53 protein-coding genes and 1 tRNA gene (2 of these 54 only partly in view) are annotated in these 55683 nt (G+C 65.5%); 15 read left to right on the forward strand and 39 right to left on the reverse strand.

The genetic code is table 11. The features are described from left to right. The 3 genes from ASC94_RS28030 to ASC94_RS32145 all read right to left on the reverse strand — a co-directional run. A protein-coding gene (locus tag ASC94_RS28030; protein ID WP_373888141.1) for a DUF484 family protein crosses the window boundary here: on the reverse strand, positions 1-703 show its 5' portion. 440 nt of this gene lie to the left of the window's left edge; 703 of the gene's 1143 nt are visible here — the first part of the coding sequence; it begins with the start codon at positions 701-703; its stop codon lies beyond the left edge, outside the window. 2 nt (positions 704-705) lie between these two features. Beyond that, positions 706-1557: an MOSC domain-containing protein gene (locus tag ASC94_RS28035; RefSeq protein ID WP_056404157.1), complete on the reverse strand. Its 852-nt coding sequence runs from the start codon at positions 1555-1557 to the stop codon at positions 706-708. Between the two features lie 204 nt (positions 1558-1761). Beyond that, positions 1762-3816 (reverse strand): NYN domain-containing protein, encoded by a 2055-nt coding sequence (locus ASC94_RS32145; protein WP_082616898.1) that lies wholly within the window; start codon positions 3814-3816, stop codon positions 1762-1764. Between the two features lie 126 nt (positions 3817-3942). Between ASC94_RS32145 and ASC94_RS28045 the strand changes: the two genes are divergently transcribed. Beyond that, positions 3943-4431 carry a nuclear transport factor 2 family protein gene (locus ASC94_RS28045; RefSeq protein ID WP_056404159.1) on the forward strand — a complete coding sequence of 163 codons (489 nt, stop codon included), beginning with the start codon at positions 3943-3945 and terminating at the stop codon, positions 4429-4431. 181 nt (positions 4432-4612) lie between these two features. Here ASC94_RS28045 and ychF read toward each other — a convergent pair whose 3' ends face one another. Beyond that, positions 4613-5704 carry a redox-regulated ATPase YchF gene (gene ychF, locus ASC94_RS28050; RefSeq protein ID WP_056404160.1) on the reverse strand — a complete coding sequence of 364 codons (1092 nt, stop codon included), beginning with the start codon at positions 5702-5704 and terminating at the stop codon, positions 4613-4615. Positions 5705-5794: 90 nt separating this feature from the next. Between ychF and ASC94_RS28055 the strand changes: the two genes are divergently transcribed. The 3 genes from ASC94_RS28055 (at position 5795) to ASC94_RS28065 (ending at position 7986) form a co-directional block, all read left to right on the forward strand. Next, positions 5795-6229 carry a thioesterase family protein gene (locus ASC94_RS28055; protein WP_229417441.1) on the forward strand — a complete coding sequence of 145 codons (435 nt, stop codon included), beginning with the start codon at positions 5795-5797 and terminating at the stop codon, positions 6227-6229. After that, positions 6226-6894, forward strand: a complete 669-nt coding sequence (locus tag ASC94_RS28060; RefSeq protein WP_056404166.1) for an ion channel — start codon at positions 6226-6228, stop codon at positions 6892-6894. The genes ASC94_RS28055 and ASC94_RS28060 overlap by 4 nt, the downstream gene beginning before the upstream one ends. Before the next feature lie 102 nt (positions 6895-6996). Then, positions 6997-7986 (forward strand): proline dehydrogenase family protein, encoded by a 990-nt coding sequence (locus ASC94_RS28065; RefSeq protein ID WP_056404169.1) that lies wholly within the window; start codon positions 6997-6999, stop codon positions 7984-7986. Here the strand turns inward: ASC94_RS28065 and ASC94_RS28070 are convergent. The 3 genes from ASC94_RS28070 to ASC94_RS28080 all read right to left on the reverse strand — a co-directional run bounded on the left by ASC94_RS28070 (position 7940) and on the right by ASC94_RS28080 (position 11162). Then, positions 7940-8767: a helix-turn-helix domain-containing protein gene (locus ASC94_RS28070; RefSeq protein ID WP_056404171.1), complete on the reverse strand. Its 828-nt coding sequence runs from the start codon at positions 8765-8767 to the stop codon at positions 7940-7942. The two genes, ASC94_RS28065 and ASC94_RS28070, sit on opposite strands and share 47 nt — an antisense overlap. Before the next feature lie 10 nt (positions 8768-8777). After that, a complete protein-coding gene (locus ASC94_RS28075) occupies positions 8778-10097 on the reverse strand; it encodes an amidohydrolase (protein ID WP_056404173.1) in 1320 nt (439 codons plus the stop codon). Between the two features lie 105 nt (positions 10098-10202). After that, entirely contained in the window at positions 10203-11162 is a 960-nt protein-coding gene (locus ASC94_RS28080; protein ID WP_056404175.1) for a PhzF family isomerase, read from the reverse strand. A gap of 74 nt (positions 11163-11236) precedes the next feature. On the opposite strand from ASC94_RS28080, the gene ASC94_RS34090 reads away from it, so the two are divergent. The 3 genes from ASC94_RS34090 to ASC94_RS28090 all read left to right on the forward strand — a co-directional run bounded on the left by ASC94_RS34090 (position 11237) and on the right by ASC94_RS28090 (position 13509). Continuing rightward, a complete protein-coding gene (locus ASC94_RS34090; protein ID WP_200955847.1) occupies positions 11237-11617 on the forward strand; it encodes a LysR family transcriptional regulator in 381 nt (126 codons plus the stop codon). Then, positions 11617-12117, forward strand: coding sequence for a substrate binding domain-containing protein (locus tag ASC94_RS34095; RefSeq protein WP_200955841.1), 501 nt, complete (start codon positions 11617-11619; stop codon positions 12115-12117). The genes ASC94_RS34090 and ASC94_RS34095 overlap by 1 nt, the downstream gene beginning before the upstream one ends. Before the next feature lie 87 nt (positions 12118-12204). Beyond that, complete coding sequence (locus ASC94_RS28090; protein ID WP_229417436.1) at positions 12205-13509, forward strand: HD-GYP domain-containing protein; 1305 nt, start codon at positions 12205-12207, stop codon at positions 13507-13509. A 5-nt stretch (positions 13510-13514) separates the two neighbouring features. On the opposite strand, the gene pth is transcribed toward ASC94_RS28090, so the two are convergent. The 7 genes from pth to ASC94_RS28125 form a co-directional block, all read right to left on the reverse strand. Continuing rightward, entirely contained in the window at positions 13515-14096 is a 582-nt protein-coding gene (gene pth / locus ASC94_RS28095) for an aminoacyl-tRNA hydrolase (RefSeq protein ID WP_056404177.1), read from the reverse strand. Positions 14097-14166: 70 nt separating this feature from the next. Next, on the reverse strand, positions 14167-14796 hold the full coding sequence (locus tag ASC94_RS28100; protein WP_056404182.1) for a 50S ribosomal protein L25/general stress protein Ctc: 630 nt from the start codon (positions 14794-14796) through the stop codon (positions 14167-14169). 135 nt (positions 14797-14931) lie between these two features. Then, the gene (locus ASC94_RS28105) at positions 14932-15882 is read right to left on the reverse strand and encodes a ribose-phosphate pyrophosphokinase (protein WP_056404184.1); all 951 of its coding nucleotides are present in this window, start codon (positions 15880-15882) and stop codon (positions 14932-14934) included. Positions 15883-16025: 143 nt separating this feature from the next. Beyond that, a tRNA-Gln gene (locus ASC94_RS28110) sits at positions 16026-16102 on the reverse strand. A gap of 77 nt (positions 16103-16179) precedes the next feature. Then, a complete protein-coding gene (ispE, locus tag ASC94_RS28115) occupies positions 16180-17055 on the reverse strand; it encodes a 4-(cytidine 5'-diphospho)-2-C-methyl-D-erythritol kinase (RefSeq protein WP_056404187.1) in 876 nt (291 codons plus the stop codon). A 25-nt stretch (positions 17056-17080) separates the two neighbouring features. Continuing rightward, on the reverse strand, positions 17081-17722 hold the full coding sequence (locus tag ASC94_RS28120; protein ID WP_229417437.1) for an outer membrane lipoprotein LolB: 642 nt from the start codon (positions 17720-17722) through the stop codon (positions 17081-17083). Next, positions 17722-19458 carry a tetratricopeptide repeat protein gene (locus ASC94_RS28125; protein ID WP_229417438.1) on the reverse strand — a complete coding sequence of 579 codons (1737 nt, stop codon included), beginning with the start codon at positions 19456-19458 and terminating at the stop codon, positions 17722-17724. Before ASC94_RS28125 ends, ASC94_RS28120 begins: the two co-directional genes overlap by 1 nt. 153 nt (positions 19459-19611) lie before the next feature. On the opposite strand from ASC94_RS28125, the gene mutM reads away from it, so the two are divergent. From mutM to mutY, 3 genes are all read left to right on the forward strand, one after another. Beyond that, positions 19612-20454 carry a bifunctional DNA-formamidopyrimidine glycosylase/DNA-(apurinic or apyrimidinic site) lyase gene (mutM, locus tag ASC94_RS28130; protein WP_056404191.1) on the forward strand — a complete coding sequence of 281 codons (843 nt, stop codon included), beginning with the start codon at positions 19612-19614 and terminating at the stop codon, positions 20452-20454. A 9-nt stretch (positions 20455-20463) separates the two neighbouring features. Beyond that, the gene (locus ASC94_RS28135) at positions 20464-22392 is read left to right on the forward strand and encodes a dynamin family protein (protein WP_056404194.1); all 1929 of its coding nucleotides are present in this window, start codon (positions 20464-20466) and stop codon (positions 22390-22392) included. A 112-nt stretch (positions 22393-22504) separates the two neighbouring features. Further along, positions 22505-23656 (forward strand): A/G-specific adenine glycosylase, encoded by a 1152-nt coding sequence (gene mutY / locus ASC94_RS28140; protein WP_056404196.1) that lies wholly within the window; start codon positions 22505-22507, stop codon positions 23654-23656. On the opposite strand, the gene ASC94_RS28145 is transcribed toward mutY, so the two are convergent. The 9 genes from ASC94_RS28145 to ASC94_RS28185 all read right to left on the reverse strand — a co-directional run bounded on the left by ASC94_RS28145 (position 23653) and on the right by ASC94_RS28185 (position 34311). Beyond that, entirely contained in the window at positions 23653-23904 is a 252-nt protein-coding gene (locus ASC94_RS28145; protein WP_157201620.1) for a hypothetical protein, read from the reverse strand. The two genes, mutY and ASC94_RS28145, sit on opposite strands and share 4 nt — an antisense overlap. An 86-nt stretch (positions 23905-23990) precedes the next feature. Beyond that, on the reverse strand, positions 23991-25127 hold the full coding sequence (locus tag ASC94_RS28150; protein ID WP_056404201.1) for a deoxyguanosinetriphosphate triphosphohydrolase: 1137 nt from the start codon (positions 25125-25127) through the stop codon (positions 23991-23993). Beyond that, positions 25127-26752 (reverse strand): bifunctional shikimate kinase/3-dehydroquinate synthase AroKB, encoded by a 1626-nt coding sequence (gene aroKB, locus ASC94_RS28155; RefSeq protein WP_056404203.1) that lies wholly within the window; start codon positions 26750-26752, stop codon positions 25127-25129. The genes ASC94_RS28150 and aroKB overlap by 1 nt, the downstream gene beginning before the upstream one ends. A gap of 100 nt (positions 26753-26852) precedes the next feature. Further along, complete coding sequence (locus tag ASC94_RS28160) at positions 26853-29111, reverse strand: Ig-like domain-containing protein (protein WP_056404205.1); 2259 nt, start codon at positions 29109-29111, stop codon at positions 26853-26855. A 41-nt stretch (positions 29112-29152) separates the two neighbouring features. Beyond that, positions 29153-31294, reverse strand: a complete 2142-nt coding sequence (pilQ, locus tag ASC94_RS28165; protein ID WP_157201628.1) for a type IV pilus secretin PilQ — start codon at positions 31292-31294, stop codon at positions 29153-29155. 86 nt (positions 31295-31380) lie between these two features. Then, the gene (locus tag ASC94_RS28170) at positions 31381-31923 is read right to left on the reverse strand and encodes a pilus assembly protein PilP (RefSeq protein WP_056404207.1); all 543 of its coding nucleotides are present in this window, start codon (positions 31921-31923) and stop codon (positions 31381-31383) included. Beyond that, entirely contained in the window at positions 31920-32582 is a 663-nt protein-coding gene (locus tag ASC94_RS28175; RefSeq protein WP_056404209.1) for a type 4a pilus biogenesis protein PilO, read from the reverse strand. The genes ASC94_RS28170 and ASC94_RS28175 overlap by 4 nt, the downstream gene beginning before the upstream one ends. A gap of 8 nt (positions 32583-32590) precedes the next feature. Further along, a complete protein-coding gene (locus tag ASC94_RS28180) occupies positions 32591-33232 on the reverse strand; it encodes a PilN domain-containing protein (protein WP_056404211.1) in 642 nt (213 codons plus the stop codon). Next, complete coding sequence (locus ASC94_RS28185; RefSeq protein ID WP_056404213.1) at positions 33232-34311, reverse strand: pilus assembly protein PilM; 1080 nt, start codon at positions 34309-34311, stop codon at positions 33232-33234. The genes ASC94_RS28180 and ASC94_RS28185 overlap by 1 nt, the downstream gene beginning before the upstream one ends. Positions 34312-34643: 332 nt before the next feature. On the opposite strand from ASC94_RS28185, the gene ASC94_RS28190 reads away from it, so the two are divergent. Further along, the gene (locus ASC94_RS28190) at positions 34644-36968 is read left to right on the forward strand and encodes a penicillin-binding protein 1A (protein ID WP_056404215.1); all 2325 of its coding nucleotides are present in this window, start codon (positions 34644-34646) and stop codon (positions 36966-36968) included. 78 nt (positions 36969-37046) lie between these two features. Here ASC94_RS28190 and cyaY read toward each other — a convergent pair whose 3' ends face one another. Beyond that, the gene (gene cyaY, locus ASC94_RS28195; RefSeq protein ID WP_056404217.1) at positions 37047-37382 is read right to left on the reverse strand and encodes an iron donor protein CyaY; all 336 of its coding nucleotides are present in this window, start codon (positions 37380-37382) and stop codon (positions 37047-37049) included. Between cyaY and ASC94_RS33930 the strand changes: the two genes are divergently transcribed. Beyond that, entirely contained in the window at positions 37381-37629 is a 249-nt protein-coding gene (locus tag ASC94_RS33930; RefSeq protein WP_229417439.1) for a lipoprotein, read from the forward strand. The two genes, cyaY and ASC94_RS33930, sit on opposite strands and share 2 nt — an antisense overlap. Before the next feature lie 18 nt (positions 37630-37647). Continuing rightward, positions 37648-38925 (forward strand): diaminopimelate decarboxylase, encoded by a 1278-nt coding sequence (gene lysA, locus ASC94_RS28200; RefSeq protein ID WP_056404219.1) that lies wholly within the window; start codon positions 37648-37650, stop codon positions 38923-38925. A gap of 174 nt (positions 38926-39099) precedes the next feature. On the opposite strand, the gene ASC94_RS28205 is transcribed toward lysA, so the two are convergent. From ASC94_RS28205 to ASC94_RS28260, 12 genes are all read right to left on the reverse strand, one after another. Beyond that, positions 39100-39729 carry a sulfite oxidase heme-binding subunit YedZ gene (locus tag ASC94_RS28205; protein WP_056404222.1) on the reverse strand — a complete coding sequence of 210 codons (630 nt, stop codon included), beginning with the start codon at positions 39727-39729 and terminating at the stop codon, positions 39100-39102. 1 nt (position 39730) lies between these two features. Further along, positions 39731-40708 carry a protein-methionine-sulfoxide reductase catalytic subunit MsrP gene (gene msrP / locus ASC94_RS28210; RefSeq protein ID WP_056404224.1) on the reverse strand — a complete coding sequence of 326 codons (978 nt, stop codon included), beginning with the start codon at positions 40706-40708 and terminating at the stop codon, positions 39731-39733. A gap of 83 nt (positions 40709-40791) precedes the next feature. Then, positions 40792-41238 (reverse strand): DoxX family protein, encoded by a 447-nt coding sequence (locus ASC94_RS28215; protein WP_056404226.1) that lies wholly within the window; start codon positions 41236-41238, stop codon positions 40792-40794. 53 nt (positions 41239-41291) lie between these two features. Beyond that, on the reverse strand, positions 41292-42209 hold the full coding sequence (locus ASC94_RS28220; protein ID WP_056404228.1) for an alpha/beta fold hydrolase: 918 nt from the start codon (positions 42207-42209) through the stop codon (positions 41292-41294). A gap of 10 nt (positions 42210-42219) precedes the next feature. Further along, positions 42220-43008, reverse strand: a complete 789-nt coding sequence (locus ASC94_RS28225) for a DNA-binding domain-containing protein (RefSeq protein ID WP_056404230.1) — start codon at positions 43006-43008, stop codon at positions 42220-42222. Further along, on the reverse strand, positions 43005-43859 hold the full coding sequence (locus ASC94_RS28230) for a DUF692 domain-containing protein (protein ID WP_056404232.1): 855 nt from the start codon (positions 43857-43859) through the stop codon (positions 43005-43007). Before ASC94_RS28230 ends, ASC94_RS28225 begins: the two co-directional genes overlap by 4 nt. A gap of 13 nt (positions 43860-43872) precedes the next feature. Next, positions 43873-44154 carry a hypothetical protein gene (locus ASC94_RS28235; protein WP_056404234.1) on the reverse strand — a complete coding sequence of 94 codons (282 nt, stop codon included), beginning with the start codon at positions 44152-44154 and terminating at the stop codon, positions 43873-43875. A 10-nt stretch (positions 44155-44164) separates the two neighbouring features. Further along, positions 44165-44437 carry a DUF2282 domain-containing protein gene (locus ASC94_RS28240; RefSeq protein WP_056404236.1) on the reverse strand — a complete coding sequence of 91 codons (273 nt, stop codon included), beginning with the start codon at positions 44435-44437 and terminating at the stop codon, positions 44165-44167. 29 nt (positions 44438-44466) lie between these two features. Beyond that, positions 44467-45234, reverse strand: a complete 768-nt coding sequence (locus ASC94_RS28245; RefSeq protein ID WP_056404238.1) for an alpha/beta hydrolase — start codon at positions 45232-45234, stop codon at positions 44467-44469. A gap of 181 nt (positions 45235-45415) precedes the next feature. After that, positions 45416-46744, reverse strand: coding sequence for a c-type cytochrome biogenesis protein CcsB (gene ccsB / locus ASC94_RS28250; RefSeq protein WP_082616900.1), 1329 nt, complete (start codon positions 46742-46744; stop codon positions 45416-45418). Between the two features lie 30 nt (positions 46745-46774). Then, complete coding sequence (locus tag ASC94_RS28255) at positions 46775-48925, reverse strand: cytochrome c biogenesis protein ResB (RefSeq protein WP_056404241.1); 2151 nt, start codon at positions 48923-48925, stop codon at positions 46775-46777. A gap of 126 nt (positions 48926-49051) precedes the next feature. Then, the gene (locus ASC94_RS28260; RefSeq protein ID WP_056404242.1) at positions 49052-49711 is read right to left on the reverse strand and encodes a cytochrome c; all 660 of its coding nucleotides are present in this window, start codon (positions 49709-49711) and stop codon (positions 49052-49054) included. 180 nt (positions 49712-49891) lie between these two features. On the opposite strand from ASC94_RS28260, the gene yihA reads away from it, so the two are divergent. Then, complete coding sequence (gene yihA, locus ASC94_RS28265; RefSeq protein WP_056404245.1) at positions 49892-50614, forward strand: ribosome biogenesis GTP-binding protein YihA/YsxC; 723 nt, start codon at positions 49892-49894, stop codon at positions 50612-50614. A 24-nt stretch (positions 50615-50638) separates the two neighbouring features. Next, positions 50639-51640: a porphobilinogen synthase gene (hemB, locus tag ASC94_RS28270; RefSeq protein ID WP_056404247.1), complete on the forward strand. Its 1002-nt coding sequence runs from the start codon at positions 50639-50641 to the stop codon at positions 51638-51640. 6 nt (positions 51641-51646) lie between these two features. On the opposite strand, the gene ASC94_RS28275 is transcribed toward hemB, so the two are convergent. From ASC94_RS28275 to ASC94_RS28285, 3 genes are all read right to left on the reverse strand, one after another. Then, complete coding sequence (locus ASC94_RS28275; protein WP_157201621.1) at positions 51647-52459, reverse strand: alpha/beta hydrolase; 813 nt, start codon at positions 52457-52459, stop codon at positions 51647-51649. A gap of 23 nt (positions 52460-52482) precedes the next feature. Next, positions 52483-53379 (reverse strand): cell envelope integrity protein TolA, encoded by an 897-nt coding sequence (locus ASC94_RS28280; RefSeq protein WP_056404256.1) that lies wholly within the window; start codon positions 53377-53379, stop codon positions 52483-52485. Between the two features lie 144 nt (positions 53380-53523). Then, positions 53524-55683, reverse strand: the 3' portion of a protein-coding gene (locus ASC94_RS28285; RefSeq protein ID WP_056404257.1) for an efflux RND transporter permease subunit. The gene runs 975 nt beyond the window's last position; only the last 2160 of its 3135 coding nucleotides appear in the window; its start codon lies beyond the right edge, outside the window — the gene reads right to left on this strand; its stop codon occupies positions 53524-53526.

Below are 55683 nucleotides of genomic sequence, written 5' to 3' on the forward strand. Positions count from 1 at the left end.
GCCGCGCGCGCGAAATTTCCTCGAGCAGGCGCCGGTCCATATAGCGCCGGTTGTAGACGCCCGTCAGCGAGTCGGTCAGTCCGATGTACTTGAGCATCTCGTTGGAGATGACGTTCTCCAGGCAGATGGCGATGATGGAGGCCATGTGCTCGATGAAGTCGGTGCCCAGGCTGGGCGTGAAGCGCGTGGGGTCCACGCTGCCCAGGTTCAGGCTGCCGATGATGCGCTTGTTACGCAGCAGCGGCACCAGCGCCACGCTTTGCAGCCCTTCCGGCGGATGCGGGAAGGCGTGGCCGTGCTTGAACGCGTCGTACATCCCCAGCAGCGGCCGCGGCGTGGGCGAGTAGGCGTTGCGGCGCCCCAGGTCGAAGCCCAGGCCGTCCACTTCCTCGACAAAGATCAGGCCCGGGAACTCGGCGAAATTCACGCCCAGCTTGGCCATCACGGTGCGGATGTCGCCGCCCTCGTCGACCAGCGTGAGGGTCACCGCTTCCAGCTCGGAGATGATGGGCAGCGTGCGGAAGATGGTGCCCACCAGTTCGGGGAAGGTGGAGGCGCTGACGATTTCCAGGTCGAAGGCCTGGTGCCGCATCATGATGTTGTGATTGCGCTCGGCCTGCTCCAGCAGGTAGGCCATGCGGGTGCGCAGCGCCAGGTTTTCCGCAACCAGGTCGGCCGCTTCGGGCTTTTTGTTGGACATCATGGCTAGAACGCCAGGCTGACGTCGACTTCCTGTCCCACGCGCAGCTCCTGGCCGTCGCCTTCGATCAGGATGCTGTTCATGCCGAAGCACAGCGCGCCGTCCACTTCGGGCTTGGCGCGGTAGCCGGCCATGATGTCGAGCGGGTCCGGGCCGAACTCGCCGGTGGCCTGGTCGATCGAGGGCATGGGGCAGCGCGGGCAGGGTTTCACCGGTTTCAGCACGGCGCCGCCGACGCGGAAGTCTGCGGCGTAGTCCTCCTCGAAGGCTTCGATGCCGTCCAGCACCAGGTTGGGACGGAAGCGGTTCATGGGGATGGCCTCGCGGCCCGCCTTGAGCAGCTTCTCGTTCACGTCGGCCAGCGAGGCGCTGCCCGCCACCAGCACCGGGTAGCCGTCGGAGAACATGGTGGTCGCTTCCACCCCGTTGGTCCATTTCTGCGACACGGCACGGGTGGCGTTGGCGTGGAAGCGCACCAGGCGGCACGGCAGGCCGAGGAAATTGCTGAACCAGGCGGCGGTGGTGGCGTCGCAATCGTAGGCCAGCACCTGGTCGTCCCACACTTGCACGGTGCGCCTGGGGGCCAGCTCGGGATCCGGCAGGCCCAGTTCGATTTCCAGGCGCAGCATGCCGGGGGCGCGCAGTTCCAGGGTGTCGGCCTTCAGGCGCGGCACGATGAGCGCCATGCGCGGGTGCTCGCGCTGGGTCAGCGCAACGCCGGCTTCATCGACCACCATCCATTCCCGGTCGTAGATCTGCTCCTTCATCAGCCCGGCGCTGGTCAAGGTGGCCGAGCGCAGCGACATGCCGGCGCAGGATTTGATCGGGTAGAGGTTGATTTCGGAGAGGATAGCCATGCGGACCGCCGCCGGCAGCGCGGACGGCCGCTGCCTAAATGTTATTCAAGTTGGCAGTATGGCAGCAAAGTGTCTGGCAGTAAATCGCGGGAAACCACAGGACGGCCTGATTGCCAGGATATCGGCCGTGGTTTGCGCTTGACGGTGTGGCGGGGGCGTTGCGGGCTGCCGTATCCCCCGGTGGAGGATACGGCAAGGAACAGCTTACTCCGCCTTGCGCGGGCGGCGGGCGGCGGGCTTGCGGGCTGGCTTGTCGCCACCCTCTGCCTCGGCGCTGGCAACCACGGGCTTGGCGGCCCGGGCGCGGGCGGCGGCAGCCCGGCCGGATTTGGCTGGCTTGTCGGCGGCTGGCTCCGCAGCCTCCGCTGGCGCTGCGGTCGCCGCGGCAGCTTCGGCAGCAGCTTCGGTGATGCGCGATTCGCCAGCCTTGGCACGGCCCTTGGCCGCAGCACGGCTGCGCGGCTTGGCTGCCGGCTTGGCGGCCGCATCGGCTTCGCCGCCTGCAGTGCTGTCGGCCACCGGCGCAGCGGCTGCCGGCGCAGCGCTCGCAGCGACCGCATCGGCGACCTGTGGCGCGGCCGGCTGGCGGCTGGCCTGCTGACGGCCGCCCGAACGGCCGCCCGCGCGTCCGCCAGCACGAGCGGACGGCTGCGCGGACGGCTGAACTGCCGCTACTTCGGCGTGATCGGCCTGCTGGCCGGGAGCGTGGTCAGCTGGCTGCAGGCCTGGCTGGGTGGCTGGCTGGGTGACTGCCTGACCTGCGGCGGAGGCGTCGCCCCGGCCTGCCTGGCCGGCTTGCTGTCCGCCCACCTGGGCGAAGGACTGCGCCGCTTGCGGCACCGGCTGGCCGGCTTTGCCGCGCTGGTTGCCGCCCTGCGCCGGCTTGCCCCGGCCCTTGCCTTTGGCCCAGACGTCGGCCGAAGCAGCCGACTGCGCTGCTTTCTGCTGCGCTTTGGCTTGGCGCGCCGGGATTTTGGCCGAACTGCGCTTGGGCTGGCCGTCACGGCCAAGCTGGCGCTGATTGCCGCCGGCGGCGTTGGCGATGGCTGCGGCCGCGGCATCCAGCGCGCGCTCTTCCTCGTCCAGGTCGTCCTGCTCGCTGCTGGACAGCGAAGCTGCCTGCTCGTGCTCCTGCTCATGCTCCTGCTCGCGTTCTTGCTCATGGTCCTGCTGGGCGGTCTCGCCTTGCTGCGCATAGGCGGCGTCGTCGGCAGCGTGCACGGCTTCCGCTTCCGCGTAGGCGTTCTCGTCCTGCGCCAGTTGCAGCTCGGCGGACACTTCCTCGGACACCGGCTCATGGCTGGCGTGGCGGTCGCCGCCACGGTTGCGGCCACGGCCGCGGCCGCGGCGGCCTTCATGGCGGCCGCCCTCGGACGCCTCGTGCTGCACCGGTGCCGATACATTGCCCGAGCCTTCGCCCGTGCCCTGCTCGCCCGCGCCGCTGCTACGGTATACATAAGCACCGGATTTCTCGTCGCGGCCGAACTCCAGCAGGCCGCGCGCCTTGGCTTCCTCCAGCAGGTTGCCGAACGTGCGGAAGCCGTAATAGGACTCGCTGAAGTCCGGCTTGCGGCGCTTGATCGCCTCTTTCAGCACGGAAGCCCAGATCTTGCCGGAATCGCCACGCTCGGACACCAGCGCGTCGAAGGTCTCGACCGCCATGTCCACCGCCTCGCGGCGGCGCTTGTCCATTTCCTCGCGGCGGCCTTTTTCCTCTTCCGGGGTACGCTTGACGGCAGGCTGGCCTTCGCGGGTGTCGCGCTTGGCGGCAGCGCGGCGGATCTCGCGCACCAGGTCGTCGTAGAAGATGAACTCGTCGCAGTTGGCCACCAGCAGATCGGAGGTGGACTGCTTGACGCCCACGCCAATCACCTTCTTGTTGTTCTCGCGCAGCTTGGACACCAGCGGCGAAAAGTCGGAGTCGCCGGAGATGATGACGAAGGTGTTCACGTGGGACTTGGTGTAGCACAGGTCCAGCGCATCGACCACCATGCGGATGTCGGCCGAATTCTTGCCCGATTGGCGCACGTGCGGGATTTCGATCAGCTCGAAATTGCCTTCATGCATAGGCGCTTTGAAACCCTTGTAGCGGTCCCAGTCGCAATAGGCTTTCTTGACTACGATGCTGCCCTTGAGCAATAAACGCTCCAGCACGGGCTTGATGTCGAATTTTTCGTAATTGGCGTCGCGCACGCCGAGGGCGACGTTTTCGAAGTCGCAGAACAGCGCCATGCTGACGTTATCGTTGGATGAAGCCATGAGATTTCGTTTTCTGTGGTGGGAAGCTAAAGGGCCGGTGGCCGGCGAACTTGACGATTATACAGGCACGTCCGCTCCTTGCCCGCCCTGGTGTATGCTGGCTTTACTTATTTTTCCGGAGATCCCATGAAGCAATTGCTCGCCGCGCTCGCCTTCTTCCTGATGAGCGCCACCGCCGCCGCACAATCGGCCGAGGCGGATGCCGCTTTCCGCCAGCAGGTCCAGGCCTTTATGGACCAGTGGCATAAGGATGCAGCCAACGCGGACCCGGTTTATTTCGACAAAATGGCCGCCAGCGGCATTTATATCGGCACCGACAAATCGGAAATATGGACCCGCGACCAATTCAAGGCTTGGGCCAAGCCGTTTTTCGACCGCAAGAAAGCGTGGGCATTCACAGCCGTGAAACGCAATATCTATTTCTCGGCAGATAAAAGTTATATCTGGTTCGATGAACAGCTGAATACGCAAATGGGTATTTGCCAGGCCAGCGGCGTGCTTCACCGTACCAGCGGAGGATTTGAAATCGAGCATTATCAGCTCTCGCTGGCGGTGCCCAATCCGCTGATGGATCAGTTCAGCAAAGCAGTCAGGGAGTTCGAGGCCAAGCAGTAAGAACTGGAACGGAGCACCGCTTTATGGGGCTGGCGCGCCTGTTTTATGCCAGTTTCTGGCGTGTTCACGCCAGGTTTGAGTGCGCTGCGGCCCCACGGGGCCGGCCGGATAAAAAACAGGGCGAAAAAAAAGCCGCGATCGCTCGCGGCTTTTCTTATTGCGGCCATGGCCGCCGGGGTAATTACACGTTGAACAGGAAGTTCAGCACGTCGCCATCCTTGACGACATATTCCTTGCCCTCGGCGCGCATCTTGCCAGCTTCCTTGGCGCCCGCTTCGCCCTTGAGCGCGATGTAATCGTCATAGGCAATGGTCTGCGCGCGGATAAAGCCGCGTTCAAAGTCGGTGTGGATTACGCCGGCTGCCTGGGGTGCGGTATCGCCGATATGAATGGTCCAGGCGCGCACTTCTTTTACACCGGCGGTGAAATAAGTCTGCAGGCCCAGCAGTTTATATGCGGCGCGAATCAGGCGGTCCAGGCCCGGCTCTTCCATGCCCATATCCGACAGGAACTCCGCTTTATCGGCATCGTCCAGATCAGCGATTTCCGCTTCGATCGACGCGCAAATGGCAACGATAGGCGCATTCTGCGATTTCGCGTATTCAGTCAATTGATCCAGCAGCGGATTATTGGTGAAACCGGTATCGGACACGTTGGCCACATACATGGCCGGCTTGGCGGTGATCAGGCACAGCGGTTTGATGATTGCCAGCTGATCCGCATCCAGGCCCATGGCGCGCACGGGTTTGGCTTCATTCAATTGCGGGATAATCTTTTCCAGCAGCGCCACCAGTTTCGCCGCGTCTTTATCGCCGGAACGGGCTTTTTTATTTTCGCGGTGCAGCGCTTTTTCAGCGGTGCCCAAATCGGCCAGGGCCAATTCGGTTTGAATCACTTCGATATCGTCCAGCGGGCTGACTTTACCGGCCACGTGAATCACGTTCTCGTCTTCAAAGCAGCGCACCACGTTGACGATGGCGTCGGTTTCGCGGATGTGCGACAGGAACTGGTTGCCCAGGCCTTCGCCCTGCGATGCACCCGCCACCAGGCCGGCGATGTCGACGAACTCGACGATAGCGTTGACCATGCGCTCAGGCTTGACGATTTCAGCCAGGGCAGCCATGCGGGGGTCCGGCACTTCCACCACGCCGACGTTGGGCTCGATGGTGCAGAACGGGTAGTTTTCAGCCGGGATGCCGGCCTTGGTCAGTGCATTGAATAGGGTGGACTTGCCGACGTTAGGCAGGCCGACGATGCCGCATTGGAGACTCATGAAAAACCTTTAATGATGGTATTGTTTTGCTGCGCCGATTGCCCGCGCGTAAGGATCAATTGTACCTCAGAACCAGGAGCTTCCATGACGATGCGCGACGCCACCCGCTCGCAGTTCCCCCATTTTCTGTCCATTCCCACGCGCTGGATGGACAATGATGTGTATGGCCATGTTAATAATGTTGTTTATTATTCCTACTTTGATACGGCCGTGAACCAGTTCCTGATCGGGCGCGGCGTGCTCGATATCCACAAGGGCGAGGTGGTCGGTTTCGTGGTCGACAGCGGCTGCGCCTATTTCAGCTCGGTCTCGTTCCCGGACATCGTCCACGCCGGCATCCGCGTGGCCAAGCTGGGCAATTCCAGCGTGCGCTATGAAATCGCCCTGTTCCGCAACGACGAGCCGCAGCCCTGCGCGGCCGGCCATTTTGTCCACGTCTATGTCGAGCGCGCCAGCAACCGCGCCGTCCCCATCCCGGCGGCGGTGCGTGCCGTGCTGGAGACGCTGTGTGGAGCTGGGGGATGAATCCGTTTCCCCTGGTGCACAGTACCAAACGCCACCCGTCGGCCGTGCTGCTGCTGACGCAATTACTGGGCATGCTGCTGTATCCCTTTATCGAAACCGTGCGCGGCGGACACATTATTTTCAATATGTTCGGCATCCTGGTGCTGGTGGTCGCCACCCGCATGGTGCGGCGCACGCCGGGCCATGCCTGGGTCAGCGCCAGCATCGCCGGCCCCGTGGTGGTGCTGCTGGGCCTGCAGATGGCCTTCGACCTGCCCGGCCTGCTGCCCTGGTCGTCCGCGCTGGAGGCGGCGTTCTACTTCTACGCAGCCGCCAGCCTGGTGGCCTATATGATGGAAGACCGCCTGGCCACGACGGACGAACTGTTCGCAGCGGGCGCGGCGTTCACGCTGCTGGCGTGGGCGTTCACGCACGTGTTCATCCTGGTCCAGTCGCTGCAGCCGGGCACCTTTGGCGCAGCGGTGAACGCGGCCGCACCACGCACCTGGACTGAACTGAACTACCTGAGCTTCGCCCTGCTCTCCAGCACCGGCATCGGCGACGTGATTCCGCTCACCTCCCACGCGCGGGCCGTCGCCAGCGTCGAGATGCTGGTCGGGCTGATGTATCTGGCGGCGGTGGTGGCGCGCCTGATCGGCTTCACGCTGCAGTCCAACAAGACATAGGCAGGCGCCGCCCGGCGTCCAGCCCGGAGGGCAATTTCCTTCAATACCGCAGCGAGGCGGCACGCATACGATAGCCTTTCGTTAATCTTGAAAGGAATCGACATGCAGACCCCGAACTTGATGGCGCAGGCCGCCGACAGCCTGCGCGCGCTGGCGCTCGACGAGCAGGCAAAAGAGCGCGTTGGCCGCGATCCCGAACTGCGGCGGTACATGCAGCGCGTTGCCGCGCGCTATGTGGCCGGGCACACGGTGGCGGACGTGGTGCGGCATCTGCACGCCGTGGCCGCGCGCGGACACGCGGGATCGGCGGAGTATGTGGGCGAAAGCTGCCGCGACGAGGCCAAGGCCAACGCCGACACGGAAGTCTTCCTGGAACTGGCGGCCGCGCTCGCGCATGAACGCCTGGCGTGCTCGGTCTCGCTGGACTTGTCCCACGTCGGCATGCTGGTGGATCCGGAACTGGGCTACCGCAACGCCAGGCGCATCGCCAGCGCGGCCGCAGGCGCCGGCCGCGAGGTGATGATCTCCATGGAAGGCGCGGACCGGGCCGGCCTGATCTACGCCACCTACCTGCGTCTGCATGCCGAGGCCGGGCTGGACAACGTCGGCATCACCATGCCGGCCAGGCTGCACCGCAGCGCGCAGGACCTGCCACGGCTGATGGAAGTACCGGGCCGCATCCGCCTGGTGAAGGGCGCGTTCCGGGAGTCGCCCGCGATTGCCTGGGACCGCAACAGCCCGGAGCTGGCCGCCGCCTACCGCCGGCTGGCGCAAACCCTGCTGGCCGGCCGCCACAAGTGCTCGCTCGCCACGCACGACGCGTCCTTGCAGAACGACCTGGCCGACTTCATCCTGCAGCAGCAACTGCCGCCACAGCAATCGGAATTCGAAACGCTGTTCGGCCTGGGCACCGAAGGCCTGGACGCGCTGCGCCGGCGCGGTTTCCAGACGCGCGAATACGCCATCTTCGGCGACGAGTATTTCCTTTACGTGCTGAACCGGATAGCGGAGGAGCCGGCCCGGCTGTTCCAGGCCGTGGTGGATCTTATCGGCCCCGGTACTGCCCCGGCGTCGCAGCAAGGAGCTGCTTGAAGGCGCGCTGGAAATGGGACTGGTCCGCGAAGCCGCTTTCAATGGCCGCGTCGGCAATCGCCGCGCCGCGCTTGAGCCGGGCCTGGCCGTACTGGACGCGCCGGTTGACCAGGTAGGCGTGCGGCGTCATGCCGAACCGCTCCTTGAAGGCGCGGATCAGGTAGGACGGCGACAGGCCGGCGGCGGCGCAGATGTCATCCAGGCTCAGCAGACGCGTACAGTTGTCGCTGATGAATTCGGCGGCCCGCTGCAGCTTGCCGTTGGCACCGGCCAGCACGGCGGGCGCAGGGTCCAGCGTCTGCTGCATGTCCAGGAAGAAACCGAGCGCCGCGCTCTGCTTCTGCAGGGCGTCGGCGTGCGCCGAGGTCAAGGTGTCGTAGAGCCGGTTCAGGCCAGCGAACAACGCGGTGCTGGAGGTGACCGAGAAAGCCCTGAAGTCCGCGTTGCGGCTGAAACCGAGTTCGTGCTGCAGCGCGGTCAGCCAGGCCACGTCCACGTAAAACATGCGGTAGGACCAGGGCTGGCCGGCGGCCGGATTGCAGGCATGCGCATCTTCCGGGTTGATGATCACCACGCTGCCCGCGCCCACGGTTTCCTTGCTGCGCCGGTTCCAGTAGGTGCTCACGCCGCCGGTGATGGCGCCGATGGAGAAGGTGGCATGCGTATGCCGCGCGTAGCACAGGCTGCGGCCGTCGCGTATGGAACGCGCCTCGATGAAGGGCAGCGCGGCGTCGCGCCAGAACACGGGCTGTGAAGCTTGCGCGGTTTGCACCTTGGTCATGGCCGGTCCGCTAGCGCGCCAGCGCGCTCAGCACCGCCAGGCTCATGGCCTGCGCCGCCGTCTTGATCGAGGGCTCGGGCACGGGCGCATAGAACGGCGAGTGGTTGAAGGCCAGCGGCTTGCCGCCGGCCGCTTCAGCCTCGGCCACCGCCTTGGCGGGATACACGCCGGTGAAGAAGAACATGCCGGGGACGCCCTGGTTGACGTATTCGGAGAAGTCTTCGCTGGCCGTCATCGGTGCAATCAGGCCGACGTTGGCGGCGCCCAGCGCGTCCTTCAGCACCGCTTCCGTTTTGCGCACCAGCGCTTCATTGTTGATGATGGCCTGGCCGCCGGATTTGAGTTCCACGTCCGGCGCCGGGGCACCCGCCATGGCCGCCGAGGCGTTGGCCACGCGCCGCACGCCTTCCAGCAGCTTGCTGCGCACGGCCGGGCTGTAGGAGCGGATGGTGCCGCGCACCAGCACGCTGTCCGGAATGATGTTGCCGACGGTGCCGCCCTGAATGGCGCCGATGGTGACGACGCCGAATTCCTTGGGGTCTTTCTCGCGGCTGACCACGGTCTGCACGTCGACCACGAAACGCGCCGCGATGGCGATCGGGTCCAGCGCCTTGTCCGGTGCCGAACCGTGGCCGCCACGGCCCTTGAATACAATCTCGATGGCGTCGGAATTGGACGACACCGCGCCGATGTTGTAGCCGACCGTGCCGTGCGCGGTGGGCCAGGAGTGCAGCGCGAACGCCACGTCCGGCTTGGGGAAGCGCGTGAACAGGCCGTCGGCCAGCATGGCCTTGGCGCCGGACACGGTCTCTTCGGCCGGCTGGGCAATGAACATCAGGCTGCCCTGCCATTGCGATTGCAGCTCGACCAGGGTGCGCGCCGCGCCCAGCCAGCTGGCCATGTGGATGTCGTGGCCGCAGCTGTGCATGACGTAGGTTTCAGCGCCGCCGGACTGTGCGCGGGCCTTGCTGGCGTAGGGCAAGCCGGTCTTTTCCTCCATCGGCAGCGCGTCCAGTTCGGTGCGCACCATGACGGTGGGGCCAGGGCCGTTCTTGTAGATCGCCACCAGCCCGGTCTTGCCTATGCCTTCGGTGACTTCGAAGCCGAGGGCGCGCATTTCAGCCGCGAGCCTGGCGGCCGTGCGCACTTCCTGGAAGGCGATCTCGGGATGGGCATGCAAGTCCTTGTACACGGTTTCCAGCTGCGGATACATGCTGTTGATGCGGTTGGCGACCTGCGTCTTGAGCGCTGCGCCGTCCTGCGCCGGAGCGGCTGTCGAGGCCAGCGCCGCCGCCAGCGCCAGGGGAATGCATGCGAGGTTTTTTTTCATAACCCCTATATTCGCACGTAATCGCAGCTTCGTGCTGCACCGGCGCGCCGCATCCGGCTGGCCCGCGGCCGGGCTTTTTCGAGCAGGCACATTTCACGCGCGGCTTTACCCGGCTGGCGCGCAAGGCGCCGCTGGCGTACTGGAACTCGCAGCAAGCCGGCCGACGTCCAGCGGCGCGGAGAACAGGATGACCGCGCTGCCGCTGATGGATACCTGCTGCGGCCCGTCCTGCCCTATCGTCACTTCCACCTGCACCACGCCGTCGCGGCGCAAGGCGCGGCCCTGGTGGCCGTCGAAGCGCAACAGCTTGCCGTCGTGCGCCATCAGGCCGTGCCGCACCAGGTAGGCGCCGAGAGGACCGTTGGCGTTGCCGGTGACGGGGTCTTCGGGAATGCCGATGGCGGGCGCGAACATGCGGCCGTCGGTGGCGCGGCCGCAGGCCCGCAGCTGGAACGGAAACCAGCCGTTGCAGCCGATCCGGGCGCTGAGCGCGGCCAGCGCGGCGTGGTCCGGCGCGATGGCGTCAAGCGCCACGCCGTCGCGCAGCGGCACCATCACTTTCGAGTGCCCGGTGGAGACCACCTGCAGCGGCAGGCCGGGCGCGAAATCGCCCTCGGCCAGCCCCAGCGCACGGGCCGCCGCCTGCCGCACGGCGGGCGGCAAGGGCTGGCCAAAGGACAGCGGCCCCTGCCGCATGAGGATGCGGTAATCCCCGTCCGGCTGCCGCTCGACGCGGATGCGCTGCACGCCGGCACCGGTCTTCTGTGTCAGCTCCACCGTTCCCAGGCCCAGCGCCACGGCGCGCGCGTAATGCGCGGCAATCGTGGCATGGCCGCAGATCGGCACTTCGGTGGTGGGCGTGAAGTAGCGGATCAGCACATCGTGCGGAGCGTCGCCGCCACACCGCTGCGGCGCCAGCACGAAGGCGGTTTCGGAGTGTTTCAGCTCGCGCGCCAGATCCTGCATCTGGGCGCTGCTGAGGCCGTCCGCGTCCAGCACCACGCCGGCCGGGTTGCCGCGGAAGGGGGTGGTGGTGAAAGCGTCGATATGGAATAGTTGGCTCATGCAGCCAGTTTAACTATCGCGATGGCCAGCGATAATAGCGGTAAAATCAGGACATACTTTCCCCGGGAGACCGAATGCCGCCGCTGCACCTGTTGCGCGCTTTTACCTGCGTGGTGGACCACCACAGTTTTGCGCGCGCCGCGCAGGAGCTGCGCATGACGCCGTCGTCGGTGAGCCGCCTGGTGAAGGCGCTGGAGCAGGAATTGGGCACGCAGTTGCTCAACCGCAGTACGCGCGCCATGTCGCTCACAGCCGCCGGCCAGGCCCTGTACGCCGAATGCGGCAGCGCCTTTGCGCAGCTGCGCAGTGCCTTCCAGATGGCCGGCCAGCAGCAGGCGCAGCCGCGCGGCCTGCTGCGGCTCAGCGTGCCGGTGTCGTTCGGGCGCACCCATGTGCTGCCGCACCTGGCCGGCTTCCTGCACCAGCATCCCGAGATTGAACTCGACCTGTGCTGATGACGGACCGCTACCTGGACCTGGTGGCAGAAGGCGTGACCCTGGCCATCCGCATCGGCCGCCTGGACGACTCTTCCCTGGTGGCACGCAAGCTGATGGACAACCGCCGCCTGCTGGTGGCGTCGCCGGCCTACCTGGCGCAGCACGGCGCGCCGGCCGCCGTGGCCGACCTGGCCGCGCATGTCTGCCTGAACCTGGCCGTGAACCGCGACGCCGAGCTGTGGCGCCTGACCGGCCCGGATGGCGAGCGCAGCCTGCGCCCGCAGGGGCGCATCCGCGCCGACAACGGCGACGCCATCCGCCAGCTCGCCATCGACGGGCTGGGCATTGCCTTCCTGTCCAGCGCCACGGTGGCGGCGGCGCTGGACAGCGGCGAGCTGGTGCAGGTGCTGCCGCAATGGGGCGGGCGCCCGAGCGGCGTGTATGGTGTATGCCCGCAACGCCCGGCGCCCCCGTCTGCCCGGGCGGCCATGGATTTCCTGGCCAGCCGCTGGGCCTGAGCCCCCACGTCCTTGCTTCTCGTATACACTGGCAGAGATAAGTTACACAATCACAACTTCTGCATTGCAAGCCTCAGGGGAGCCGCATTGGACGAGTTGACGGTGACGATGGATCAGCTGCGTGTCGGCCTGTATGTCGAGCTGGACCTGAAGTGGTTTGAGCATCCGTTCGCATTCAGCCGCTTCAAGATCAAGTCCGAAGAGCAGATCGATATCCTGCGCAGCCTGGGGCTGCGCTCGGTGCGCTACAACCCCGAGCTCAGCGATGCGACGCCGCAGGAAGATGCGCCGCAGGCTGCCGCACGGCCGCCGAAGGCCGCTGGCGTTGCGGCTGCGGCGGCCGCTGCTGCGGCGGCAGCGGCAGTGGCATCGCCCGCCCTGCAGGCCAAGCGCGCCATGCTGGAGCGCATGCAGCAGCGCCGCGCCGATGCCGAGCGCGTGGAGCAGGCCTTCACCAGCACCGCGCGCGCCATCCGCGAGATCGAAAAGAACCTGTTTTCCCGGCCGCAGGAATCGGTCAGCCAGGCCACCGCGCTGGTGACGCAGATTACCGACGCCATCCTGTGCGCCCCGGAACTGGCCATCCACGTGATGGGCGATACGGCCGGCAACGAAGAGCTGTATTTTCATTCGCTCAATGTGACCATGCTGGCCATGATGATTGCGCGCGAAGTGAACCTGCCGCCCGAAGTGGCCAAGCTGCTGGGCCTGGGCGGGCTGCTGCACGACATCGGCCGCAAGAACATTCCGGACAAGATCCTCACCAAGCCCGAGCCCTACACCACGGCCGAGCAGAACCTGTACGAGATGCACGCCCAGTACGGGGCGGAAATAGCGCAGCGCCTGCAATGCATGCCGGCGGTGGCGGCCGTGATCCACGACCACCACGAGCTGTACGACGGCAGCGGCTATCCGCGCAAGCTGAAAGGGGAAAGCATCGGCGTGCTGGCGCGCATCGTGGCGATCGCCAACTACTATGACGAGCTGTGCAACCCGTTCAACCTGGCGCATGCGCTCACGCCGCACGAGGCGCTGTCCATGATGTTCGCCAAGCACCGCGCCAAGTTCGACCCGCGCCTGCTGCAAATGTTCATCCGCTGCCTGGGCGTGTATCCGCCGGGCACCGTGGTGCAGCTGTCGAACGGAATGACCGGCATGGTGGCCACGGTGAACACGGAACGCCCGATGAAGCCGATGCTGGTGGTGTACGACAGGGACGTGCCGCGCCTGGAAGCCATCATGGTGGACCTGGACCTGGAAACGGACTTGCACATCATCAAGGCGCTGCGGCCGGGCCAGGTGCCGCCGGAAGTGTACGTCTATCTCAGCCCGCGCAAGCGCATCAGCTACTACTTCGACGCCACCAAGCCCACGGCGCAGGCGGCGGCCTAGCCTGGTCAGGCGGTGTGCAGCTGGGTCGTGGCCAGCGGGAACTTGCCCTCGCACACCAGCGGGATGATGTTCAGGCTTTTCTCGATGGCTTCGTCGATCAGCAGCTGCTCGTCGCGGCGCGGACGGTGCAGCACGAAGTCGGCCACCGCCTGTTGCAGGCTCAGCGTGCGCGGGTGGCCGATGCCGATGCGCAAGCGCCAGTAATCCTGGGTGCCGAGCGCGGCGGTAATGTCCTTGAGGCCGTTGTGCCCGCCCGACGAGCCGCCCTTTTTCAGCTTGGCCACGCCGGGCATCATGTCCAGCTCGTCGTGCACCACCAAGACTTCATCCGGGTTGATCTTGTAGAAGCGCGCCAGGCCGCCCACCGACTGGCCGGAACGGTTCATATAGGTCTGCGGTTCGAGCAGCCACAACTCCTTGCCGGCAATGGCGGTCTTGGCCAGCAGCGCATTGAAGCGGGTTTCGCGCTGCAGGCGCGCGCCCAGGCTGTTGGCAAGATTGTCGACCAGCCAGAAGCCGGCGTTGTGGCGGGTTTGTTCGTAGTCGGGACCGGGGTTGCCGAGGCCGACGATCAGGCGGATGGACATAAGCTGTTCTATGGATGTAAAAAAACCCCGCGAGCGGGGTTTTTTATTTTACTTCATGGGAAGTAAAAGATTACTTCTTGCCTTTGGCTGGCTTGGCATCGGCTGCAGGAGCAGCTGCTGCGGTCGCTTCAGCGGACACGTGGCCTGCTGGTACCGAAGCGGTGGCGACGGTCAGCTTTTTGCCGTGGGTGATAGCGGTCACGCCTTTTGGCAGGGCCAGGTCGGACACGTGGATCGAGTGGCCCACGTCGATGTTGGCCAGGTCAACGTTCACGAATTCCGGCAGGTCGCCTGCAACGCAGGAAACGTCCAGCTCGGACATCACGTGGCTGATGGTTGCGCCGTGCAGCTTGACTGCTGGCGATACGTCGGCGTTGATGAAGTGCAGTGCCACTTTCTTGTGCAGCTTGGTGTTGGCGTCAACGCGCTGGAAGTCAGCGTGCAGTACCAGTTGCTTGTAAGCGTGCATCTGGAAGTCGCGCAGCAGAACTTGCTGGGTCTTGCCGTCGATTTCCAGGTCCAGGATGGACGAGTGGAACACTTCTTTTTTCAGCGCGTGGTACAGCGCGTTGTGGTCCAGGGCGATGTTCAGGGGAGCATCAGCGCCGCCGTAAACGATGCCTGGGGTTTGGCCGGAAATACGCAGGCGGCGGCTCGCACCCGTGCCCTGCAGTTCGCGTTTGAATGCAACAACTTTCATTTGAGACTCCAAAAGTAACAAGGCTCGCGCCTCGTTGTGAAGAAGCGCCCCGCGACCAGGGCGCTCCGGAAAAACAGCGGCGCAACCGGTGGAAAACCGGTCGCGCCGCCGCTAAAAACTGATTGTTTACCGAGTTTAGTCGATGAACAGGGAGATCACGGAATCGCCCTTGATGATGCGTTTGAACGTTTCGGCCAGCAGCGGTGCGCAGGTCAGCTGACGGATCTTGCCGCAGGCTTTGGCAGCCTCGGACAGCGGGATCGTGTCGGTGACCACCAGTTCATCCAGCGAGGAGCCGGAGATGCGGTCGATCGCGGGGCCGGACAGCACGGCGTGGGTGCAATACGCCACCACTTTCTTGGCGCCGCGCTCTTTCAGCACTTCGGCAGCCTTCACCAGGGTGCCGGCGGTGTCCACCATGTCATCCATGATGACGCAGTTGCGGCCTTCGACTTCGCCGATGATGTTCATCACCTCGGAGACGTTGGCTTTCGGGCGGCGCTTGTCGATGATGGCCAGGTCGCAGCCCAGGCGTTTTGCCAGGGCGCGGGCGCGGACCACGCCGCCGACGTCGGGCGACACGACCAGCAGGTCTTCATTGTCCTTCTTCTGCAGGTCGCCCAGCAGGATGGGGGAAGCGTAGATGTTATCGACTGGAATATCGAAGAAGCCCTGGATCTGGTCCGCGTGCAGGTCCATGATCAGGACGCGCTCAACGCCGGCGCTTTCCAGCATGTTGGCTACCACTTTGGCCGAGATCGCAACGCGCGCCGAGCGTGGGCGGCGGTCCTGGCGGGCGTAACCGAAGTAAGGGATGGCGGCAGTGATACGGCCTGCGGAGGCGCGTTTCAGTGCATCGACCATCAAAATCAGTTCCATCAGGCTATCGTTGGTCGGTGCGCAGGTCGATTGCAGCACGAACACGTCTTTACCACGAACGTTTTCGTTGATTTCGACCATGACTTCGCCGTCCGAGAATTTCGAGACGACTGCTTTGCCGAGAGGAATGCCGAGGTTTTTTGCGACTCCTTCAGCCAGCGCAGGATTAGCGTTGCCGGTAAAAACCATCAGGTTTTCGTAAGCCATGGGGAGTCCCAGAGAAGTAAGCGTTGATATCTTGATTGATCGCCGGACAAACCGCTATCCGGCGCTGCGAGCTTCGGCGCCGTGGGCACCTGTATTTTATCTTGACTGGACGCTGATGCATCGACAGACCCAAGAAAAATGAGTGGCAGGGGAACAAGGATTCGAACCTTGGTATGCTGGAATCAAAATCCAGTGCCTTAACCAGCTTGGCGATTCCCCTGCTGTAACTTGCTGCTTGTCGTTACGACGGCGATTATTATACTACCGAACTAACGAAAAGCAAAATCTTTTTTTCCATCACAACATCTTGAAGACCGGATGCCGCTTCAGCGCTTTGGCCTTCCAGGCAGTCCAGACACCCTGCGCTCTTTCGAGTACCGCATCGGCCTGGCCTTCATCTGCAAAGGCACAAAACACACAAGCACCGGAACCAGTCATCCTGGCATCTCCGTAAGCTCCCAGCCATTCTATCGCCTTTGCCACCGGCGGGTAAATACTGGACGCTACTTGTTGCAAATCATTCTTGCCAAACTGCTTCAAATCTTTTCGATTTTCGTAGTGGCTGGAAAAGTCCGTTATTATGATAGGCTCGGTGTTCCTTGTCAAATACTCCGAGCAAAATATTTCCGCCGTGGGCACCCCCACGCCGGGCTCGATAACAACATACCAACAGTCCGGCGCCTCCAGCGGCTGCAGCGCTTCGCCCACGCCTTCGGCAAAGGCAGTCTGGCCGTAGATAAAGAACGGGATGTCCGCGCCCAGCGGCAGGCCCAGCGCCATCAGCTCCACCTGGCTCAAGCCGGCGTTCCACAGCGCGTTCAGCGCCATCAGCGTGGTGGCCGCGTCGGACGAGCCGCCGCCCAGGCCGCCGCCCATGGGCAGCACCTTCTCCACCGTGATATCGGCGCCGTGCAGCACGCCGCTGCGGCGCTGCGCTTCGGCCTGCAGCAGCCTGGCCGCGCGGATCACCAGGTCCTGCTGCTCCGGCACGCCGGGAATATCGTTGGTGCGGCGCAGCTGGCCGTCCGCGCGCACGCGGATGTGCAGCACGTCGCTGCGGTCGATCAGCTGGAAGGCGGTCTGCAGCAGGTGGTAGCCGTCGGCACGGCGCCCGTTCACGTGCAAAAACAGATTCAGTTTGGCCGGGGCCGGCAGGTTATTCAGTTCGGTCATGCGCTAAGGTCGCTTGCGGTGATGGCTATTGGGGTGCGTCGAGGACAATGCGGATGGCCATCTCGTCCAGCTGGCCGACCGCGCCGTGCTCGGCGTCGATGCGCTTGGGCCGCGGCGGCGCGCCGGGGGCGCCGTCCTGCCAGGTCACATAGGTGATGCGCCAGCCGTCGGCGGTGGTGACGGTGTTGGCGGCCGGGGTGGCTACGAAGCGCCGGCCGCCGGCCGTGGTGGCGTAGCCCTGCAGCCATTCGCGCAGGCCGGCCACCGGCAAAGTCCAGCCCAGCGTTTGCGCGCTCAGCGCGCCGATGTCGGGCGCGCGGCGCGGCGGCTTGCCGCTCTCGGTGAGCACCGCTTCCTGCGGCGTCACGCTGATGGTGGCCACGGTCTGGTACAGCGGCGGGGCGGTAATGGCGACGTCGGTGCGGTCCGGGCTCTGTTCCCAGGTGAAGCGCACATGGCTGGCATCCTGCTTGCCGTCCCGGCTGTAGGTGACGGACAGCTTGCCGGCCAGTTCCAGCGTGTCGCGGTAGGGCGCGACGGCCGCGCCGGGGGCCGGCGGCACGGTGGCCGCGGCGCCGCGCGGCGCCCCGCCCAGGCTGGCGCAGCCGCCCAGCAGCAGGCTCAGGCCGGCCGCGCTCATCATCATGGCTATGGATGCGCTGCGCATCACAGGCTCGTATTCAGGCGCGCCAACGTGCTTTTCAGCGCGTCGTTCTGCGGGTCCTTGGCGCGCGCCTCGCGCCACAGTTTTTGCGCGCCGCCCTGGTCGCCCTGCGCCCACAGCACTTCGCCCAGGTGCACGGCGATCTCGGGATCGTTGCGCAGGGTGTAGGCTTGGCGCAGTGTCGCCTCGGCTTCCTTCAGGCGGCCCTGGCGGTACTGCACCCAGCCCATGCTGTCCATGATGAAGGGATCGTTGGGCGCCATTTGCAGGGCCTTCTCCACCAAGGTGTAGGCTTCGTCCAGGCGCTGGTTGCGGTCGGCCAGCGAGTAGCCCAGCGCGTTGTAGGCGTGGTGGTTGTCCGGCGCGATCTCCATCACCTTGCGCAAGCTGGTTTCCATCAGCTCCGTCTTGCCCAGCTTCTCGGCCGCCAGGGCGAAGTCGTACAGCAGGTCCGGGCTGTTCGGATAGCGCAGCACGCCGTCTTCCAGCACGGCGTAGGCATCGTTGCCGCGGCCCGCGTCGCGCAGCAGCTGGGCGTCGGTCTGCGCCACCTGGGCCAGTTCGGCCGGATCCTCGCTCTTGATGTCGGCCAGCTGCTTGCGGCCGCCGTCCAGGTCGCCCATGCGGGCGGCCAGCTGGGCGCGCTTGAGCTTCACGGTCAGCAGCAGGCGCGGCTCGCCGCTGTCGATCTGTTCCAGCCAGGCCTGGGCGGCGGCGTAGTCGCCGCGCTCCTCGGCGATCTGGGACAGGATCAGCAGGGCCTTGGTCGGGTCGCGCTCGTCGCCGCCCTCCTTGTCCACCACTTCCACGAAATGCTTGAAATAGCCCTCCGCGGCGGCCACGTCGTTGCCCTGCATGGACATGATGCCCAGCGCGTACAAGGTGGCGGGGTTGTCGGGCTGGCTCTTGAGCAGGAGCTGGAACTGCTCGCGCGCCCGGTCGTACTGCTTCTGCTCCACCAGCATGCGCGCGTAGGCCGAGCGCACTTCGCGCGAATTGGGGTATTTGGCCAGGAAGGCGTTCACCATCTTGGTCACGGCGTCCGCGTCCGGCGTCACTTGCGCCATGGTCAGCAGGGCCAGCTCGGAATCGGGTTTGATGCGCATGGCCTGCTGCGCTTCCCTGGCGGCGCGTTCGGCGTCGCCGTTGGCGTGGGCGCCCTGGGCCAGCACCAGATGGGACTCCAGCGATTGGCCGTACGGCGCCAGCACGCGCTCCATCAGCGCAAAGGCGGCGGCCTTGTCCTTGGCGCGCAGCAGGAACTGCTGCATCTGGAACATGGCCAGGCCGCGCGAATTGGCCGGCGCGGCCTTCAGGCGCTGCGCGAACACCTGCTCCGCTTCGCTCAGGTCGTCGCCCAGCACCGAGAAGCCGAGGAAATACTGCGCCGCCTCGTCCGATTCCGGCGCCAGCTCGCGCCACAGGCGGATGGCCGCCATGGCTTCGCCGCCCTGCTTGGCCGCCAGCGCCATTTCCGCCGAACGCTGGGCTAAGCGCGGGTCGCGCGTCTGCTGGGCCAGCACCATCATGGTCACATAGGCGCTCTGCCATTGGCCGCGCTTGAAGTCCAGCTCCGCCTTGGTGAGCTTGTAGAACAGGTCGCTGGTCAGCTCCACGCTGGGCAGCGGCTCGGTCGCTTGCACGGCTGCCGCCGCAGCCACCGCCTGCACCGCCGGGGTGTCCTGGGCTGGCGCCGGCGGCGCGGGCTGGCCGGGCGCGTCTGCCTGTTTTTGCGGCACAACGGAGCAAGCGGAAAGCACTGCGGAGAGGGTTACAATGACGAGTGCGTTTTTCAAAGGATAGTCCTGATGGTCGGAAACTAGCCCTGATTTTACGCCAAGCCACCGCCATCGTCCGTTTGCAGGTGTAACGAAGTTTATTTAAGAGTATTCATGCCAGAATTGCCAGAAGTCGAAGTCACCCGGCGCGGGGTGGCGCCCCATATCGAAGGCCGCACCGTGCGCGGCGTGGTGCTGCGGCGCAGCGGGCTGCGCTGGCCCTTCCCGGCCGGCCTGGAAGAGGCGCTGGCGGGACGCAAGGTGGCGGCCACCGGGCGGCGCGGCAAATACCTGCTGCTGCAGTTCGAGCACGGCACGCTGATCATCCACCTCGGCATGTCCGGCCATTTGCGCGTGCTGCCGACGGACGTTCCGCCGCAAAAGCACGACCATTTCGATCTCGTGGTGGACGCGGACGCGGCCGGACAGGCCGCGCAGGTGCTGCGCATGACCGATCCGCGCCGCTTTGGCGCCGTGCTGTGGCACGCCAGGGCGGACGGCGCGCTGGAAGAACACCTGCTGCTGCGCGGCCTGGGCGTGGAGCCGCTGGAAGCGGCCTTCACGGGCGAGCTGCTGCACCGCATGACGCGCACGCGCGGCGCCGCGGTCAAGCAGGTGCTGCTGGCGGGCGATATCGTGGTAGGCGTAGGCAATATCTACTGCTCGGAGAGCCTGTTCCGCGCCGGCATCAATCCGAAGACGCCGGCCCGCCGCATCAGCCTGGCGCGCTACCAGAAGCTGGCGCAAGCCATCCGCGATGTGCTGGCCGAGGCCATTGTCCAGGGCGGCAGCACGCTGCGCGACTTTATCAGCGTCAATGGCCAGTCCGGTTACTTCCAGCAGAGCTATTTCGTCTATGATCGTAGCGGCATGCCTTGCCGCGTGTGCGGCACCCCGGTGCGCCAGGTCAAGCAGGGACAGCGTTCCACCTTCTATTGTGTGCAGTGCCAGAAATAAGAGGGAAGCATGGTCAGGGATCTTGAACAGTACAGTGCGTGGCGCCAGGGCGTGGTGGTGGCGCTGCAGCAGTACCAGGCGTGGCTGCACGGCGTGGAGCTGGCCGACGCGGCCACCGAGCAGCGCGTGGCACGCACCCTGGCGCGGCTGGCCGACGACAAGCTGTCGGTGGCCTTCGTGGCCGAATTCTCGCGCGGCAAATCCGAACTGATCAACTCCATCTTCTTTGCCGATTACGGCCAGCGCATCCTGCCCTCGGCGGCCGGCCGCACCACCATGTGCCCCACCGAACTGCTGTACGACCCGGCCTGGCCGGCCTGCATCCGCCTGCTGCCGATTGAAACGCGGGCCGAGAACCTGTCCACCAGCGACTACCGCGACAACGCATCGGCCTGGACCATGCTGCCGCTGGACCTGGACGCCCCCGCCGCCATGCACGAGGTGTTCCGCCAGGTGAGCCTGACGCGCCACGTGAGCGTGGAGGAAGCCAAGCGCTACGGCCTGTACGACGAGGACGACCCGGACATGCCGGTGACGCTGGACGACGACGGCCTGGTGGAAATTTCGCTGTGGCGCCACGCCATCATCAACTTTCCGCACCCGCTGCTCAAACAGGGCCTGGTGATCCTGGACACGCCGGGCCTGAACGCCATCGGCACCGAGCCGGAGCTGACCCTGAACCTGATCCCGCACGCGCACGCGGTGCTGTTCATCCTGGCGGCCGACACCGGCGTGACCAAGAGCGACATCGAGGTGTGGCGCAAGCACATCGGCAACGGCGCGGGCCGCCTGGTGGTGCTCAACAAGATCGACAGCATGTGGGACGAGCTGCGCAGCGACGCCGAGGTGAACGCCGAGATCGCGCGCCAGCAGGAGCATGCGGCGCACATGCTGGCCCTGGAGCCGCGCCAGGTGTTTCCCGTGTCGGCGCAGAAGGCGCTGGTGGGCAAGATCAACAGCGATGCGGCGCTGCTGGAAAAGAGCCGCCTGGGCCTGCTGGAAAAGGCGCTGTTCAACGAGCTGATCCCGGCCAAGAAGGAGATCGTGCGCAAGCAGCTGGCGCACGAACTGGGCACGCTGAGCGGTGCGCAGCAGGCGCTGGTGGCGGCGCGCTTGCGCGGCATCATGGAGCAGCTGCACGAGCTGAAAAGCCTGCGCGGCAAGAACCAGAGCGTGGTGGCCCACATGATGCGCCGCATCGACGTGGAGAAGAAGGAATTCGACAGCAGCCTGTTCAAGCTGCAGGCCACGCGCGCGGTGTTCACCCGCCTGTCCACCGAGCTGTACACCAGCCTGGGCATGGACATCCTGCGTGACCATGTGCTGGGCGTGCGCGCCGCCATGGACCGCAGCCGCTTTTCCACCGGCATGCGGGAGGCGGTGAAGGTCTTCTTCGACAACATCAAGCGCGACTTGCAGGCCGCGGAGCACAAGACCACCGAGATCCGCGAGATGATGGAGGTAATGTACCGCAAGTTCTCCAGCGAGCATGGGCTCACGCTGGCGCCGCCGATGGCGTTTTCGCTGGACCGCTACCGCGACGAGATTGCCGATATCGAGGACGTTTATGATGCGCAGTTCGGCACCGTGACCTTGCTCATGACCAGCCGCGTGGTGCTGATGGAGCGCTTCTTCGACTCCATCGCGTCGGCGGTGAAGCGCTGCTTCAAGGCGGCCAATGCGGACGCGGAAGCGTGGCTGAAGGTGATCATGGCGCCGCTGGAGGCGCAGATCCGCCAGCACAAGGACCAGCTCAAGCACCGCCTGGCGTCGATCCAGCGCATCCATGATGCGACCGACAGCCTGGAGCAGAAGATCGAAGCCTTCGAGCGCAGCCAGGGAGAACTGGAACAGCTCAAGGCGCGGCTCACCGAGCTTTCGGGCAATATCAGCATCGCCATTCACGCGGAGTTCGTGGCGCTCGACGCCGCCGCGTAACGGCGGGTTACGTCGCTGCGCTCCTGACCCGCCCTACGGGCCTGTGCATCCGTAGGGCGGGTCAGGCGGCACACCGTAACCCGCCAACCACCGCCGCAACACAAGGAACAGAATGAAACGTTTGACCCATCCGCTCACGCCTGAAAGCCCGGCGGATTACACCGATCCCACCTTTTCCGCCGACCTGATCGCCTGGCAACACCAGCACGGCCGCCACACGCTGCCGTGGCAGAACACGCGCGACGCCTACCTGGTGTGGCTGTCCGAGATCATGCTGCAGCAGACCCAGGTATCGGCCGTGCTGGGCTATTACGCGCGCTTCCTGGAGCGCTTCCCCACCCTGCGTTCGCTGGCCGAGGCGCCGGTGGAGGACGTGATGGCGCAGTGGAGCGGCCTGGGCTACTACACCCGCGCGCGCAACCTGCACAAGTGCGCGCAGCGCGTGGTAGCCGAGTACGGCGGCGTGTTCCCGTCCGACCCGGCGCTGCTGGCCGAGCTGCCCGGCATCGGCCGCTCCACGGCAGCCGCCATCGCCGCGTTTTCCAGCGGCGCGCGCGCGGCCATCATGGATGGCAACGTCAAGCGCGTGTTCGCGCGCGTGTTCGGCATCGACGCTTATCCGGGCGAAAAGAAGGTGGAGCAGGCCATGTGGCTGCGCGCCGAGGCGCTGCTGCCCGAGCAAGGCATCGAGTCGTACACGCAGGGCTTGATGGACATGGGCGCCACGCTGTGCACGCGCAGCAGCCCGGACTGCGGCCGCTGCCCGATGCAGCCGCGCTGCGTGGCCTTCGCCACCGGCCGCACCAAGGAGCTGCCGGTGCGCAAGCCGAAGAAGGCCACGCCGGAAAAGCACGCCACCATGCTGGTGCTTATCGACCGGGGCCAGGTGCTGCTGGAGCAGCGGCCCGCCACGGGGATCTGGGGCGGACTGCTGTCGCTGCCCGAGCTGGACGGCCACACGCTGGCCGGGGACGACGACATTCCGCCGGCGGACGAGGCGGCGCTGCTGGCTGCGGTGACTATGTTCGGGGAGATGGAATCGCACGAGCGGCTGATGACGGTGACGCATGTGTTCACGCACTACAAGCTGCACATCGCGCCGCTGCTGGTGACGCTGGCGAAGCGGGTCCCCTTCGCCGCCGGTGGCCGTCACGTCTGGCTGGACGCCTCCCGCGTGGCCGACGCCGCCCTGCCGGCGCCGATCAAGAAGCTGCTGCTGGAATTGCTGGGCGACAGCGCAGCCGCCCAGGCGCGCATGTTCTAGCCAAACAGCTTGCCAAGGCTGAATGCCACGGTGGCGATGCTGATGGTGGTGGCGAGAAACCACCTCAGCATGGCCGCCTCCAGCTTGGCAATGTCTTCCCGCACCGCGAGCACATCGGCTTTGGTGGCATAGTTGGAAAGGATGGTTGCCACGTGCTGCTCAACGACGCGCAGCCGCGGCTCCAAACCCTCCAAGGCACCTAGCCGCCGATCTACAGAATTGAACCGCTCTTTGGTTTCTTCGTCCATGGCGCACCTCCGCCTGTTCATAATGCGCTGCGCAAGGACGATTATCAAGCGGACCGCGCACGGGGCTTGATGCGGATCAGATGATCCTACAGTTCTTCGAGCGAGAACAGGCGGCGGTGTTCGCGGATGGCGTAGCGGTCGGTCATGCCGGCGATGTAGTCGGCGATTTTGCGCGCCTGCGCAGTGGCGTCGCCGGAGGCGTCCACGTAGTCGGGCGGTAATAGCACCGGGTCGGCCATGAAGGCGTCGAACAGCTCGCGCAGGATGCGGCTGGCTTTCACGCGCATGCGGTTGACCTTGTAGTGCCGGTACAGGTTGGCGCGCAGGAAGCGCTTGAGCTCGGTGGCGTCCTTGCGCATCTGGTCCGAGAAACGGATCAGCGGCGGCGCCCGGCGCACGTCGTCCAGGCTTTTCGGCGCGGCGTCCAGCAGCAGCTGGCCGGAGGTGGCCAGCAGGTCGTCGGCCAGCGCGGTGATCAGGCGGCGCAGGGTTTCATAGATGGCGCGCCGGCCGCTCAGGCCGGGATGCGCGCGCTGCACGTCATGCCACAGGCGGGCGAAGAAATCCACCTGCTCCAGCTGTTCTATCGTGATGAGGCCGGAGCGCAGGCCGTCGTCGATGTCGTGGCTGTTGTAGGCGATCTCGTCGGCCAGGTTGGTCAGCTGCGCCTCCAGCGAAGGCTGGGTGCGGTCGATGAAGCGCTGCGCCACCGGCCCCAGCAGCCGGGCGTTGGCCAGCGAGCAGTGCTTGAGGATGCCCTCGCGGGTTTCGAACATCAGGTTCAGGCCGTCGAAGGCGCCGTACTGCTCCTCCAGCGTGTCCACCACGCGCAGGCTTTGCAGGTTGTGCTCGAAGCCGCCGTGCTCCTGCATGCACTCGTTCAGCACGTCCTGGCCCACGTGGCCGAAGGGCGTGTGGCCCAGGTCGTGCGCCAGCGCCACCGCTTCCACCAGGTCCTCGTTCAGGCGCAGGTTGCGCGCGAGCGAGCGGCCCACTTGCGCCACTTCCAGGCTGTGCGTGAGGCGGGTGCGGAACAGGTCGCCCTCGTGGTTGAGGAAGACCTGGGTCTTGTACTCCAGCCGCCGGAAGGCGGTGGAGTGAATGATGCGGTCGCGGTCGCGCTGGTACTGGCTGCGCGAGGCGTGCGGGGTTTCCGGGTAGCGGCGCCCCACGCCCTGGTCCGAATGCACGGCGTAGGGGGCGAGGTGGGCTTCGCTGCTCATCATTGCGTCTGTACGCAGGCGGCCAGGGTTTCCAGCAGCAGTTCCTGCGGCGCGTTGGTGATGCTGGGGCTGCCCAGCGGTTTCAGCAGGATGAACTTGATGGCGCCGCCTTCGTTCTTCTTGTCCACCTCCATCAGCTCCAGCCAGCGCGCGGTGCCGAGGTCCGGCGCCACGGTGGGCAGGCCGGCGGCGGCCACCAGCGCGCGCACGCGCTGCACGGTGTCCTTGTCGACCAGGCCCATGCGGCGCGACAGGTCGGCCGCCATCACCATGCCGCAGCCGACCGCTTCGCCATGCAACCAGTTGCCGTAGCCCAGGCCGTTTTCAATGGCGTGGCCGAAGGTGTGGCCGAAATTGAGAATGGCGCGCAGCCCGCCCTCGCGCTCGTCCTGGCGCACCACGTCGGCCTTGATTTCGCAGGAACGCGCGATGGCGTAGGCCAGCGCGCCCTTGTCGCGCGCCACCAGCAGGCCGATGTTGGCTTCGATCCAGTCGAAGAATTCCGCGTCGATGATGGCGCCGTGCTTGATCACCTCGGCCAGGCCGGCCGACAGTTCGCGGTCCGGCAGGGTTTCCAGGGTGGAGGTGTCGGCGATCACCACGCGCGGCTGGTAGAACGCGCCTATCATGTTCTTGCCCAGCGGGTGATTGATGCCGGTCTTGCCGCCCACCGAGGAATCGACCTGGCTCAGCAAGGTGGTCGGCACCTGGATGAAGTCCACGCCGCGCATATAGCTGGCGGCCGCGTAGCCGGTCAGGTCGCCGATCACGCCGCCGCCCAGCGCCAGCAGCGTGGTCTTGCGGTCGGCCTTGGCCGCCAGCAGGGTGTCGAACACCGTCATCAGGCTGTTCCAGGTCTTGTACTCTTCGCCGTCCGGCAGGATGATCTCGATGATGTCCTTGCCATGCGCCTGCAGCGCGCTGCGCACGGTGTCCAGGTAGAGCGGCGCGACGGTGGTGTTGGTGACGATGGCGACCTTGCTGCCGGTGACATGGCGCGCCAGCAGTGCGCCGTCCGCCAGCAGCGACGGTCCGATGGAGATGGGGTAGCTGCGCTCGCCCAGCTCGACGTTCAGGAGGATGGTGGTTTGTTCGTTCATCGATGATTGTGCCGTGGTGACACAGTTGGGCGCAGCCTGGCAAGCCAGCGCGTCCAGCTGGTTCAGAATTGAGTGAACCATCGATTGTACGTTAGGTCGGCCGGTATCGACGATGATGTGGGCCATTTCCTCGTACAGCGGCTCGCGCTGGGCCAGCAGTTCCTCCAGCTTTTTGCGCGGGTCGGCCGTCTGCAGCAGGGGGCGGTTCTTGTCGTGTGCGGTGCGGGCCAGGATGCTGTTGATGCTGGCGCGCAGGTAGATCACGGTGCCGCGCTCGCGCAGCAGGGCGCGGCTGTCCGGGTTGAGGATGGCGCCGCCGCCGGTGGCCAGCACCAGGCCCTGCTGGGCGGTCAGCTCGCGGATCACGTCGGCTTCCCGGCGGCGGAAGCTCGCTTCCCCCTCGATCTCGAAGATCCACGGAATGGAGGCGCCGGTGCGGGCCTCGATCTCGTGGTCCGAGTCGACGAAGGTCAGGCCCAGTTTGCGGGCAAGGATGCGGCCTATGGTGGTCTTTCCCGCCCCCATCAGTCCGACCAGAAATATATTACTGCCGTAAGTATCAGCCACTATGATCCAATGTTCGGTTAAGCGGGCACCGGCCGGGGCCGGTGCCGCAGCCGCCTCCTTACGGGCAGCTGAACCGCAGTTTAAACGGATAACTGGTCACATTGTTGCGTGGCGTGGTGATAGTCACGTTGAAAGTTGCATTTAGTGCCGTCAGGCAAGGTTTGGGCTGCACGCTGCCCACCGTCACCGTGTGGAAGGAGCCCTGGCGGATGCTGTTGTTGTCGATGCCGGTGCCGCTGCTGGCATCGCCGCTGGCGATGTGGGCGAACACGTTTTGCACCGTGCTGGGCGACACACCCGTGGCGGCCGCGTTGACCGGGTTGGAAATGTCCACCCGGGTGCCGGCCGGCATGGGGTTGTTGTTGATGTCGTTGATCTGCAGCGTGAACACGCGCGAATCGTTGGCGCCCACGGTGCCCAGGTCGTATTCGGCGCCGGTCAGGCGGACCGGCGTCGGGCTGGCGGTGTCGGCGAACCACACATTGTCGGCGAAGCTGCCGCTCAGGAAGATGCCTATCTTCGAGAACAAGGTGGTCACGCCGTCGGTGGTGCTGGCGCAGATCGAGGCCAGGCCGGTGCGGGTACTGTCGTTGCTCACGCCGGCGGCGCTGCCGGTATTGCACGGCGTGGCGGGCGTGTTGGCCGGGGCCGTGCGCGGGTTCTGGGTGCGGAAGTCCACCGAGCAGCCGCCGTTGACGGTGTTGCAGGCGCCCTTGCTGGACGAGCCCACCGAGGCCAGGTTGCTCTGGAACACCACCGGCAAGCCGTCCGGCACCGGATTGCCGAAGCCGTCCGCCACCATGATGCTGACGCTGGTGGCCGGCGTAACCGGGCCGCTGTCGAAGGTCCAGCCTTCCACGTTCGGGCTGCCCACGCTCAGCGAGAACGCTTGCTGCACCGCCGCGCCGGTGGTGACGACGATGGAATCGGACAGGGTCGACACGCTGGGATTGCTGGCCAGGGTGGCCTGCACGCGGAACGAGGTGGCCTTGGTGCCGGAGTTGACGGTCATGATGACGTCGCCGTTGGCGTCGGTGCTGTCGCTGGTCTTGTTGATGGTCACGTCCGGCGAGGCGGTGGTGAAGTTGACCAGCTGGGCCGCCAGCGGCTTGCCGAAGATGTCCACCACGCGGAAGGTCAGCGTGGCGGTCTCGGTACGGCCGAAGCCGCCCTTGCCCTTGATGACGATGGACTGGTTGACCGGGGTGGCGCCGACGAACTGGATCGAGGCGGCGGCCGGGCTGGCGATGGCCAGGTTGGCGGTGACCGATTTCGGGGTCGACGAGCCGCTGTTGAGGGTGGCGGTGATCACGTCGTTGTTGCCGCAGCCCTGGTCGCGGAACACCACCTGCGCGGTGCCGTTGCTGGTCGGTGCGCTGGAGGCCAGCGTGGCCTTGCCGGCGGTGACGCAGGCCGAGCTGAAGGAAATATTCATCTGCTGCTCGGTGTACTTGACCGCACCGGCCAGCACGTCGACCGAGATCACGGTGGAACCGTAGGCGCCGATGCTGCCCGGCGACAGGCGCAGCGCGCTCAGCGCCACGTCGGTGGCGCCCACCGTGAAGTTGGCGGCAGCCGACACGGCCGCGCCATCCACGCTGGAGGAGACGGTGACGGTGCCGGCGCCGCTGGCGACCAGGCTGGCCGGACGCATGGTGGCGTCGGCCACGCCGTTGGCGTCGGTCAGGGTGGTGCCGGCCGACGGCGAGAACGCCACCAGCGAGCTGCTGGCCACGAAGGTCACCAGCGCATTCGGCACCGGCTTGCCGTCCTTGTCGCGCACGGTGGCGCGCGCGGTCAGCGGGGCAACGCTGGAGAGCGAATTGCTGGCCGCGCCGCTGCTGCTGAGCAAGGCCAGCGACATGGACGGCGCCTGCACCGGCGTGCCCGCCACGACCTGGATCTTCTTTTCGGCCGAGGTGACGCCGCCGGCGGTGGCGGTGATGGTGATGGTGCGCAGCGCGCTATCGCCCTTGGTGTTCAGCTTGGCGGTCACGGTGCCGCTGGCGTCGGTGGTGCGGGTGGCGGCCGCGATGGCGCCCGAGCTGGCCTTGAAATCAACGGTCTGGTCGGCCATGACGTTGTTGTTGGCGTCCTTGACCACCACGGTCAGCGTGACTTCGGTACCGTCCGCGCCGGAGGAGGCGATGGTGTCGGCGCTCGACACCAGCACCACGCTGGTCACCTTGGCAGTGCTGCCCGGCGTGGTGCCGGTGCCGCCGTTGGTGCTGCCGGGGTTGCCGCCGCCGCCGCCGCAGGCGGCCAGCAGGCCGGCGCACAGCGATAAGGCCAGCCATTGTTTCATTTTTTTCATCATGCTGCTTTCCGTTGTAAACATAGATAACCTCAATGGCAACATTATCGGGCCGAGAGCCGCTCGGCGACAATCTTCGGCGTGATAAAGACCAGCAATTCCGTCTTGTCGTTGGTGCGCGAATCGGTGCGGAACAGATAGCCCAGCACCGGCACGTCGCCCAGCAGCGGCACCTTGCTCACGGTGTTGCGCTCGATCTGCTGGTAGATACCGCCCAGCACCACCGTGCCGCCGTTGTCGACCATCACCTGGGTCTTCACGTGCTTGGTGTCGATGGCGAAGCCGGCCCGGGTTTCCTGGCCCACGCTGTCCTTGTTCACGTCCACGTCGATCACCACGTTGCCGTCCGGCGTGATCTGCGGCGTCACTTCCAGGCGCAGGTTGGCCTTGCGGAACACGATGGAGGTGGCGCCGCTGCTGGTGGCCACCTGGTAAGGCAGCTCCAGGCCCTGCTCGATGATGGCCACCGCCTTGTCGGCTGTCACCACGCGCGGGCTGGACACGATCTTGCCGGTGCCATCGGCCTCCAGCGCCGACAGCTCCAGGTTCAGGAAGCGGTTGGCAGCCGAGGAGAACAGGCTGATGGCCAGGCTGCCGGCGGCGGCGCCGTTGATGGGCGCGGCCGGCAGGTTGACGAACTGGGTATTGTTGAAGCTGTCGTTGGCGTTGGCGATGCTGACCTGGCCGGTGGTCTGGCCCACGCCGGTCAGGTTGCCGCCGATGCCGATGCGGGTGTTGCCGCCGCCCAGCTGGTAGCCCGAGTCGCCGCCGCGGATGGTGCGCATGTCGGCAAAGCCCAGCTTGGCGCCCAGGTTGCGGGTGAAGGAATCGCTGGCTTCGACAATGCGGGCTTCGATCAGCACCTGCTTGGAGGCGATGTCGGTCTTGGCGATCAGCTTGCGGATATCGTCCAGCTTGGAGGCGATGTCGGTGACGAACAGCTGGTTGGTGCGCGGCTCGATGATGGCGCTGCCGCGCCGCGACAGCACGCGGTTCTTGGCGTCGGCCCCGCTGTCCAGGCCGAACACGGTCTTGAACGATTCCGCCTTCTGGTAATTGAGCTGGAAGATTTCCGATTTCAGCGGCTCCAGGTCGGCGATCTGGGCGCGCTGCTCCAGCTCCAGCTTTTCCTTGGTCAGCAATTCTTCCTTGGGGGCGATCCACAGCACCGAACCGTTCTTGCGCATGTCCAGGCCCTTGGCCTGCAGCACCACGTCCAGCGCCTGGTCCCACGGCACTTCCTTCAGGCGCAGGGTCAGGTTGCCGGCCACGCTGTCGCTGGTGATGATGTTCAGGCCGGAGATGTCGGCAATCGCCTGCAGCGCGGCGCGCACTTCCACGTTCTGGAAGTTGAACGACAGCTTCTCGCCGCGGTAGCCCTGGGTGCCCTGGGTCAGCTTGTTGGGGTCTTCCTTGATGGGCTTGACGTCCACCACCAGCTGGGTGTCGCTCTGGTACACGCTCTGTTCCCACAGGCCCTTGGCGTCGATGGTCATGCGCACGTTGTCGCCCTGCGGCACGGTGGTGATCTGCGACACCGGCGTGCCGAAGTCGGTCACGTCCAGGCGGCGGCGCAGCGATTCGGGCAGGCCGGTCTTGAGGAAATCGATCACCAGGCCGGCGGCGGTGGGCCGCACGTCGACCGCCACCTGGCTGTTGGGCAAGTCCACCACCACGCGGCCTTCGCCGTTGGCGCCGCGGCGGAAGTCCAGGTCGCGCAGCTGCTGCTTGCCGGGCGGCAGCGCGGCCTGCGCCGGCGCGGCCGGCTTGACCGGCAAGCCCTTGGCATCGACCGCCGTGGCCAGGCCGCCGGAACCGTCGATGGTGAGGATGACGGCGTTGCCGTCGATGGCGGTAGCGTAGTTCAGGCTGCGCTTCAGGTTGAACACCAGGCGCGAGCGTTCGCCGGCCTGCACCACGTTTACGCTGCGCAGCTCGCCCTGGTTGATGTCCTGGGTGGTCTTGCCGGTGGCGTTGACGGTGGCGCCGAAGTCGAGCGCGATGCGCGGCGGGCTGGTGATGGCAAAGCCGATCGGCAATTTTTCCGGCGCATTCTTCAGTGCGATCTTGACGATCACGTTGGCGCCCTGCTGGTTGGTGGTGATGGACTCGATGGCGTTGCCCGGCTGGGCCAGCGCGCGGGACGGCGCCAGCAAGGCGCAGCACAGCGCCAGCAGCGGGACCATCGCCATCAGCGCAGCCAGCGCGGGGGCCGGCATCCGCTGGCGGAACGCGGCAGTGCGCCGTTGGAACGCGGCAGTGTTAAGGGGCTTCATTTGTGGTTCTCCTTGCTTTCCTGCAGTTCCAGCTTCGACATGCGCTCAACCCAGTCGCCGGTGGCGTCCTGGACGATTTCCTTGACGTTCACGGCATCCTCGGTGATGCCGGTGATGAGGCCGAAGTTCTGGCCCACGTGCTGGCCGGCGCGCACCTGGTACACCGATTTATCCACTTGCAGCAGGGCGTACATCACCCTGCTCTTTTCCAGCGTGCCCACCATCTTGACGGTGTCGAGCGGGAAGGTTTCGAGGAATTCCTTGCGCCGGTCCATGTCCGGCTTGAGCCCGCCGCCCGGCTTGCGGTCCAGCCGCGCCAGCTCGGCCAGCAGCTTGTTGGGGCTGAAGGGGTCGATTTCCTGCTGCGCCGCGTAGGCGAAGGGAATGAAGGTCTTGGGTTCGCTGATCGGCGTCACGGCGACCTGGGCCGAGCTGTCGACCTGCTTCATCCAGTCGCGCACTTCCTGCACGTTGCTGTCGCCGCAGCCGGCCAGGACCAGCGCGCCGGCCAGCGCGGCGATGAGATGGCGGATGCTCATTTTTTGGCCGCCTTTTTCTTGTCGGCGGCGGCCTTGCGCTGCGCCGCCACTTCCTCGGGGTCCAGGTAGCGGAAGGTCTTGGCCACCGCGTCCAGGGTCAGGTTGCCGTCCTTGCCGGCCGTCAGCGCCATATTGTTCAGTGTAACGATGCGCGGCAGGTTGGCCATGTCGCTGGCGAAGGCGCCCACGTCATGGTAGTTGCCGGTCACCTTGATATCGATCGGCAGCTCGGCGTAATAGTCGCGCACCACCACCTGGCCCGGCTTGAACAGCTCGAACTGCAGGCCGCGCCCGAGGCCGGCCTGGTTGATGTCCGACAGCAGCGCGGCCATCTCGGCCTTGCTCGGCAGCTGCTTTTGCAGGCGCTCCACGTACTGGTCCACCTGGTGCTTCTGCGCGCGCAGCGCGTCCAGGTTGACCGCCTGCTGGGTCTTGAGGGTGTATTCGCCGCGCAGGCGCTGCTCTTCCGCCGCCAGCGCTTCCTGGGTGTCGAACTGGCTGCTCCAGTAGGCAAAATAGCCCAGCACGGCCACCGCCGCCACCATGGCCACCGCGCACAGGATGCGCGGCGCCAGCGGCCACTGGCCCGGATGGCGGCCGCTCAGCCCGCGGAACTGCTCGGCCAGCGCGGCACTTGCGTCTTTCAGGTCGATCGCCATGGCCGCCCTCAGCTTCCGGCCGCAGCCGTTGCAACGGCGCCGGGCTTGGCGCCCTTGCCGTCTGGTTTGCCATCGGCCGGCTTGTCCTTGTCGCGCGGGCGCTTGATACTGACGATCATGTTGAATTCCACTACTTTCTTGGCGGTCCGCCCCTGGCCCAGGCCGGTGGACTTCACTTCAATCAGGTCCGGCTTTTCCAGCCAGGGCGAAACGCCGGCCACATTGCGCAGCAGCTCCGAGACGCGCTCCTGCGACTGCGCGTAGCCCAGCAGCGTCACCTTCTGGCCGTCCTGCTTGAAGGCCTTCAGGTACACGCCCGGCGGGGTCTGCTTGACCAGTTCGTCCAGCAGGTAGACCGGCTGGTTGCGGTCGCCCTGCAAATCCTCCACGGCCTGCTGGCGCGCTTTCAGCGCCTGGATTTCCTGCTTCAGGGTGGCGATCTCGGCGATTTTCTTGTCCAGCACCACGATGGCATCCTTGATGACCTTGTTGCGCTGCTCCTGGATGGAGATGGCGCGCGCGTTGTAGCCGCCCACCACCAGCACGATGGCCGCGCCGACCAGCGCGCCCAGCACCAGCAGCGCGTAGAAAGCGGACTTCTTTTGCCTGCGCTTGGCCTCGCGGTGCGGCAGCAGATTGATATGGATCATCAGCCGAACCTCCGCATGGCCAGGCCGCAGGCCACCAGGTAGGCCGGCGCTTCGGCGCGCAGCGCCTGCTCGCGCACGCCCGGCCCCAGCTGCATGCCCTTGAACGGCGAGATCACGGCGCTGGAAATCTTGCTGCGGCTGGCCACGATGTCGAGCAGCCCGGGGATCAGGGCGCAGCCGCCGGCCAGGAACAGCTGGTCCACCCGCGTGTAGGGGGTGGAGGTGTAGAAGAACTGGATGGCGCGCGTCACTTCCAGCGCGGCGCTTTCCAGGAAGGGGGTGAGGATCTCGGCACTATAGTTGTCCGGCAGCTCGCCGGACTTCTTGCGCGACTCGGCCTCGTCGAAAGACATGCCGTAGCTGCGCACGATTTCCTGGGTCAGCGCATTGCCGCCGAACGGCGCCTCGCGCTCGTAGATGGTGGCGCCGTCCAGCAATACTGAAATATGGGTGACCTGGGCGCCGATCTGGAACAGCGCCACGATCTGCCCGGCGCCGCCCTCGGGCAACTGCACCAGCACGCGGTCCAGCGCCGCGCGCGCGGCATAGGATTCCACGTCCATCACGGTGGCCTTCAGGCCGGACGCCTCGGCGATGGCGACGCGGTCTTCCACCTTTTCGCGGCGCGAGGCGGCCAGCATCACTTCAATATCCTCGGGGGAGTTGGGGGCCGGGCCGATCACGTCGAAGTCCAGGCTGACCTCGTCCAGCGCGAACGGAATGTACTGGCTCGCTTCGGATTCCACCTGCACTTCCAGCTGGTCTTCGGCCATGCCGGCCGGCAGCACGATCTTCTTGGTGATGACGGAGGCGGGCGGCATGCCCAGCGCGGCCAGCTTGGCGCGGGTGCCGCTCTTTTTCCACACGCGGCGCAGCGCGTCCACCACCTGCTCCATGTTTTCGATATTGCCGTCCACCACGGCGCCGCGCGGCAGCGGCTCGGCCGCATAGCGCTCCAGGCGCCAGCCCTCCCTGCCCGCCTGCGACAGTTCCACCACCCGCACGCTGGAGGTGCTGATGTCCACGCCGATCAGCGGCGGATTGCCGCCGCCGAACAAGCTGCCGAGATCCAGGTTCATATTGCAACACCTGTGGTTGAATGCATAAGGGAACTCGTTTGAAAACCAGCGGTTAGGAGACAGAAGTGAGGCGGTACATTAAATCCTAGCAATAAGGTGAATCCAGTGTAAAGGTATTTCTACTGTGCACAAATGCCCGTCTGTGCGCGTTTCGCCACACTTTCGGCGACCCGTTTTCCCTCTGGCGTGAACGCAAAAACAACTAAGTTGTTTTGTTGCTCAGAGTAAATATTTCCTGATTTCCGGTAGGCTACGCGCGTGCCGCGGCTATCAGTGCTCGCTTATAATGGCTCGGATAACCATAGCGAAACCATCGTGAAAGACCCAAGCGCATGAGCACTGCCCAACCCGGTAACGCCTCCCCTTCCCGTTCCAAGAAAGTTCTGCTGACCGTGCTGGCCTCCTTGCTGGGCCTGGCGATGGTCGCGGTGCTGCTGGTCGTGTTCGGGCTGGCGATGGCCTACCCCAACCTGCCCGAGCTCGATTCCCTGACCGACTACCGGCCCAAGATGCCGCTGCGCATCTTCTCGGCCGACAATGTACTGATCGGCGAGTTCGGCGAGGAGCGCCGCAACCTCGTGCACATCAAGGACATCCCCGACGTGATGAAAAAGGCCGTGCTGGCCATCGAGGACGACCGCTTCTACGACCACGGCGGCATCGACTACGCCGGCATCCTGCGCGCGGCCGTGCACAACGCCACCGGCGGCGCGCGCCAGGGCGCGTCCACCATCACGCAGCAGGTGGCGCGCAACTTCTTCCTGTCCAGCGAACAGACCTTCAAGCGCAAGATCTACGAGATCCTGCTGGCGTGGAAAATCGAGAAGAACCTCAGCAAGGACCAGATCCTCGAGGTATATATGAACCAGATCTACCTGGGCCAGCGCGCCTACGGATTCTCCTCGGCCGCACAAATCTATTTCGGCAAGAATCTGAAAGACATTAGCGTGGCCGAGGCGGCCATGCTGGCGGGCTTGCCGAAAGCGCCGTCGGCCTACAACCCGGTGGTCAATCCCAAGCGCGCGCGCACCCGCCAGCAATACATCCTGGTGCGCATGGCGCAGCTGGGCTACATCAGCGACGCGCAATTCCAGGCCGCCAAGGCCGAGCCGCTGAAAGTGAAGACCGACAGCAGCGAATTCGGCGTGCACGCCGAATACGTGGCCGAGATGGCGCGCCAGCTGGTGTACGAACAGTTCAAGGAAGACACCTACACGCGCGGCCTGAACGTATTCACCACCATCACCAAGGCCGACCAGGACGCGGCCTACCTGGCGCTGCGCCGGGGCGTGATGGAATACGAAAAGCGCCACGCCTACCGCGGCCCGGAAGCCTACATCAACATCCCGTCCGCCAAGGAAGAGGCGGACGACGCCATCGAATCCGAGCTGGCCGGCCACCCGGACAGCGACGACATCGTGGCCGCCATGGTGCTGAACGCCACGCCGCAGAAAGTGACGGCGGTTACCGCCACCGGCGAGGAAATCAGCATCACCGGCGCCGGGCTGGAAATGGGCAAGTCCTGGCTGTCGGACAAGGCCGCGCCCAACAAGCGCATCCGCCGCGGCGCCGTGATCCGCGTGATGCGCCAGGAAAAGGACTGGGAAATCACCCAGATGCCGGAGATCGAATCGGCCTTCGTGGCCGCCTCCACCGAGGACGGCGCCATCAAGGCCATGGTGGGCGGCTTCGACTACAACCGCAACAAGTTCAACCACGTCACGCAAGCCTGGCGCCAGCCCGGCTCCTCGTTCAAGCCCTTCATCTACTCGGCCTCGCTGGAGCGTGGCCTGTCGCCGGCCACCGTGATCAACGACGCGCCGATCTCCTTCGACGCCGGCCAGACCGGCGGCCAGGCCTGGGAACCGAAGAACTACGACGGCAAGTACGAAGGCCCGATGACCATGCGGCGCGGTCTGACCAAGTCCAAGAACATGATCTCGATCCGCATTTTGCACCGCATCGGCGCCAAATACGGCCAGGAATACACCACCCGCTTCGGCTTCGACGCCGACAAGAACCCGCCCTACCTGACCCTGGCGCTGGGCGCCGGCGCGGTAACGCCGCTGCAGATGGCCGGCGCCTACGCGGTTTTCGCCAACGGCGGCTACAAGGTCTCGCCCTACCTGATCTCGAAGGTCACGGACGCCAACGGCAAGGTGCTGTCGCAGGCCAACCCGGACCGCGCCGGGGTGGACGCCAACCGCGTGATCGACGAGCGCAACGCCTTCCTGATGGACAGCATGATGAAAGACGTGGTGCGCTTCGGCACGGCCACCAAGGCGCTGTCGCTCAAGCGCCCGGACATCGCCGGCAAGACCGGCACCACCAACGACTCGATCGACGCCTGGTTCGCCGGCTACCAGTCCAAGCTGGTGGGCGTGGCCTGGATCGGCTACGACCAGCCCAAGAACCTGGGCAACCGTGAAACCGGCGGCGGCCTGGCGCTGCCGATCTGGATCGGCTACATGGCCAAGGCGCTGAAGACGGTACCGATCGAAGAGCGCGCCGTGCCGGAAGGCATGATGGTGGTGGACGGTGAATACTACTACGCCGAAAACCCGCCGGGCACGGGCGTGACCAGCCTGGAAGGCGCCACCCGCGCCACCCCGGCCGAAGAAAAAGCCAAGGACGCCGTGAAAAACGAGCTGTTCTAAAAAAAAATGGGGTCAGGGTTAATTATTCGGGAAATATTTCCCGAATAATTAACCCTGACCCCATTTTTGCATTTTTGCTTATGCCGGACTGATGACGACGGGGGCGCCGCCCTGGGCGGTGGTGATCTCGGAGAGCGCGGCGAACAGCTCGGAGCCGTCGCGGGTGTTGATCCACTGCCCTTCGATGCGCTTGTAGTGGAAGCCGCCGGAACGGGCCGCCACCCACAGCTCCTGCATCGGCGCCTGGCTGTTGACGATGACCTTGGAGCCGTTGTCGATGAACTCGATTTCCAGCACGTTGCCGCTGCGCTTGCATTCGACGTCCACCATGTCCTGGTCGTTCAGCCGGTCCAGCGCGGCCTCGATGGCGTTCAGGGTGGCGTCGGCCAGGGTCAAAAATTCTGTTTCGGTCATGCTACACTCCAAGCTCTCTAGTCAAACCGTGATTTTAATCGTGAAGTCCACATTAGCGCTGCAATTCACTGCGCTGGCCTGCACCGCCGCCCTGCTGGGCGGCTGCGGCCAGCAAGGCCCGCTGTATTTACCCAAACAGCCTGCCAAACCCGCCTCTGCCAATACCCAAGGCAAACCCGGCGTGGCGCCGCCATCCGCCCCCGTGCCTTCGACTCCTCCCGCATCCCAACAATCGCCCGTTAACTAAGCCATCCTAAGCCATTTCATGTCGCAATTTTCTTACCAGAACGGCGTGCTGCACGCCGAGGGCGTGCCGCTGAGCGCCATCGCCGAACAGTACGGCACGCCAGCCTACGTGTATTCCAAAGCGCAGCTGCTCGATAACTTCGCATCATACGCCGATGCGTGCCAGGGCCGCGACGCGCTGGTCTGCTACGCCATGAAGGCCAATTCCAACCTGGCCATCCTGGACTTGCTGGCGCGCCAGGGCGCCGGTTTCGACATCGTGTCCGGCGGCGAGCTGCTGCGCGTGATCGCGGCCGGCGGCGACCCGCGCAAGGTGATTTTCTCGGGCGTGGGCAAGAGCGTGGAAGAAATGCGCCTGGCGCTGCAGCACGACATCCTGTGCTTCAACGTGGAGTCGATCCCGGAACTGCACCGCCTGAACGAGGTGGCCGGCAGCATGGGCAAGAAGGCGCGCGTGTCGCTGCGCGTGAACCCGAACGTCGATCCCAAGACCCATCCCTACATCGCCACCGGCCTGAAAGCCAGCAAGTTCGGCGTGGCCTTCAGCGACGCCCTGGCCACCTACCGCGCCGCAGCCCAGCTGCCGCACCTGGACGTGGCCGGCATCGACTGCCACATCGGCTCGCAGCTGCTGGACGACGCGCCGCTGCTGGAAGCGCTGGACAAGCTGATTGAACTGATCGACGCGCTGGGCACGGAAGGCATCCACCTGCACCACCTGGACCTGGGCGGCGGCATCGGCATCGATTACGGCGACGAGGAAGACGGCGCACCGGTGGCGGTGGGCGACTACCTGAGCCGCGTGTTCGCGCGCGTGGACGCCTGGCGCGCCGAGCGCCACGGCGGCAAGCCGATCAAGGTGATTTTCGAGCCGGGCCGCTCCATCGTCGGCAACACGGGCGTGCTGCTGACCAAGGTGGAGTTCATCAAGCACGGCGAGGAGAAGAACTTTTGCATCGTCGACGCGGCCATGAACGACATGGCGCGCCCCGCGCTGTACCAGGCGTGGATGGACATGCAGCCGGTGCTGCAGGGCGATGCGCCGATGGCGACCTTCGACGTGGTGGGCCCGATCTGCGAGTCGGGCGACTGGCTGGCGCGCGACCGCGCACTGGCGATCGCGCCGGGCGACCTGCTGGTGATGAAGACGGCCGGCGCTTACGGCATGACGATGGCGTCCAACTACAACACGCGCGGCCGCGCCGCCGAGGTGATGGTGGACGGCACCCAGGTGCACCTGGTGCGCCAGCGTGAAAACCCGGCCGACCTGTTCGCGCTGGAGTCGCTGGTCAAGTGATGCCGCCAGCGGCGGGTTACGCGGGCGATGCCCGCTAACCCGCCCTACGCAAAATTTGCAATATCCGCAACATGCGCAAACATGCGCAACGTGCGCAACATGCGCGACATACGTGGGCTGCGTGATACGCATGGCATGCACGGCATGCATGGCACGTCCGGTCCGTAGGGCGGGTTAGCGCGGGAGCGCGTAACCCGCCGCAGCCTTGCTGCGCGCCCAGACCACGCGCACGCCCAGCAGCGCCAGCACGATCAGGCCGAACAGGATCGGCTGCGAGAAGTCGTGCTTGGCCGCTTTCATCCACCAGAAGTGCAGGATGCCCAGCGGTGCGATCACGTACACCAGCCGGTGCAGCCATTGCCAGCGCTTGCCGCCCAGGCGGCGCACCATGCCGTTGGTGCTGGTCACTGCCAGCGGAATCAGCAGCACGAAGGCGATGAAGCCGACCGTGATGAAGGGCCGCTTGACCACGTCCTTGAGCATTTCCTGCACGTCGAAGAAATGGTCGAACCACAGGAAGGTGGTGAAGTGCAGCAGGCCGTAGAAGAAGGCGTACAGCCCCACCATGCGGCGCAGCTTGATCAGCCAGTTCCATTTCGTCAGCCGCCGCAGCGGCGTCACCGCCAGGGTGATGCACAGGAAGTACAAGGTCCAGTCGCCGGTGGCGCGCGTGATGTATTGCAGCGGCTCGACCAGCTGGCCGCTGGCCGTGAGCCAGATCAACTGGAAGAACGGCAGCAGCGCCAGCACGAACACCGCCGCCTTCAGCGCCGACACCTGCTTCGCGGTGGGATTGAAGGCCATGTCAGAAGAACTTCTTCAGGTCCATGCCGGCGTACAGCGGCGCGACGTCGTTGTAGCCGTTGAACATCAGCGTTTTGCGCTTGCGCACCAGGAAGCCGTCTTCGCCGATGCGGCGCTCGGAGGCCTGCGACCAGCGCGGGTGGTCCACTTCCGGGTTCACATTGGAGTAGAAGCCGTATTCGGACGGCGCGGCGTCGTTCCAGGCGGTACGCGGCTGGTCTTTGACAAAGCGGATCTTGACGATGGACTTGGCCGACTTGAAGCCGTATTTCCACGGCGTGACGATGCGCACCGGCGCGCCGTTCTGGTTGGGCAGCACGTCGCCGTACATGCCCAGGGTGAGCAGCGCCAGCGGGTGCATGGCTTCGTCCATGCGCAGGCCTTCGCGGTAGGGCCAGGTCAGCACGCGGCTGCCCACGCCGGGCATTTGCCCCTTGTCGGCCAGCGAGATGAATTCCACGTATTTGGCGTTGCCGGTCGGTTCGACCTTCTTGATCAGTTCGGACAGCGAGTAGCCCACCCACGGGATCACCATGGACCAGCCTTCCACGCAGCGCAGCCGGTAGACGCGCTCTTCCAGCGGCGCCAGCTTGAGCAGCTGGTCCAGGTCCAGCGTGAGCGGCTTCTTGATTTCGCCTTCGATGCTTACGGTCCAGGGACGCGGCTTGAGCGTGTGGGCGTTGTGCGCGGGGTCGTCCTTGCCGGTGCCGAACTCGTAGAAATTGTTGTAGGTGGTGGCGTCCTTGAACGCGGTCTGTTTGTCGAGCGCGGAATAGGCGGGGTTCAGCTTGGCGCCCAGCTTGCCCGGAACGCCTTGCGCAAAGGCTTCGCGCGAGGCCATTTCCAGCAGCGCGCCGCCGGCGATGGAGCCTACCGCCAGTTGCTTGATGAAGCTGCGGCGCGATTCGAACACTTCGCGGGGGGTAATTTCTGACGAGAACGGCAGGTCGATGCCGTTCGGGCTACGTTTGATCAACATGGCAACTCCGGGTATGAGGGGGCTCGTATGGCTCTGTCGGACGAGACAGGGATAACCTTACACTAATCTGTTGGTGTGCGAGTTTACGTTCTCCTTAATAGCTTACCGTTAAGCACTGCCCGGTCCAGCGACCAGGCGCCGGGGCCGGACGCGACCAGCGGCAGCAGCAAGGCGGCCCAGCTCAGGTGCGTGGGCCAGGCGGCCGGGTAGACGAAGAGCTGGATCACGGCGGTCATGCCGAGCAGCGCCAGCGCGGCCGGGCGGGTGAACAGGCCCAGCACGAGCAGCAGCGGCAGCAGGTGCTCGGCGCCCGTGGCAAGCTGGGCCGCGAACTCGGGCGGGATCAGGGGCAAGGCGTATTCATACTGGAACAGGTCGTAGGTCGAGTCCTTGAGCGTGAACAGGCCTTGCACCTTGGTGCGTCCGGACAGGAAGAAGATGGCGGCGATGGCGAGGCGGGCGAGCAGCAGGAGCAGCGCTTCTGGCAGCAGCTGGCTCAGCAGGCGGCGGGTTTTGTCGCGTGTGGTCATGGCGGTTGGGATGCGGTTGTCGGGTGGCGGTTGCGGGGTTGGCGATGGGGCACTCAGGTGCGCCATTTGCCTTGGCGCACCAAGGCGGCGATGGCGTCCGCCATGGCGCGCGACTCGGCGCTAGCGAGCTCGATGGCGGGCACGGTCCGGGCGCTTGGCGTAAGCGCGGTCGCAGGCACGGGAGAGGCTGCGTGCGCGAGTGCGGCTCCGGTGGCGCGGTCGGCTGTGGCGGCGGTGGCGGCGGTGGCGGGGCCTTCCCGGGCCAGCACCAGGCCGATGCAGCGCGTTGGCTTGAACGCGGCCGCGGCGCGGGCGGCGGTGGCGCCCCAGCCGATGCCGGCGAATACCGCTTCGGGCATGTGCAGCGCGTCGATCAGGCCGATGGCGTCTTTGCCGAGCGCGCCAGGCAGGGCGGCGCGCGGGGCGGCCGGGTCTGTGAAGGCGGTATCGCCGTGGCCGCGCAGTTGCGGCAGCAGCACGCGCATGCCTTGCACGGCCAGCAGGCCTGCCAGTTCCGCAAGGCTGTCGATGCTGTCGAAGTGGTCGTGCAGCAGAACCACCGGGCGGCCCGCCTCGGGGCCGCCGCTGTAGTAGGCAACGTCCAGCGCGCCCACATCGATGTGCTGCAGCGGCATGGCGCCCGCGCGCGCCGAGGAGAGCGGCGCTTCCGCTTCCGGCGCCGGGGCTGGCGGCGCGCCGGGCGCGGGCGCAGGCGAACCCGCCGCAGCGGAACCGTGGGGCGCAGCTGCGGCCGCGCTGGCGGCTGCCGCTGAGGCCTTGGCGGACGCTGCGGCTGAGGCTGTGGCGGACGCTGCGGCAGAGGCTGTGGCGGACACTGCGGCAGACGTTGCGGCAGAGGCCGAGGCGGAGGCTGCGGCGGCGCTGGCAGCAGCGGGCAGCGCTGCGGCGGAGGCTGCCGCGACGCCGGCGGCCACCAGGAAGCGGCGGCGGGTGGGGCGATGGTCTTGCATGGTGGATTCCTTATTCAAAATCAGTGCCGGCGCCGTGTTCCAGCCCGGTAATCAGTTCGCTGCCTATCCAGTCGGCCAGCAGCGCGCCGGCCCTGGCCACGCCTTCTGCTTCGCCCAGCTCGGCGATCAGCATGCCGCACAGTGCGCTGAAACTGCCATGCGCGCTGGCCTGGGTCAGTGCGGCGAAATCCAGCGGGGCCAGCGTGCGCAGGCTGGACACGTAGCCGCGCCGCCACACCGCCATGCCCTGCGGTTCCGCGCGCATCTCCGCTTCGGGCGCAGGCTGGCCGTCGCGCAAGGCCCACCAGATGTCGTCGGCATTGGTGCTCAGCGGCGCCACGCGCAGCGACGGGGCGAAGCGCAGGCGAACATGCTCCCAGTCCACTGCCGCCAGTGCGTCGGCCGCCAGCGGCGTGGCGTCGGCCGCCACGAAGGCGTCGGACAGCGCCAGTTCGATCCATGCCAGTTCGTCGATGTCCGGGTTGTCCGGAAACAGCTCGGCCAGGGTGGCGGCAAAGCCGTCGGCGTAGGCGTCCAGTGTCCACGCGTGGGGCGGACGGCGCTTGATGTGGGCGGCGGCCGCGAACAGGAAGCGCTCCTCGCCGATGTGGGCGCGCAACTGCGGATAGCTCTCCTGCAGGCAGCCCACCAGCTGTGCGCGGTAATTGTTCTGGTACACGGCCAGGCCGGCGACGCCCTCGCCTGCGCTACCACCCTCGCCGCCCAGGCGGAGCGCCGCATCGGGCGCGGCGGCGGTCAGCCAGCGGCGGAAGTCGTGCTGCATGTCGGCGAGTGTCATGCTGCCTCCAGCGTGCCGGCGCGGTGGCGATAGCCGATGGTGCGGGCAATTTCCAGCTCCCCCAGCAGCTCGGCCAGCGCCGGAATATTGTCGTCGCGCTCGACCATGGTGGCCACCGGGCCGCAGCGCACCACCGCCTCGGCGTACAGCTCCCACACGCCGTGCGGCACGGGACTGTCGTGGGTGTCGATCAGCAGTTGCTTGCCCTGGCTGTGGCCGGCCAAGTGGATCTGGCGCACGCGGTCGGCAGGGATGCCCTGCAGGAAGGCGTGCGCATCGAAGCCGTGGTTGGCGGCGCTGACGTAGACGTTGTTCACGTCCAGCAGCAGACCGCAGCCGGTGCGCCGGCTCATCTCGGCCAGGAACTCCCATTCGTGCATGGCGCTGCCGCACAGCGCCAGATAGCTGGAGGGATTCTCGAACAGCATGGCGCGGCCCAGCGTTTCCTGCGCCATATCGATATTCCGGCAGACCAGGTCCAGTGCCTCCTCGGTGTAAGGCAGCGGCAGCAGGTCGTGCGAGTTGAAGCCGCCGATGCGCGACCAGCTCAGGTGGTCGGACACGTACAGCGGCGCGATCTCGTCAACCAGTGCCTTCAGGCGCCGCAGGTAGTCGGGCCGCAGGCCGTCGGCCGAACCGATCGACATCGACACGCCGTGCAGCACCACCGGATGGCGCTCGCGCACCTGGCGCAGGATATGGCGCGGCTGGCCGCCGTCGACCATGAAATTCTCGGAAATGACTTCCACGAAATCGACCGGCACGCGGGTTTCGAGGAAGTCCTGGTAATGCTCGCGGCGCAGCCCCAGGCCATAGCCGGAGAACGCGGTGGGACTTGGCAGTGTGGACATGGGGCGCTTGCCTTTACTCTTTTTCAGTCAGCGTGCCGCCGAGGGCCTTGCACTCGGTCGGGGTCTTGACCAGCACGCCCTCGCCCTTGCACTCGTTCAGGCCCTTGCAGTCGTTCTTGGCGGTGGCGCACAGGCTGGTGCCCTTGCAGGTATTGATGCCGTAGCAGCGGCCCGGCTGCTCGGCCTTGTCGCCCGTGGCGGCGGCGTGCGACGGCAAGGACATGCTCAGCGAGCTCAGTGCCAGCAGGGCGGCGGCGCCGGCACGGAAGACTTGGGATTTCATCGGATTGTTCATTGCATGCTCCTTATTTGGCGGTAATGGGGGTCAGCGAGCCGTAGCCCTTGGGGGTCTTGATGCTGGTGCACGTGCCTTTCTCCACCAGGACCCAGGCGTCGCCCTGGTAGTCGGTGCTGGAAGTGGCGGCGCAGGAGGTGCCCGGGCCGGCCGCGCAGTCGTTGTGCCCGGCCAGCGAGACGCCGTAGCACTTCTCCATGGGCTTCTTGTCGGCTGCCTGGGCGCCGCTGGCGCACAGGGCCAGTGCCAGGGTGGCGGCCAGGGCCGCGTGGGATGATTTCATGATGTTTCCTTTCAATGGGTAGGACTACTTCACTTCACACTCAAGGCGGCTTGCACCACCACTTCCGCCACGGCTTCGGGGCGGGACAACTGCAATGCGTGGCTGGCCTTGATCTCGGTGACCTTGGCGCCGGCGCGCTTGTACATCCAGCGCTGCAGATCCGGGTTCAGGAAGCGGTCGTCCGTCGCCACCACGGCATAGGAAGGCTTGCTGCGCCAGGCCGCCGCCCACACCGGCGCGTCGAGCGCGGCGCGCGCCACCGGCGCTTGCGAGGCGGCCATGAAATTGGTGCGGTTGGGCGGCAGGTCGGCCGCGTACACGTCGCGGAATTTGGCGGCGTCGATGCTCAGGTGGCCGTCGCGCGAGGTGAGGATGGCGCTGTCCGGCAGCGGCTTGGAGGCCGCCAGCTGGGCCGCGCTCTCGCCGAGGTCCGGCTGCACGGCGGCGACGTAGACCAGCGCCTTGACCTTGTCGCTGGCGCCGGCGATGGTGATGACGGCACCGGCGGAGTCATGGCCTACCAGCACCACCGGACCGTCCTGGCTGTCGATGGCGGCGCGGGCGGCCGCCACGTCGTCGTCCAGCGACGTATGGGGCTGCTGCACCACGGTGATCTTGTAGCCCTTGATCCAGAGCTGGTCGTGCATCGAGCGCCAGCTGGAGCCGTCCACGTGGGCGCCGGTTACCAGCACCACGTTCTTCGCGCCGGAGGTCACCACGTCCGGGAAGGCGGCGCTGGCCAAGCCGGGCGCCAGCACGGCGATGGTGGTAATTGCTGCGGTTTTAATCAGTTTCATGTCGTTCCCTGTCAAGATAGATCGGACTCGATCTAATTCAGGAACGATTCTATTTAAGGCACGCAGAGCGGGAAAGCGGGTATTTGTATGTGCATATGTCGCGCCATAAAGCGGATACAAAGCAATACAAAAAGCCCCCGGTCACGGCGTGAGCGGGGGCTTGGGAGGGAGTTTTGCAGCGTTACAGCTTGCCGTAGGAGTGCAGGCCGGACAGGAACATGTTCACGCCCAGGAAGGCGAAGGTGGTCACCAGAAGGCCCACCAGCGCCCACCAGGCCGCCACTTTGCCGCGCAGGCCGGACATCAGCCGCATGTGCAGCCAGGCCGCGTAATTGAGCCAGACGATCAGCGCCCAGGTTTCTTTCGGGTCCCACGACCAGTAGCCGCCCCAGGCCTCGGCGGCCCACAGCGCGCCCAGGATGGTGGCGATGGTGAAGAAGGCGAAGCCGGCCGAGATGGCCTTGTACATCACGTCTTCCAGCGTTTCCGCGTCCGGCAAGCGCGCGGCCAGGCGGTCGCGCATCAGGTTGGTGACCGCGAACAGCACCACCAGCACGGCCGTGAAGCGGCTGGCGTTGACCATGCCCTTGATGACGGCTTCGCCCGCGCCGGACACGTAGGCGATCAGCCAGGCCAGCGCCAGCAGCACGATGGGGGCGATCACCAGCGCCTGCCACAGGGTGCGCAGCTTTTCATGCTTGAGCAGATAGGCCCAGCCCACCATGGACGCCAGCGCGAAGGTGCCGTAGCCGATGAAGTTGGCCGGGACGTGGATTTTCATCCACCAGCTTTGCAGGGCCGGCACCAGCGGCTGGATGTCGGCCGCGTCGCGCGATACGGTGTACCACAGCAGGAAGCCGACCGCCGCCGAAATCACCAGCAGCACGAAGGCGCCCAGCTGCCGCGTCTTGTAGTGGGCTTCGTAGTACAGGTAGAACATGGCCGTGATCAGCGAGAACAGGATGAACACTTCGTACAAGTTGGAAATGGGGATGTGGCCTACGTCCGCGCCGATCAGGTAGGACTCGTACCAGCGCACCAGCATGCCGGTGAGGCCGATCACCAGCGCCGCCCAGCACAGCTTGGAGCCCACCACGAAGCCCATCGAGGAACGGGCCACGAGGCCGATCCAGTAGAACAGGGTGGACAGGAAGAACAGCGTGCTCATCCACAAAATGGCGGACTGGCTGGAGAGCATGTACTTGAGCCAGAATTTCTGGTTGGCCGCCTCCAGGTTGCTGCCGTACATGGCCACCGCCAGCAGGGCCAGCGCGAACGCCAGCGGCATGAACCAGCGCACCGGTTTCCAGTACCAGCCCAGCGCCGCGAACGACGGCACGGCGGCCATCAGGATCACCTTTTCGTAGATGTCCATATAGGCGCCGTAGCGGTTCAGCGCGAACAGCGCGCCGCCGGCCAGCGCCAGCGCGAACAGCCAGTCGAAGGCGTTGAGGCGCTTGAAATAGCCCGGCGCCTGGCTGTAGGTTTGGGATTGTGTCATTTCCATCATATTCTCCAGTACTGCTTCATGCCATGCAGCTTACGCCGATTGCGGCAGCTTTTCCTTCAAGTCTGCAAATTCCTTGTCGAAATCGAGTGTCTTGCGCTGGGTGCTCATGGCCATCAGGGCATGGGCGCCCTGCTCCGTGTCCTTGATCCACACCCACAGGCGGCGCTCGCGGATGTAGAACATGGAGAACACGCCCAGCACCAGGAACAGGCAGCCCAGGTAGACCACGTTCTTGCCGGGCGACTTGGTCACCTGGAACACCGAGGCCTTCACTTCGTTGAATTCGTCCAGCTGCAGGTAGACCGGGGCGCCGTAGAAGGTGGCGTCGGACAGCGCGTTGGTGGCCAGCTGCAGGAAGCGCCCGTGCTGCTCGTTGCCCTCCACCGGCGCCAGGCCGTCCTTCTCGCGTGCGGCCTGCCACAGTTCCCACATGCTGCCGTTGAGGATCTTCATGAAGATGTCGGCCGCCTTTTCCTGCTCGGCCGCCGGCACTTTTTCCAGGAAACGGGAAATGGCGACGAAGCCGCCGCGTGCAGCGCCGTCCTTGCCGTCATCCGCTTCGGCGCCGGCAAACATGTTCAGGCTGCGCGCGGAGGATTGCGCCAACTGGTCGCGCAGCGCGCTGCCACCCGCGCCGGCGGCGCCGTCGGCCTTGGCGCCGTCAGCCTTGGCGGCGGCGGGCATGGCGCGGCGCGCGTAGCGCTCGGCGGCGGTGGCGCGCAGCGCTGGGTCGTGCAGGGCGGCGCGCAAGCGCATCCATTCCTTGACGGTGTGCTCGTCGTCCGCCGGGATGCGCAGGTAGCTGAACGGGTCGGCCGGGCTGGCGCGCACGCCGGCCAGGAACACCGTGGCGCCGTCCACCGTCACCGGCTGCATGTAGTTCTGGAACTCGCGCGCCTGGCCGGTCTTGTCGCGCAGCTTGTACTGCACGCTCGGGCCGACGTTCTTCAAGTCCTTGTTGTTGGCGTTCTTGGCGGCCGAGCCGAGCTGTTTGTCCAGGCCGCGCGCGAAGCTCTGCTCCAGCTTTTCGCCCTGGGCCACGGAGCGCGCGTCCTGGGTGGCCATGTTCTCCACGTTGAACGGACGGAAGCCGCTCCATTCTATGGTGTATTCCTTGCCCAGGGGCGTGGCGGAATTGACTTCGCCGGCCAGGTCGAAACTGGCCCGGTCGGCGCCGGTCATGGGGTAGCCCTTGAGCTTGAGCTTGGTGCCGCCGTCCTCGAAGCTGGACTGGTAGACAGCCAGGCCCTTGTAGACCAGCGGCTTGTTCACTTCAATGACGGAGCTGAAGGTCTTGCCGGTTTCATGGTCGCGCACTTCCACTTCGCTGGCGAACAGCTTGGGCATGCCGGTGCTGTAGAAGTCGATATTGAATTTTTTCAGCTGGATGGTGAACGGCAGGTCCTGGATCAGCACGCCGTCCGCGCGCGGGATGATGGCGGTGTTGCTGGCCTGCCCTTCGGGAATGGCGGTGTTGGCGCGGTAGGTGGGGTTGCCCAGGCCGAGCCGGTGCTGGGCCGGGATCTCGGCGATGACGCCGCTGCCGGCGAACGGCGTCTTGCCCATGAACCATTCCTGGAAGCGGATCGGCATGTCCGAATCCAGCAGGCCGCCGATGCAGATCACCACGATGGCGGTGTGGGCGAAGATGTAGCCGAACTTGGCGCCGGCGCCGCGCTTGGCGGTGACCAGGGTGGCGTGTTCTTTCTCGACGATCTTTGCCTTGTAGCCGGCGTGGCCGAGGCGTTGCGCCATCTGCTGCGCCAGGGCGGCGCGCGGCAGCGGCGAGGTCCAGTCGTTCTTGTGGTGGAAATTGAGCAGCGACTGTTCGCGCACGTTCTCGCGCCAGCTGCGCATGTCCTTCATCATCTTGGGCGCGTTGCGGATGATGCACAGGCTGGTGGAGATCACCAGGAAGCCCATGATGCCGAGGAACCACCAGGCCGAGTAGACCGCGTACAGCCCGGCCTTGTTGAACACTTCGAACCAGAACGGCCCGAACTGGTTCACATAATTGGACATGGGCTCGTTCTGCTTCATCACCGTGCCGATCACCGAGGCAATGGCGATCATGGTGAGCAGGCTGATGGCGAAGCGCATCGAAGACAGCAGCTCGACGGTCGCGTCGACGGCTGGCCGGCGGGTTTTCATTTTGATACCGGCAGTGCTGGTGGTGCTCATGCGGACACTATCTCAAAAAGGACTGGCAGCAGAATACCAACAAAAAGGGCAGCCCGCTCACGCGGCCGCCCCCTTTTTAATATTCACGGACTGATAAGCGCCATATCGGCGCATAAATACACGTAATTACTTCAGGCCGGCCACGTAGTCGGCTACCGCCTTCATCTCGTCGTCCGACAGGCGTTTCGAGATGGTGCTCATCTCGGCGCTGTTCTTGCGGCCGTCGCCACGGAAACTGGTCAGCTGGGCGACAGTGTAGTCCTGATGCTGGCCGGCCAGGCGCGGGTACAGGGCGGGAATGCCGCCGCCGGCGGGGCCGTGGCAGCTGGCGCAGGCAGGCACGTTCTTCTCGGCGATGCCGCCGCGGTAGATCTTCTTGCCCAGCTCAACGGTGTCCTTGTTCTTGGCCGCGCCGGCTTTTTGCGCCTGGGTGCTCAGGTAGGCCGAAATGTTTTTCTTGTCCTCGTCGCTCAGCATCTTGGCGTACGTGCTCATCACCGGGTTGTTGCGCGACGGCGAAGCGAAATTCACCAGCTGTTTGTACAGGTAGGCTTCCGGCTGGCCAGCCAGTTTGGGATTGGCCGCGATGGTGGAATTGCCCGAAGCGCCATGGCAGGATACGCACGCCGGCAGGCCGCGGGCAGCGTCGCCGTCGGCATACAGGGTGGCGCCTTTGGCGGGATCCGCTTTGGCGGGAGCAGCATGTTCGGCAGCCGATGCGACACCCGAAACGGCCAACACTGCGAGGAGCAAGGACTTAACAAACGGTGAAAACGCACGATTCATTCAAACACCCTGAGACTAGTGAAAAAAATGGTGGGACTGCGATGTATTTTTTGCCGCTCGCTGCACTGATGGATTGCGCGCTTATTTGCTTTTATACATGGCAACAATTCGTAACCCCTTATTGTACAATAGCTTTTCGCGCTTTTAGCTTTCTTTGTTGCATTTCTGCCCACCCCTCCCATGTCCAAACTCTGGCAAGCCCGCTTCTTTACCACCGTGAATCACTTGCGTGAATTGCCCAATACCACGGTGCCCGAAATCGCCTTCGCCGGCCGCTCCAACGCCGGCAAGTCGACCTCCATCAATATTCTGTGCAATCAGAAGGGGCTGGCGTTCGCGTCCAAGACGCCAGGCCGCACCCAGCACATCAACTTCTTCTCGATCGGCGGCGCCCATGTGGCGATGCACCGCAAGGACCCCACCAAGGTCGAGGAAATCCAGGCCATGCTGGTGGACTTGCCCGGCTACGGCTACGCCGAAGTGTCCGGCAACACCAAGCTGTACTGGCAACGCCTGCTGGGCGACTACGTGCAGCAGCGCGAGCAGCTGGCCGCGCTGATCCTGATCATGGACTCGCGCCGCCCGTTCACCGACCTGGACATCCAGATGCTGGAATGGTTCGCCCCGACCGGCAAGCCGATCCACTGCATCCTGACCAAGGCCGACAAGCTCACCCGCAGCGAATCGACCACTGTGCTGCGCCAGGCGCAAGCCAAGCTGGACAGCTACGTGGACGAGGACGGCGAAGGCTTCCCCTTCACCGTGCAGCTATTCTCGGCACTGAAGCGCATCGGCATTGAAGAAGCCACCGCCAAGATCGTCGAGCTGGCCGGCCTGGACGAGGACGATGCCGCCGACCAGGCAGAACTCATCGATACGCCGGAAGACCCGTCCGGCGACTAAACACGCAAAGGAAAAACCGTAGCCATGGCCCACAACACGCCCTTCCCCGCCATCCGTATGCGCCGCATGCGCCGCGACCCGTTCTCGCGCGCCCTGATGCGCGAGAACGCGGTCACCGCGTCCGACCTGATCTACCCGGTCTTCATTCTCGAAGGCACGAACCAGCGCGAGCCGGTGGCCTCCATGCCGGGCGTGGAGCGGGTGTCGGTGGACCTGCTGCTGAAGGTGGCGGAAGAGTGCGTGGCGCTGGGCATTCCGGTGCTGGCGCTGTTCCCGGTGATCGATTCCGCGCTGAAAACGCCGGACGGCATCGAAGCCACCAATCCCGACGGCCTGGTGCCGCGCGCCGTGCGCGCCCTGAAGCAAGCCTTCCCCGAGCTGGGCATCCTGACCGACGTGGCGCTGGACCCGTACACCAGCCACGGCCAGGACGGCCTGATCGACGACAACGGCTATGTGCTGAACGACGTCACCACCGCCATGCTGGTGCGCCAGGCCCTGTGCCAGGCCGACGCCGGCGTGGACGTGGTGGCCCCGTCGGACATGATGGACGGGCGCATCGGCGCCATCCGCGCCGCGCTGGAAGAAAAAGGCCACATCCACACCCGCATCATGGCCTACTCGGCCAAGTACGCCTCGGCCTTCTACGGCCCCTTCCGCGACGCGGTCGGCTCCGCCAAGAACCTCGGCAAGAGCGACAAGAACACCTACCAGATGGACCCGGCCAACAGCGACGAAGCGCTGCGCGAAGTGGCGCTGGACCTGCAGGAAGGCGCCGACATGGTAATGGTCAAGCCCGGCATGCCCTACCTGGACATCGTGCGCCGCGTGAAGGACGAATTCAAGGTGCCCACCTTCGCCTACCAGGTGAGCGGCGAATACGCCATGATCAAGGCCGCCGCGCAAAACGGCTGGCTGGACCACGACAAGGTGATGATGGAATCCATGCTGGCCTTCAAGCGTGCCGGCGCAGACGGCGTGCTGACCTACTTCGCGCTCGACATCGCGCGCAAACTCAAGGGCTGATACGCCCTACGGCACGGGGTGGCGGATCCAGTTGGCGATCTGCTCCACCGCCTGCTGTTCCATGCCGATGAAACCGTGGTGATCCAGCGGCCCGCACGGGTCGCCGCCCGGATCGCCGCCGCCCTCCACCATCAGCGTTTTCACCACCGGCGCGCCGCCCATGCGGCCGGCCAGCGTTTTCGCTTCCCACGGCCGGCAGATGCCGCACGTGTCGCGCAAGTGGTGCATGACCAGCACCGGCACCCGGATCTTGCCGATATCCTGCGTCGGCACCGCGCCTTCCCGCTTGTAGGCCGTCACGGTCGAGGTCAGCACGATGCCGGCGATGTCGCCGCCAGCCGGGGCCGCCGCGTCGCGGATGGCGGCGGCCGCCACCGATACCGTGCCCATGCTGGTGCCCACCAGCCACAGCGGCGCGGGGCTTTTTTCCTTGATGGCCTTGAAGATGGCTTGATTGTCCTGCGCGTGGCTGTCGCCCAGGCGGGCGTGGCCGTCGAGCTCGCGCAGGTCGGGCGCCAGGCCCACCAGCACCACGTTGAAGGGCTGGGCGGCAAACAGCGGGGCCGAACGGACCAGGAAGTTCTGGCTGGAGGGCCAGCCGCCGGCGCCGATGGCGCCGTAGCCGCCGTTGCCGCCGGAATACAGCACCAGGGTGGCCACCGCGTCCGGCCGCCAGACGGCGTACAGCGGCAGCCTGACGCCGCGGGTCTCGACCCGCATCACGCTGCCGGGGCCCGCTTGCGCGCGCGCCGCGCCGGTCCAGGCCAGGCAGGCGGCACAAGCCGCCCACAAAATTCCCGCTGCTACACGTCGTTTCATGGGCGCTCCGGCTTCAAGAAGGATCAGCGTCGGTAGTTGGGGAAGAATTCCTTGAGCAGGAAGGCTTCCAGTTCGGCCTGGTATTGCTTGCCGGCGTTCATGGTAATCACTTTCCCCAAACGGTGCGATTCCCACTGAAACTCGCCCGGTTTTTCCTTGCGGATCAGCTCTATCATGCGGCGCACGATGGCCGTCTCGATGTCGATGTCCGTGCCCAGCTCCACGTGCACCTGCTGCGACCACTGGCGCTTGAAATTGGTGTTCCAGCCGCGGAACTTGATGTCCGCGCTGAGCCCGGTCTTGTTGATGATGGAGAAGATGCCGCCCGTGTCTTCGCGTTCGCCGGCCGCGTTGCGGCCCATGGCGCCCATGATGTTGGCGCGCGCGATGCGGTTGGCGCGGTCGGCTTCGCTTTCCTGCGGTTCCTGCGCCGGCTGCGGATTGGCGTCGGCGCGGCGCTTGCGGGCCGCTTCCACGCGCGCCATCATGTCTTCTTCCACGGCCGGGGTCGGCGGCGGCTTCATGGTGGCCTGCACCGGCGGCACATAGGTTTCCAGCTTGGGCGGCGCGGCCTTCTTGGCCACGGCCTTGCTTTCGCGGCGCGGCTGCGGCTGCGCCTTGGCCACTTCGGTCTTCTTCGGCTCGGGCTTGGCTTTCGGCGCCGGCTTGTCCTTCAGCGGCGCGACCCACACCATTTCGCCCTCTTTCGCGGGCGGCTTGAGGGAAATCTTTTCCTGGGGATGGAACAGGTAGTACAGCACGATGAGCAAGTGCAGCGCGATCGAGATGCCGATGCCGATGCGGTTGTGCTTGCGCGGTCCGCCATAACCATAGCCGTCATGCGGGGGCAGACGCTGGCCGCATGCTTCGCAGTATTCGTGGCTATGGTCGGCCCCGTGGGTGTGGCTGAACTGGAACAAGATAAACGGACTTTCTGAACAAACACCCGAGAAACGCCAGCTTAACCGGACTCGGTCTTGATGGATGTTACCGTATGTATCACATGGGTTTCCCATGCGTATCAAACTAAACGGGCCGGAAATATTCCGGCCCGCCGTATGATATCAGTGCTTGGCCAGGCTGACAGCTTTTAGCTCGACCGGCGCCTTGGCCGGCCCGGGCTCGTCCACCAGGGCCGCGTCGTCCATCGGGCCGCTGCCGCTGTACTTGTCGAGGAAGAGATAGATCACAGGGGTAATGTAGAGCGTGATCACCTGCGAGAAGATCAGGCCGCCTACCACGGCCAGGCCCAGCGGCTGGCGCAGCTCGGCACCGGCGCCCAGGCCGAGCGCGATCGGCAAGGCGCCCATCAGGGCGGCCAGGGTGGTCATCATGATGGGGCGGAAACGCAGCACGCAGGCTTCGCGGATGGCCTCGGCCGGCGCCATGCCCTGGTTGCGCTGCGCGTCCAGCGCGAAGTCGATCATCATGATGGCGTTCTTCTTGACGATGCCGATCAGCATGAGGATGCCGATGATGGCGATCATGGTCAGGTCCAGGTTGAAGATGCGCAAGGTCAGCAAGGCGCCCACGGCGGCCGACGGCAGGCCGGCCAGGATGGTCAGCGGGTGGATGTAGCTCTCGTAGAGCACGCCCAGCAGCACATAGATGACGCCCAGCGCGGCGATGATCAGGATCAGCTGGCTGCCCTGGGAGCTCTGGAACACGGCCGCGTCGCCGCCATAGGTGGTGATGATGGAAGCCGGCAGGCCCATGTCCACCGCCATCTTGTCGATCTTGCCGGTGGCCACGCCCAGCGGCACGTCCGGCGCCAGGTTGAAGGACAGCGTGATGGCTTGCAGCTGGCCCTGGTGGTTGACCGAGGTTGGCCCCACGGTGCGCTCCACGCCGGCAAAGCTGGACAGCTGCACCAGGTTGCCGGCCTTGTTGCGCACCGAGATTTTGGTCAGGGCGTCGTCGAACTGGCGGTCCTGGGCGGCCGCTTCCAGGATCACGAAGTAGCTGGCGGCGGACGAGTAGATGGTGGACACCTGGCGCTCGCCGAAGGCCAGGTAGAGCGCGCTGCGGATGGCGCTCATCTCCATGCCCAGGGTGTTGGCCTTGTCGCGGTCGATCTTGAGCGAGGCTTGCAGGCCCTTGTTCTGCGAATCGCTGGTGACGTCGCGGAAGTCGTTGTCGGACCGCATGCGCTCCTGGAACTTGCTGGCCCAGTCGCTCAGCGCGTCCGGGCTGACGGACTGCAGGGTGTACTGGTAGCGGCTCTTGCTGGGGCGGCCGCCCAGCTGCAGGTTTTGCACCGGGCTCAAGTAGACCGAGATGCCGGGCACCTTGCGGGTGGCCTTGCGCAGGCTGTCGAGCACCTGCGGCATCTTGGCACGCTCGCCGCGCGGCTTGAGCACCAGGAACATGCGGCCGCCATTGCCGCCGCTGACGAAGGACGTGACGTCCTGCACATTGGGGTCGGCCATGATGGCGTCGGCCACCTTGCCCTGCAGCTCTAGCAGCGCGGCCGAGGAAATGTCTTCGGCCGCCTCGGTGGTGACGCGGATCTGGCCCAGGTCTTCCTCCGGGAAGAAGCCCTTGGGGATGGTGGCGTACAGGATCACCGTCAGCACGAAGGTGCCGATGGCCAGGGCCAGCACCACGTAGCGGTGCTTGAGGGCGATGTCCAGCGTGCTGGCGTAGCCGTTGCGCAGGCGCGAAAAGCCGGCTTCGAACCAGCGGCCGATGAAGGTGTCGTCGCCCTCGGCTTCGTGGGCCTCGTTGGGCAGCAGGCGCGCGCAGAGCATGGGCACCAGGGTCAGCGAGACCACCGCCGACACCAGTACCGACAGCGCCACCACCACCGCGAATTCGTGGAACAGCAGGCCGATCACGCCGGGCATGAAGAAGATGGGGATGAACACCGCCACCAGCGAAATCGAGATCGAGATGATGGTGAAGCCCATTTCGCGCGAGCCGATCAGCGCGGCCTGCAGCGGCTTCTTGCCCATCTCGATGTGGCGCACGATGTTTTCCAGCACCACGATGGCGTCGTCCACCACCAGGCCCACGGCCAGGGTGATGCCGAGCAGGGAGACGTTGTCCAGGCTGTAGCCGAAGGCGTACAGCAGGCTCAGCGCGCCGAGCAGCGAGATCGGCATGGTGATGGCGGGGATGAAGGTGGCGGCGGCCTTGCGCAGGAACAGGAAGATCACCAGCACCACCAGCACCACGGTGAGGGCCAGGGTCAGGTTGACGTCGTGGATGGCTTCGCGGATGGA

The sequence above is a fragment of the Massilia sp. Root418 genome (assembly GCF_001425265.1).
Lineage (GTDB): Bacteria > Pseudomonadota > Gammaproteobacteria > Burkholderiales > Burkholderiaceae_D > Rugamonas.

Excerpts from the sequence above, each read along its gene's own strand:
- ASC94_RS28035 (WP_056404157.1), bottom strand. The coding sequence starts at position 1,557 with ATGGCTATCCTCTCCGAAATCAACCTCTACCCGATCAAATCCTGCGCC.
- ASC94_RS32145 (WP_082616898.1), bottom strand. The coding sequence starts at position 3,816 with ATGGCTTCATCCAACGATAACGTCAGCATGGCGCTGTTCTGCGACTTC.
- ASC94_RS28045 (WP_056404159.1), top strand. The coding sequence starts at position 3,943 with ATGAAGCAATTGCTCGCCGCGCTCGCCTTCTTCCTGATGAGCGCCACC.
- ychF (WP_056404160.1), bottom strand. The coding sequence starts at position 5,704 with ATGAGTCTCCAATGCGGCATCGTCGGCCTGCCTAACGTCGGCAAGTCC.
- ASC94_RS28055 (WP_229417441.1), top strand. The coding sequence starts at position 5,795 with ATGCGCGACGCCACCCGCTCGCAGTTCCCCCATTTTCTGTCCATTCCC.
- ASC94_RS28060 (WP_056404166.1), top strand. The coding sequence starts at position 6,226 with ATGAATCCGTTTCCCCTGGTGCACAGTACCAAACGCCACCCGTCGGCC.
- ASC94_RS28065 (WP_056404169.1), top strand. The coding sequence starts at position 6,997 with ATGCAGACCCCGAACTTGATGGCGCAGGCCGCCGACAGCCTGCGCGCG.
- ASC94_RS28070 (WP_056404171.1), bottom strand. The coding sequence starts at position 8,767 with ATGACCAAGGTGCAAACCGCGCAAGCTTCACAGCCCGTGTTCTGGCGC.
- ASC94_RS28075 (WP_056404173.1), bottom strand. The coding sequence starts at position 10,097 with ATGAAAAAAAACCTCGCATGCATTCCCCTGGCGCTGGCGGCGGCGCTG.
- ASC94_RS28080 (WP_056404175.1), bottom strand. The coding sequence starts at position 11,162 with ATGAGCCAACTATTCCATATCGACGCTTTCACCACCACCCCCTTCCGC.
- ASC94_RS34090 (WP_200955847.1), top strand. The coding sequence starts at position 11,237 with ATGCCGCCGCTGCACCTGTTGCGCGCTTTTACCTGCGTGGTGGACCAC.
- ASC94_RS34095 (WP_200955841.1), top strand. The coding sequence starts at position 11,617 with ATGACGGACCGCTACCTGGACCTGGTGGCAGAAGGCGTGACCCTGGCC.
- pth (WP_056404177.1), bottom strand. The coding sequence starts at position 14,096 with ATGTCCATCCGCCTGATCGTCGGCCTCGGCAACCCCGGTCCCGACTAC.
- ASC94_RS28100 (WP_056404182.1), bottom strand. The coding sequence starts at position 14,796 with ATGAAAGTTGTTGCATTCAAACGCGAACTGCAGGGCACGGGTGCGAGC.
- ASC94_RS28105 (WP_056404184.1), bottom strand. The coding sequence starts at position 15,882 with ATGGCTTACGAAAACCTGATGGTTTTTACCGGCAACGCTAATCCTGCG.
- ispE (WP_056404187.1), bottom strand. The coding sequence starts at position 17,055 with ATGACCGAACTGAATAACCTGCCGGCCCCGGCCAAACTGAATCTGTTT.
- ASC94_RS28120 (WP_229417437.1), bottom strand. The coding sequence starts at position 17,722 with ATGCGCAGCGCATCCATAGCCATGATGATGAGCGCGGCCGGCCTGAGC.
- mutM (WP_056404191.1), top strand. The coding sequence starts at position 19,612 with ATGCCAGAATTGCCAGAAGTCGAAGTCACCCGGCGCGGGGTGGCGCCC.
- ASC94_RS28135 (WP_056404194.1), top strand. The coding sequence starts at position 20,464 with ATGGTCAGGGATCTTGAACAGTACAGTGCGTGGCGCCAGGGCGTGGTG.
- mutY (WP_056404196.1), top strand. The coding sequence starts at position 22,505 with ATGAAACGTTTGACCCATCCGCTCACGCCTGAAAGCCCGGCGGATTAC.
- ASC94_RS28145 (WP_157201620.1), bottom strand. The coding sequence starts at position 23,904 with ATGGACGAAGAAACCAAAGAGCGGTTCAATTCTGTAGATCGGCGGCTA.
- ASC94_RS28150 (WP_056404201.1), bottom strand. The coding sequence starts at position 25,127 with ATGAGCAGCGAAGCCCACCTCGCCCCCTACGCCGTGCATTCGGACCAG.
- aroKB (WP_056404203.1), bottom strand. The coding sequence starts at position 26,752 with ATGGGGGCGGGAAAGACCACCATAGGCCGCATCCTTGCCCGCAAACTG.
- ASC94_RS28160 (WP_056404205.1), bottom strand. The coding sequence starts at position 29,111 with ATGATGAAAAAAATGAAACAATGGCTGGCCTTATCGCTGTGCGCCGGC.
- pilQ (WP_157201628.1), bottom strand. The coding sequence starts at position 31,294 with ATGGTCCCGCTGCTGGCGCTGTGCTGCGCCTTGCTGGCGCCGTCCCGC.
- ASC94_RS28170 (WP_056404207.1), bottom strand. The coding sequence starts at position 31,923 with ATGAGCATCCGCCATCTCATCGCCGCGCTGGCCGGCGCGCTGGTCCTG.
- ASC94_RS28175 (WP_056404209.1), bottom strand. The coding sequence starts at position 32,582 with ATGGCGATCGACCTGAAAGACGCAAGTGCCGCGCTGGCCGAGCAGTTC.
- ASC94_RS28180 (WP_056404211.1), bottom strand. The coding sequence starts at position 33,232 with ATGATCCATATCAATCTGCTGCCGCACCGCGAGGCCAAGCGCAGGCAA.
- ASC94_RS28185 (WP_056404213.1), bottom strand. The coding sequence starts at position 34,311 with ATGAACCTGGATCTCGGCAGCTTGTTCGGCGGCGGCAATCCGCCGCTG.
- ASC94_RS28190 (WP_056404215.1), top strand. The coding sequence starts at position 34,644 with ATGAGCACTGCCCAACCCGGTAACGCCTCCCCTTCCCGTTCCAAGAAA.
- ASC94_RS33930 (WP_229417439.1), top strand. The coding sequence starts at position 37,381 with ATGCTACACTCCAAGCTCTCTAGTCAAACCGTGATTTTAATCGTGAAG.
- cyaY (WP_056404217.1), bottom strand. The coding sequence starts at position 37,382 with ATGACCGAAACAGAATTTTTGACCCTGGCCGACGCCACCCTGAACGCC.
- lysA (WP_056404219.1), top strand. The coding sequence starts at position 37,648 with ATGTCGCAATTTTCTTACCAGAACGGCGTGCTGCACGCCGAGGGCGTG.
- ASC94_RS28205 (WP_056404222.1), bottom strand. The coding sequence starts at position 39,729 with ATGGCCTTCAATCCCACCGCGAAGCAGGTGTCGGCGCTGAAGGCGGCG.
- msrP (WP_056404224.1), bottom strand. The coding sequence starts at position 40,708 with ATGTTGATCAAACGTAGCCCGAACGGCATCGACCTGCCGTTCTCGTCA.
- ASC94_RS28215 (WP_056404226.1), bottom strand. The coding sequence starts at position 41,238 with ATGACCACACGCGACAAAACCCGCCGCCTGCTGAGCCAGCTGCTGCCA.
- ASC94_RS28220 (WP_056404228.1), bottom strand. The coding sequence starts at position 42,209 with ATGCAAGACCATCGCCCCACCCGCCGCCGCTTCCTGGTGGCCGCCGGC.
- ASC94_RS28225 (WP_056404230.1), bottom strand. The coding sequence starts at position 43,008 with ATGACACTCGCCGACATGCAGCACGACTTCCGCCGCTGGCTGACCGCC.
- ASC94_RS28230 (WP_056404232.1), bottom strand. The coding sequence starts at position 43,859 with ATGTCCACACTGCCAAGTCCCACCGCGTTCTCCGGCTATGGCCTGGGG.
- ASC94_RS28235 (WP_056404234.1), bottom strand. The coding sequence starts at position 44,154 with ATGAACAATCCGATGAAATCCCAAGTCTTCCGTGCCGGCGCCGCCGCC.
- ASC94_RS28240 (WP_056404236.1), bottom strand. The coding sequence starts at position 44,437 with ATGAAATCATCCCACGCGGCCCTGGCCGCCACCCTGGCACTGGCCCTG.
- ASC94_RS28245 (WP_056404238.1), bottom strand. The coding sequence starts at position 45,234 with ATGAAACTGATTAAAACCGCAGCAATTACCACCATCGCCGTGCTGGCG.
- ccsB (WP_082616900.1), bottom strand. The coding sequence starts at position 46,744 with ATGATGGAAATGACACAATCCCAAACCTACAGCCAGGCGCCGGGCTAT.
- ASC94_RS28255 (WP_056404241.1), bottom strand. The coding sequence starts at position 48,925 with ATGAGCACCACCAGCACTGCCGGTATCAAAATGAAAACCCGCCGGCCA.
- ASC94_RS28260 (WP_056404242.1), bottom strand. The coding sequence starts at position 49,711 with ATGAATCGTGCGTTTTCACCGTTTGTTAAGTCCTTGCTCCTCGCAGTG.
- yihA (WP_056404245.1), top strand. The coding sequence starts at position 49,892 with ATGTCCAAACTCTGGCAAGCCCGCTTCTTTACCACCGTGAATCACTTG.
- hemB (WP_056404247.1), top strand. The coding sequence starts at position 50,639 with ATGGCCCACAACACGCCCTTCCCCGCCATCCGTATGCGCCGCATGCGC.
- ASC94_RS28275 (WP_157201621.1), bottom strand. The coding sequence starts at position 52,459 with ATGAAACGACGTGTAGCAGCGGGAATTTTGTGGGCGGCTTGTGCCGCC.